At 59.8% G+C, this 55,186-nt stretch carries 58 protein-coding genes (1 of these 58 cut by a window edge); 34 read left to right on the top strand and 24 right to left on the bottom strand.

Annotation, left to right across the window (positions count from 1 at the left end):
• Positions 1-69: 69 nt before the first annotated feature.
• Complete coding sequence (locus AC3WP4_RS23310) at positions 70-1,290, bottom strand: winged helix-turn-helix domain-containing protein (RefSeq protein WP_074878331.1); 1,221 nt, start codon at positions 1,288-1,290, stop codon at positions 70-72.
• 64 nt (positions 1,291-1,354) lie between these two features.
• Positions 1,355-1,570, bottom strand: coding sequence for a DUF1127 domain-containing protein (locus tag AC3WP4_RS23315; protein ID WP_102616308.1), 216 nt, complete (start codon positions 1,568-1,570; stop codon positions 1,355-1,357).
• A gap of 95 nt (positions 1,571-1,665) precedes the next feature.
• On the opposite strand from AC3WP4_RS23315, the gene AC3WP4_RS23320 reads away from it, so the two are divergent.
• Entirely contained in the window at positions 1,666-2,520 is an 855-nt protein-coding gene (locus AC3WP4_RS23320; protein WP_102616309.1) for a LysR family transcriptional regulator, read from the top strand.
• Here AC3WP4_RS23320 and AC3WP4_RS23325 read toward each other — a convergent pair.
• Positions 2,510-3,259, bottom strand: coding sequence for a sulfite exporter TauE/SafE family protein (locus tag AC3WP4_RS23325; RefSeq protein WP_102616310.1), 750 nt, complete (start codon positions 3,257-3,259; stop codon positions 2,510-2,512). The genes AC3WP4_RS23320 and AC3WP4_RS23325 overlap by 11 nt on opposite strands.
• 112 nt (positions 3,260-3,371) lie before the next feature.
• Here AC3WP4_RS23325 and AC3WP4_RS23330 point away from each other — a divergent pair, with 112 nt between their 5' ends.
• The 4 genes from AC3WP4_RS23330 (at position 3,372) to AC3WP4_RS23345 (ending at position 6,675) form a co-directional block, all read left to right on the top strand.
• The gene (locus AC3WP4_RS23330) at positions 3,372-4,328 is read left to right on the top strand and encodes a LysR family transcriptional regulator (RefSeq protein WP_074878339.1); all 957 of its coding nucleotides are present in this window, start codon (positions 3,372-3,374) and stop codon (positions 4,326-4,328) included.
• A 69-nt stretch (positions 4,329-4,397) separates the two neighbouring features.
• Positions 4,398-4,859, top strand: coding sequence for a MarR family winged helix-turn-helix transcriptional regulator (locus AC3WP4_RS23335; protein ID WP_102616330.1), 462 nt, complete (start codon positions 4,398-4,400; stop codon positions 4,857-4,859).
• A gap of 348 nt (positions 4,860-5,207) precedes the next feature.
• The gene (locus AC3WP4_RS23340) at positions 5,208-5,627 is read left to right on the top strand and encodes an organic hydroperoxide resistance protein (RefSeq protein WP_074878341.1); all 420 of its coding nucleotides are present in this window, start codon (positions 5,208-5,210) and stop codon (positions 5,625-5,627) included.
• 34 nt (positions 5,628-5,661) lie between these two features.
• Positions 5,662-6,675, top strand: coding sequence for an alpha/beta hydrolase (locus tag AC3WP4_RS23345; RefSeq protein WP_102616311.1), 1,014 nt, complete (start codon positions 5,662-5,664; stop codon positions 6,673-6,675).
• A gap of 91 nt (positions 6,676-6,766) precedes the next feature.
• Here AC3WP4_RS23345 and AC3WP4_RS23350 read toward each other — a convergent pair whose 3' ends face one another.
• Together AC3WP4_RS23350 and earP are read right to left on the bottom strand one after the other, a co-directional pair.
• Positions 6,767-7,336 (bottom strand): elongation factor P, encoded by a 570-nt coding sequence (locus tag AC3WP4_RS23350; protein WP_007899917.1) that lies wholly within the window; start codon positions 7,334-7,336, stop codon positions 6,767-6,769.
• A 48-nt stretch (positions 7,337-7,384) separates the two neighbouring features.
• Positions 7,385-8,542, bottom strand: coding sequence for an elongation factor P maturation arginine rhamnosyltransferase EarP (gene earP / locus AC3WP4_RS23355; protein WP_102616312.1), 1,158 nt, complete (start codon positions 8,540-8,542; stop codon positions 7,385-7,387).
• A 124-nt stretch (positions 8,543-8,666) separates the two neighbouring features.
• Between earP and AC3WP4_RS23360 the strand changes: the two genes are divergently transcribed.
• Entirely contained in the window at positions 8,667-9,077 is a 411-nt protein-coding gene (locus tag AC3WP4_RS23360; protein ID WP_074878345.1) for a hypothetical protein, read from the top strand.
• 14 nt (positions 9,078-9,091) lie between these two features.
• Complete coding sequence (locus tag AC3WP4_RS23365) at positions 9,092-9,574, top strand: GreA/GreB family elongation factor (RefSeq protein WP_102616313.1); 483 nt, start codon at positions 9,092-9,094, stop codon at positions 9,572-9,574.
• Positions 9,575-9,583: 9 nt separating this feature from the next.
• Here the strand turns inward: AC3WP4_RS23365 and cysB are convergent, their stop codons facing one another.
• From cysB to AC3WP4_RS23390, 5 genes are all read right to left on the bottom strand, one after another.
• Positions 9,584-10,558: an HTH-type transcriptional regulator CysB gene (gene cysB / locus AC3WP4_RS23370; protein WP_008148549.1), complete on the bottom strand. Its 975-nt coding sequence runs from the start codon at positions 10,556-10,558 to the stop codon at positions 9,584-9,586.
• A gap of 147 nt (positions 10,559-10,705) precedes the next feature.
• Positions 10,706-11,209, bottom strand: a complete 504-nt coding sequence (locus AC3WP4_RS23375; protein ID WP_102616314.1) for a universal stress protein — start codon at positions 11,207-11,209, stop codon at positions 10,706-10,708.
• 94 nt (positions 11,210-11,303) lie between these two features.
• Positions 11,304-12,209 carry a 5'-nucleotidase gene (locus AC3WP4_RS23380; protein ID WP_074878349.1) on the bottom strand — a complete coding sequence of 302 codons (906 nt, stop codon included), beginning with the start codon at positions 12,207-12,209 and terminating at the stop codon, positions 11,304-11,306.
• A 25-nt stretch (positions 12,210-12,234) separates the two neighbouring features.
• Entirely contained in the window at positions 12,235-13,191 is a 957-nt protein-coding gene (locus tag AC3WP4_RS23385) for a putative 2-dehydropantoate 2-reductase (RefSeq protein WP_102616315.1), read from the bottom strand.
• A complete protein-coding gene (locus AC3WP4_RS23390) occupies positions 13,188-13,574 on the bottom strand; it encodes a YbbN family protein (protein ID WP_102616316.1) in 387 nt (128 codons plus the stop codon). The genes AC3WP4_RS23385 and AC3WP4_RS23390 overlap by 4 nt, the downstream gene beginning before the upstream one ends.
• Here AC3WP4_RS23390 and AC3WP4_RS23395 point away from each other — a divergent pair.
• Positions 13,573-14,016, top strand: a complete 444-nt coding sequence (locus AC3WP4_RS23395) for a PilZ domain-containing protein (protein ID WP_074878355.1) — start codon at positions 13,573-13,575, stop codon at positions 14,014-14,016. The genes AC3WP4_RS23390 and AC3WP4_RS23395 overlap by 2 nt on opposite strands.
• A 183-nt stretch (positions 14,017-14,199) precedes the next feature.
• On the top strand, positions 14,200-15,276 hold the full coding sequence (locus tag AC3WP4_RS23400) for a 3-deoxy-7-phosphoheptulonate synthase (RefSeq protein WP_007899930.1): 1,077 nt from the start codon (positions 14,200-14,202) through the stop codon (positions 15,274-15,276).
• A 70-nt stretch (positions 15,277-15,346) separates the two neighbouring features.
• On the opposite strand, the gene AC3WP4_RS23405 is transcribed toward AC3WP4_RS23400, so the two are convergent.
• A complete protein-coding gene (locus tag AC3WP4_RS23405) occupies positions 15,347-15,634 on the bottom strand; it encodes a GNAT family N-acetyltransferase (RefSeq protein ID WP_008057026.1) in 288 nt (95 codons plus the stop codon).
• Between the two features lie 638 nt (positions 15,635-16,272).
• Between AC3WP4_RS23405 and oprI the strand changes: the two genes are divergently transcribed.
• Positions 16,273-16,524: an outer membrane lipoprotei OprI gene (gene oprI, locus AC3WP4_RS23410; protein WP_002553018.1), complete on the top strand. Its 252-nt coding sequence runs from the start codon at positions 16,273-16,275 to the stop codon at positions 16,522-16,524.
• Positions 16,525-16,649: 125 nt separating this feature from the next.
• Here the strand turns inward: oprI and AC3WP4_RS23415 are convergent, their stop codons facing one another.
• The 3 genes from AC3WP4_RS23415 to AC3WP4_RS23425 all read right to left on the bottom strand — a co-directional run bounded on the left by AC3WP4_RS23415 (position 16,650) and on the right by AC3WP4_RS23425 (position 18,679).
• Positions 16,650-17,621 carry a L,D-transpeptidase family protein gene (locus AC3WP4_RS23415; protein ID WP_074878358.1) on the bottom strand — a complete coding sequence of 324 codons (972 nt, stop codon included), beginning with the start codon at positions 17,619-17,621 and terminating at the stop codon, positions 16,650-16,652.
• 102 nt (positions 17,622-17,723) lie between these two features.
• Complete coding sequence (locus AC3WP4_RS23420) at positions 17,724-18,017, bottom strand: hypothetical protein (RefSeq protein ID WP_003226812.1); 294 nt, start codon at positions 18,015-18,017, stop codon at positions 17,724-17,726.
• A 56-nt stretch (positions 18,018-18,073) separates the two neighbouring features.
• Positions 18,074-18,679 (bottom strand): arylesterase, encoded by a 606-nt coding sequence (locus AC3WP4_RS23425; protein ID WP_102616317.1) that lies wholly within the window; start codon positions 18,677-18,679, stop codon positions 18,074-18,076.
• Between the two features lie 10 nt (positions 18,680-18,689).
• On the opposite strand from AC3WP4_RS23425, the gene AC3WP4_RS23430 reads away from it, so the two are divergent.
• The 3 genes from AC3WP4_RS23430 to greB are packed head-to-tail and all read left to right on the top strand — an operon-like array spanning position 18,690 to position 22,409.
• Complete coding sequence (locus tag AC3WP4_RS23430) at positions 18,690-19,373, top strand: ABC transporter ATP-binding protein (RefSeq protein WP_074878361.1); 684 nt, start codon at positions 18,690-18,692, stop codon at positions 19,371-19,373.
• Positions 19,373-21,877: an ABC transporter permease gene (locus AC3WP4_RS23435; protein ID WP_102616318.1), complete on the top strand. Its 2,505-nt coding sequence runs from the start codon at positions 19,373-19,375 to the stop codon at positions 21,875-21,877. Before AC3WP4_RS23430 ends, AC3WP4_RS23435 begins: the two co-directional genes overlap by 1 nt.
• 34 nt (positions 21,878-21,911) lie before the next feature.
• Positions 21,912-22,409, top strand: a complete 498-nt coding sequence (gene greB / locus AC3WP4_RS23440) for a transcription elongation factor GreB (protein WP_074878365.1) — start codon at positions 21,912-21,914, stop codon at positions 22,407-22,409.
• A gap of 18 nt (positions 22,410-22,427) precedes the next feature.
• On the opposite strand, the gene AC3WP4_RS23445 is transcribed toward greB, so the two are convergent.
• From AC3WP4_RS23445 to AC3WP4_RS23455, 3 genes are all read right to left on the bottom strand, one after another.
• The gene (locus tag AC3WP4_RS23445) at positions 22,428-22,736 is read right to left on the bottom strand and encodes a hypothetical protein (protein WP_046056997.1); all 309 of its coding nucleotides are present in this window, start codon (positions 22,734-22,736) and stop codon (positions 22,428-22,430) included.
• Positions 22,737-22,983: 247 nt separating this feature from the next.
• Positions 22,984-23,418: a DoxX family protein gene (locus AC3WP4_RS23450; protein WP_074878368.1), complete on the bottom strand. Its 435-nt coding sequence runs from the start codon at positions 23,416-23,418 to the stop codon at positions 22,984-22,986.
• Positions 23,419-23,521: 103 nt separating this feature from the next.
• Positions 23,522-24,943, bottom strand: a complete 1,422-nt coding sequence (locus tag AC3WP4_RS23455) for an MltF family protein (RefSeq protein WP_102616319.1) — start codon at positions 24,941-24,943, stop codon at positions 23,522-23,524.
• Positions 24,944-25,178: 235 nt separating this feature from the next.
• On the opposite strand from AC3WP4_RS23455, the gene AC3WP4_RS23460 reads away from it, so the two are divergent.
• A complete protein-coding gene (locus AC3WP4_RS23460; protein WP_074878371.1) occupies positions 25,179-25,985 on the top strand; it encodes a TatD family hydrolase in 807 nt (268 codons plus the stop codon).
• 61 nt (positions 25,986-26,046) lie between these two features.
• Here AC3WP4_RS23460 and AC3WP4_RS23465 read toward each other — a convergent pair whose 3' ends face one another.
• On the bottom strand, positions 26,047-27,276 hold the full coding sequence (locus tag AC3WP4_RS23465; protein WP_074878373.1) for an acyl-CoA dehydrogenase: 1,230 nt from the start codon (positions 27,274-27,276) through the stop codon (positions 26,047-26,049).
• Between the two features lie 165 nt (positions 27,277-27,441).
• Here AC3WP4_RS23465 and AC3WP4_RS23470 point away from each other — a divergent pair, with 165 nt between their 5' ends.
• The 3 genes from AC3WP4_RS23470 (at position 27,442) to AC3WP4_RS23480 (ending at position 30,005) form a co-directional block, all read left to right on the top strand.
• Complete coding sequence (locus tag AC3WP4_RS23470; protein WP_008148497.1) at positions 27,442-28,371, top strand: LysR family transcriptional regulator; 930 nt, start codon at positions 27,442-27,444, stop codon at positions 28,369-28,371.
• Positions 28,372-28,567: 196 nt separating this feature from the next.
• Positions 28,568-28,969 (top strand): MerR family transcriptional regulator, encoded by a 402-nt coding sequence (locus AC3WP4_RS23475; RefSeq protein ID WP_074878375.1) that lies wholly within the window; start codon positions 28,568-28,570, stop codon positions 28,967-28,969.
• A gap of 136 nt (positions 28,970-29,105) precedes the next feature.
• The gene (locus AC3WP4_RS23480) at positions 29,106-30,005 is read left to right on the top strand and encodes a hydroxymethylglutaryl-CoA lyase (RefSeq protein ID WP_074878376.1); all 900 of its coding nucleotides are present in this window, start codon (positions 29,106-29,108) and stop codon (positions 30,003-30,005) included.
• 681 nt (positions 30,006-30,686) lie between these two features.
• Here the strand turns inward: AC3WP4_RS23480 and AC3WP4_RS23485 are convergent.
• Positions 30,687-32,384, bottom strand: a complete 1,698-nt coding sequence (locus tag AC3WP4_RS23485; protein WP_102616320.1) for an AMP-binding protein — start codon at positions 32,382-32,384, stop codon at positions 30,687-30,689.
• 373 nt (positions 32,385-32,757) lie between these two features.
• Between AC3WP4_RS23485 and AC3WP4_RS23490 the strand changes: the two genes are divergently transcribed.
• Genes AC3WP4_RS23490 through AC3WP4_RS23505 form a run of 4 tightly spaced genes read left to right on the top strand, consistent with a single transcriptional unit; the run spans position 32,758 to position 38,325 of the window.
• A complete protein-coding gene (locus AC3WP4_RS23490; RefSeq protein WP_074878382.1) occupies positions 32,758-33,921 on the top strand; it encodes an isovaleryl-CoA dehydrogenase in 1,164 nt (387 codons plus the stop codon).
• Between the two features lie 12 nt (positions 33,922-33,933).
• Complete coding sequence (locus AC3WP4_RS23495; protein WP_102616321.1) at positions 33,934-35,541, top strand: carboxyl transferase domain-containing protein; 1,608 nt, start codon at positions 33,934-33,936, stop codon at positions 35,539-35,541.
• Between the two features lie 13 nt (positions 35,542-35,554).
• Positions 35,555-36,370 (top strand): gamma-carboxygeranoyl-CoA hydratase, encoded by an 816-nt coding sequence (locus tag AC3WP4_RS23500; RefSeq protein WP_102616322.1) that lies wholly within the window; start codon positions 35,555-35,557, stop codon positions 36,368-36,370.
• A complete protein-coding gene (locus AC3WP4_RS23505) occupies positions 36,370-38,325 on the top strand; it encodes an acetyl/propionyl/methylcrotonyl-CoA carboxylase subunit alpha (protein WP_102616323.1) in 1,956 nt (651 codons plus the stop codon). The genes AC3WP4_RS23500 and AC3WP4_RS23505 overlap by 1 nt, the downstream gene beginning before the upstream one ends.
• A gap of 39 nt (positions 38,326-38,364) precedes the next feature.
• Here the strand turns inward: AC3WP4_RS23505 and AC3WP4_RS23510 are convergent, their stop codons facing one another.
• The gene (locus tag AC3WP4_RS23510) at positions 38,365-39,012 is read right to left on the bottom strand and encodes a LexA family protein (RefSeq protein WP_074878391.1); all 648 of its coding nucleotides are present in this window, start codon (positions 39,010-39,012) and stop codon (positions 38,365-38,367) included.
• Positions 39,013-39,141: 129 nt separating this feature from the next.
• Here AC3WP4_RS23510 and AC3WP4_RS23515 point away from each other — a divergent pair, with 129 nt between their 5' ends.
• Positions 39,142-39,483 carry a DUF6124 family protein gene (locus AC3WP4_RS23515; RefSeq protein WP_074878393.1) on the top strand — a complete coding sequence of 114 codons (342 nt, stop codon included), beginning with the start codon at positions 39,142-39,144 and terminating at the stop codon, positions 39,481-39,483.
• A gap of 483 nt (positions 39,484-39,966) precedes the next feature.
• A complete protein-coding gene (locus AC3WP4_RS23520; RefSeq protein WP_074878394.1) occupies positions 39,967-41,118 on the top strand; it encodes a M14 family metallopeptidase in 1,152 nt (383 codons plus the stop codon).
• A gap of 39 nt (positions 41,119-41,157) precedes the next feature.
• Here the strand turns inward: AC3WP4_RS23520 and AC3WP4_RS23525 are convergent, their stop codons facing one another.
• Complete coding sequence (locus AC3WP4_RS23525; protein WP_102616331.1) at positions 41,158-41,604, bottom strand: winged helix-turn-helix transcriptional regulator; 447 nt, start codon at positions 41,602-41,604, stop codon at positions 41,158-41,160.
• A gap of 96 nt (positions 41,605-41,700) precedes the next feature.
• Here AC3WP4_RS23525 and AC3WP4_RS23530 point away from each other — a divergent pair, with 96 nt between their 5' ends.
• Complete coding sequence (locus tag AC3WP4_RS23530; RefSeq protein WP_102616324.1) at positions 41,701-42,900, top strand: MFS transporter; 1,200 nt, start codon at positions 41,701-41,703, stop codon at positions 42,898-42,900.
• 54 nt (positions 42,901-42,954) lie between these two features.
• On the opposite strand, the gene AC3WP4_RS23535 is transcribed toward AC3WP4_RS23530, so the two are convergent.
• Positions 42,955-43,500, bottom strand: coding sequence for a cytochrome b (locus tag AC3WP4_RS23535; RefSeq protein WP_102616325.1), 546 nt, complete (start codon positions 43,498-43,500; stop codon positions 42,955-42,957).
• Positions 43,497-44,585, bottom strand: coding sequence for a catalase family peroxidase (locus AC3WP4_RS23540; RefSeq protein WP_102616326.1), 1,089 nt, complete (start codon positions 44,583-44,585; stop codon positions 43,497-43,499). Before AC3WP4_RS23540 ends, AC3WP4_RS23535 begins: the two co-directional genes overlap by 4 nt.
• Before the next feature lie 158 nt (positions 44,586-44,743).
• Between AC3WP4_RS23540 and AC3WP4_RS23545 the strand changes: the two genes are divergently transcribed.
• Both AC3WP4_RS23545 and AC3WP4_RS23550 read left to right on the top strand, forming a co-directional pair.
• Entirely contained in the window at positions 44,744-45,250 is a 507-nt protein-coding gene (locus tag AC3WP4_RS23545) for a sigma-70 family RNA polymerase sigma factor (protein WP_102616327.1), read from the top strand.
• Entirely contained in the window at positions 45,247-45,999 is a 753-nt protein-coding gene (locus tag AC3WP4_RS23550) for an anti-sigma factor family protein (protein ID WP_102616328.1), read from the top strand. The genes AC3WP4_RS23545 and AC3WP4_RS23550 overlap by 4 nt, the downstream gene beginning before the upstream one ends.
• A 137-nt stretch (positions 46,000-46,136) precedes the next feature.
• On the opposite strand, the gene AC3WP4_RS23555 is transcribed toward AC3WP4_RS23550, so the two are convergent.
• Positions 46,137-46,973 carry an IclR family transcriptional regulator gene (locus AC3WP4_RS23555; protein ID WP_102616329.1) on the bottom strand — a complete coding sequence of 279 codons (837 nt, stop codon included), beginning with the start codon at positions 46,971-46,973 and terminating at the stop codon, positions 46,137-46,139.
• A 244-nt stretch (positions 46,974-47,217) separates the two neighbouring features.
• On the opposite strand from AC3WP4_RS23555, the gene AC3WP4_RS23560 reads away from it, so the two are divergent.
• The 8 genes from AC3WP4_RS23560 to AC3WP4_RS23595 form a co-directional block, all read left to right on the top strand.
• A complete protein-coding gene (locus AC3WP4_RS23560; protein ID WP_074878408.1) occupies positions 47,218-48,237 on the top strand; it encodes an ABC transporter ATP-binding protein in 1,020 nt (339 codons plus the stop codon).
• Positions 48,234-49,103, top strand: a complete 870-nt coding sequence (locus AC3WP4_RS23565) for an ABC transporter permease (protein ID WP_074878410.1) — start codon at positions 48,234-48,236, stop codon at positions 49,101-49,103. Before AC3WP4_RS23560 ends, AC3WP4_RS23565 begins: the two co-directional genes overlap by 4 nt.
• A 6-nt stretch (positions 49,104-49,109) precedes the next feature.
• Entirely contained in the window at positions 49,110-49,904 is a 795-nt protein-coding gene (locus AC3WP4_RS23570; RefSeq protein ID WP_008148452.1) for an ABC transporter permease, read from the top strand.
• A gap of 7 nt (positions 49,905-49,911) precedes the next feature.
• Positions 49,912-50,202: a (2Fe-2S)-binding protein gene (locus tag AC3WP4_RS23575; RefSeq protein ID WP_008148449.1), complete on the top strand. Its 291-nt coding sequence runs from the start codon at positions 49,912-49,914 to the stop codon at positions 50,200-50,202.
• 154 nt (positions 50,203-50,356) lie between these two features.
• Positions 50,357-51,712 (top strand): FAD/NAD(P)-dependent oxidoreductase, encoded by a 1,356-nt coding sequence (locus tag AC3WP4_RS23580; protein ID WP_102616485.1) that lies wholly within the window; start codon positions 50,357-50,359, stop codon positions 51,710-51,712.
• Positions 51,709-52,824 carry an NAD(P)/FAD-dependent oxidoreductase gene (locus tag AC3WP4_RS23585; RefSeq protein ID WP_102616486.1) on the top strand — a complete coding sequence of 372 codons (1,116 nt, stop codon included), beginning with the start codon at positions 51,709-51,711 and terminating at the stop codon, positions 52,822-52,824. The genes AC3WP4_RS23580 and AC3WP4_RS23585 overlap by 4 nt, the downstream gene beginning before the upstream one ends.
• Before the next feature lie 18 nt (positions 52,825-52,842).
• Positions 52,843-53,889: an ABC transporter substrate-binding protein gene (locus AC3WP4_RS23590; RefSeq protein ID WP_102616487.1), complete on the top strand. Its 1,047-nt coding sequence runs from the start codon at positions 52,843-52,845 to the stop codon at positions 53,887-53,889.
• A 253-nt stretch (positions 53,890-54,142) separates the two neighbouring features.
• Positions 54,143-55,186, top strand: the 5' portion of a protein-coding gene (locus AC3WP4_RS23595) for a leucine-rich repeat-containing protein kinase family protein (protein WP_102616488.1). 270 nt of this gene lie beyond the right edge of the window; the window shows 1,044 of its 1,314 coding nt (coding positions 1-1,044); its start codon is at positions 54,143-54,145; its stop codon lies off the right edge, out of view.

Genomic DNA, 55,186 nt, shown 5'->3' on the forward strand with positions numbered 1-55,186 from the left:
CGCTCCGCGTCACTGGACGCGGAGCGTCCCTAGAGGCATTCCCACGCAGAGCGTGGGAACGATCGGTGCTCAAAGCTGTGCCAATGCCACCCGCAACCGCGCCGCACTCGCCCGCGGACAATTCAACTGAACCTGCTCAAGCCCCAGCCAATCCGCCATTCGCCGCAGATTGACCGCCAACGCTAGCATCCCTTCGTCATCCAGCCCCGGCTCTTCCTCATGCACCGCGTGCACCGCCAGCCTGCCCTGCGCCCGTTCGGCGCGCAGATCCACCCGCGCGGCAATCCGTTCATTGTGCAAAAACGGCAATACGTAGTAGCCGTAGACCCGCTTGTCCTGCGGCGTATAGATCTCCAACCGATAGCGAAAATCGAACAGGCGCTCGGTACGACTGCGCTCCCAGATCAGTGAATCGAAGGGTGAAAGCAAGGCGCTGGCTTCGACCTTGCGCGGCACTTTCGGATCAGGCAGACAATAGGCCGGTTGCCGCCAGCCCTGGACTTCACAGCCCAGCAATTCACCCGCCTCCACCAGTTCCGCCAAGCGCGGACGGGCATCACCGGGACTCAGGCGAAAGTAATCGCGCAGGTCTTTTTCTGTTCCGACGCCCAACGCTGTCGCGGCATGCAGCAACAGGCCGCGCTGAGCCTCGGCCTCGCTCAGCAGCGGCTGCGCAAGAATCGCCGAGGGAATTACCCGCTCCGGCAGATCATAAAGCCGCTCGAACCCACGCCGCCCGGCCACAGTCACTTCTCCGGCGGCGAACAACCATTCCAGCGCATGCTTTTCTGCGCTCCAGTCCCACCAGGGCCCTGCCCGTTCCTGACGGGTCGACAGGCTTCCGGCACCCAGCGCACCCAGCTCCTGAACCGAGGCCAGCACCCGGCGAATCGTGTCCTGCTGCTCACGTCCGAAACGCGCCAGTTGCTGATAGATATCTTCGCCACGGGTCGCGCGCAGCATGCGCCAGCGCATCAACGGATACATCGCCAAGGGCAGCAACGAGGCTTCGTGCCCCCAATACTCGAAGAGCGTGCGCCGCCGGCCCGAACTCCAGGCAGCCTGGTCGAGCAAGTCGGGGGAGTAATTGCCGAGGCGGGAAAACAAGGGAAGGTAGTGCGAACGCACCAATGCATTGACCGAATCGATCTGCAGAATGCCCAGCCGCTCGATCAGACGATTGAGCTGCACCGGTTTGATCGCCGCTGGCGGCTGGCGCCCGTTGAACCCTTGGGCGGCCAGCGCCAGACGCCGAGCCTGTTTGATGGAAAAGGACAGTGTTGCGCGCATGAGCATCTCCTTGTCTGCTCGCAACCTACCCCACCGGAAGATGGTTTGTGTAGTTGTGTATGACTCATTTGTGCATCGGGTCATCCCAGAACGGGCGGATGGCCTCGTGCTCGACATCCGCACGACTCAGCCCGATGTCCTTCAACGCTTCATCACTCATGCCCGCCAACATTTCACGTTCACGGTGCAGTTCGTACCAGCGATTGAATTTGTGCAGCAAATCAGAGATCAGGTGCACCGAGTGTTTTTCTACGCCGACATAACCTTTTTGACCTTTCATCTTGTTGCCCTCCGTTTGGATGGCTCAAGTGTCACGCCAGGGCTAAGATCAATCCAACGAATGTTTCTTATGTAATACATCTCGGAGATTGATGAATGTCTGCCTACCCGACTATCGATACCGACGTGCTGCGCACCTTTGTCGCCATCGCCGATCAGGGCGGTTTTACCCGCGCCGGTGAGTTGGTCAACCGCACCCAGTCCGCCGTGAGCATGCAGATGAAGCGACTGGAAGAGGACGTGGTGCAGCGTCAATTGTTCCAGCGTGACGGACGGCAGGTGCGGCTGACGGCGGAGGGACAGGTATTGCTCGGCTATGCCCGGCGCATCCTCAAGTTGCACAGCGAGGTGTTCAATACGCTGCGCGAGCCGCACATGGTCGGCATGGTGCGCATCGGCACGCCCGACGATTACGTGATGCGTTTTTTACCGGGGATTCTGCGGCGGTTTGCCCAGACGTATCCGCTGATCCAGATCGAGGTGCACTGCGAATCATCAAAACAATTGCTGCTGCGCCAGGACCTCGACTTGACCATCGTCACCCGCGAGCCGGGCAACGAAATCGGCCAGTTACTGCGCAAGGAGCATTTTGTCTGGGCCGAGGCACAGTGTTTCAGCGCCCATGAGCAAACACCGTTGCCACTGGCGATGTTCAACAGTGATTGCTTCTGCCGCATATGGGCCTGCAATGCGCTGGACGCCATGGGTTGCGATTATCGCGTGGCGTACAACAGCGACAGCCTGTCGGCGATCATGGCGGTAGTCAGTGCCGGACTGGCTGTCACTGCGCAACTGGAAAGCCTGATCACCCCCGACATGCGCATTCTCGGTGAAGCCGAAGGCCTGCCAATCCTGCCCGAAGCCAGCATCATGCTGGTGCGCAACCTGCACAATCCATCGCCGATCACTGAATGCCTGGCCGAACACATCGTCGAAGGTTTCAAACTTTAAAGGAGAGCATCACCGCACAGAACACCAAAAACCCACAGAACAACCCGCGCAGCAGTCGCTCTGGCAGTGCGTGGGCAATCCTCACACCCCAACTGATACTCATCAGCCCGCCAACCGCCAAAGGCAGGCCGATCATCCAGTCGACCTGATGATGCACCGCGTAAGTCACCAGCGTGACGCCAGTACTTGGCAGCGCCAGCGCTAGGGACAACCCCTGGGCAACCACCTGACTGGTGCCGAACAGACTGGTCAGCACTGGCGTTGCCACCACCGCCCCGCCCACGCCAAACAACCCGCCCATGGTGCCGGAGGCGGCGCCGAGCACGCCCAGCCATGGCCATGAGTAATTCATCTGCGCCGACACGGGCGCGTTGGCGTAGAACATTCGCATCAGGTTGTAGGCCGACAGAGCAATCAGGAACGCGACAAACCCGATGCGCATGGTTTGTGCATCGATGCCCACTGCCCAGATCGAACCGATCCAGGCAAAACAGAACCCCATCGAGGCCAATGGCAGCGCGTGGCGCAATTCAATGCGATTACGCTGGTGGTAACGCCACAGCGCCAGCATCACGTTGGGCACCACCATGACCAGCGCCGTGCCCTGGGCAATCTGCTGATCGAGGCCAAACAACACGCCCAGCAACGGGATCGCAATCAAACCACCGCCAATGCCGAACAACCCACCGAGGGTTCCCAGAGCGGCGCCAAACACCAGGTACATCAAAAACTCAATCACAGGCGATTTTCCCTTCACGTCAGGCTATTCATCCTACGCAGTCGGCGCTGGCGGGGAAACGCACAGCAACGCACAATGGCTGTGCCAACTTCGCACAAGCGCTGACACCACCATGAACCCTGATCAATTGACCGAACAGCTGGGTCTGTTCCTCGACGTGCTGGAAACCGGCAGTTTTTCCGCCGCTTCCCGCCGTCATCCACTGACCCCTTCAGCCGTGGCCCGGCGCATCGACAGCCTGGAAAACGCCGTCGGCAGCCAGTTGTTCATTCGCAGCACCCACGCCGTGCGCGCCACCCCGGCGGGTTTGGCATTTGCCGAGCGCGCCCGACGGATCGTGGCTGAACTGCGGCTGGCTCGGGCTGAGGCAGTATCCTTGAGCAGCGCACCGGAAGGCTTGATTCGGATCGATGCACCGGCGGCCTTCGGACGGCGGCATCTGGCGCCGGTGATTGCCGACTTTCTGATGCTCTACCCCGGCCTCGACGTGCAGTTGCACCTGATCGACAGTTTCGTCGACATGCAGGGTTTGAATCTGGGCAAGGTCGATCTGGTGCTGCGCGCCGGGCAAATGGCCGATACCCGGCTGGTGGCCACGCCGCTGGCGAGCATGGTGCGCATCGCCTGCGCCAGCCCGGAGTATTTGCAACGGCGTGGTGTGCCGACCGATCCGGCGCAACTGACTGAGCATGATGGCCTCGACTGGGATGGCCTGGCTCCGCCGTTCGCCTGGCGCTTCGAACGCGACGGGCAGATGCACTTGCACCGCCCGGCGCGCATCCGCATGGGTGCCAACAATGCCGAGGCGTTGGTCTGCGGCGCATTGGCCGGGCTGGGTATCGCACACTTGCCCACCTGGTTGACCAGCGAATACCTCTTACGCGGTGAACTGCTTCCGCTGTTCTGTGAACACGGCCTGCCACCACCGGAAACCACCGGCATTTATGCCTTGCGCCTTGAGCAACAACCCAATCCCCGTAGCCGCCTGTTGCTGGAATACCTGAAAACCCGTTTCAGCCCGATCCCGCCGTGGGATCTGGCCCTGCAAAGCACCCTCGACCGGCACTAGGCTAGAATTGTCTGGTGCATTAAAGATTCGCCCGCTAGATTTATGACGATCACTGATCAAGGCTTCGAAATGACCACCGAGCGCGATACCCCGGATAACTGCGACGACCTGCTGCTGGATAATCAGGCCTGCTTCGCCCTGCACTCCACCTCGCTGCTGATGACCAAGGTCTACAAGCCGCTGTTGCAAGCACTGGGCCTGACCTATCCGCAATACCTGGCGATGATGGTGTTGTGGGAACAGGACGGTTTGACCGTAGGCGAAATCAGCACGCGCCTGCTGACCGATCCCGGCTCACTGACGCCTTTGCTCAAACGCCTGGAAGCCGAAGGTTTACTCAGCCGCACCCGCAGTCGTGAAGACGAACGGGTGGTGATTGTCGAACTTACCGAACAGGGTCGTGCCTTGCGAGAGCAGGCGCAGGGCATTCCCCAGTGCATCCTCGGCGCCAGCGGGATGACCCTGGAGAGGCTGCAGAAACTGCAAGCGGAGCTGCAAGCGCTGCGCAGTAATCTGCAGAACAGTCTCTAACCTCCAAACCACCACAAATCCCCCTGTGGGAGTGAGCCTGATCGCGATAGCGGTAGGTCAGTCAAGGTTGAAGTGACTGATCCACCGCTATCGCGAGCAGGCTCACTCCTACAGGGGATGGGTGGTGTGCTTCAAATCCTATTCGTCATCCAGTCAAAAAAATTTCTTACTGAAAATCCTGCCGCGACCGCTCTAGCTCAATACATCCAAGCAGCGCCCATTTCTTAAACCAATATCTCTTCGAAAATTTATCTTGCGCGCTAAATATTTGCGCGATACATTCATTTCGCGCTTACTTAGCGCGCAAACATTTAGCGCAAAACATCAAACCCGAATGAGGCTCACACCATGCAAACTCTCTACACCGCTATCGCAACGTCCACCGGCGGCCGTGACGGTCGTGCGGTTTCCAGCGACAACATCCTCGACGTCAAACTCGCCACGCCCAAAGAACTCGGTGGTGCCGGCGGCGCAGCGACCAACCCTGAGCAACTGTTCGCAGCCGGTTACTCCGCCTGCTTCATCGGCGCGCTGAAATTCGTCGCCAGCCAGACCAAACGCAAAATCCCGGACGACGCTTCGATCACCGCCCATGTCGGCATCGGCCAGATCCCTGGCGGTTTCGGCCTGGACATCGACCTGCACGTCAGCTTGCCGGGTCTTGAACAAGCCGATGCACAAAGCCTGGTCGACGCTGCACACCAGGTCTGCCCGTACTCCAACGCCACCCGTGGCAACGTCGATGTGCGTTTGCACGTCACCGTCTAACCGCTAATTCCCAGGCCCGAACAAGGAAACGAACATGCGCACTTTCAGTAAAGTCTTGACCGGTACCCTTCTCGCCTTGTCCATCCACAGCGCGTTCGCGGACGACGGGGTTGAACACAACACCCAAGCGTTCCTCGATGTTCTGAACGCCGGCACCGGCAAACCGATGGAACAACTCACCCCTGAAGCAGCACGCGCGGTGCTGGTCGGCGCGCAGGCTGGGGTGAAACTGACGCTGCCAAAAGCCGATGTCAGCGAGAAGACCATTCAAGTTGACGGCCAGCCGCTCAGCCTGACCATCGTTCGACCGGCCGGGGTCAAAGGTGAGCTGCCAGTGTTCATGTTCTTCCACGGCGGCGGCTGGGTGCTGGGGGATTTCCCGACCCACGAGCGTCTGGTTCGGGACCTGGTTGCCGGTTCGGGGGCGGTGGCGGTGTTCGTCAATTACACGCCTTCGCCGGAAGCGCATTACCCGGTGGCGATCAATCAGGCTTACGCCGCAACCCGATGGGTGGCTGAGCACGGTAAAGAGATCAACGTCGACGGCAAACGTCTGGCCGTGGTCGGTAACAGCGTCGGCGGCAACATGGCAGCAGTGGTTGCGCTGATGGCCAAAGACAAGGGCACGCCGGCGATCAGGTTCCAGGCGCTGCTGTGGCCGGTGACTGACGCCAGCTTCGAAACGGCGTCCTACAACCAGTTTGCGGAGGGGCACTTCCTCACCAAAAACATGATGAAGTGGTTCTGGGACAACTACACCACCGACGCCAAACAGCGTAGCGAGATCTATGCCTCGCCGTTGCGGGCGACGACTGCTCAACTCAAGGGCCTGCCACCCGCGCTGGTGCAGACGGCGAGCGCCGATGTCCTGCGCGATGAGGGTGAAGCCTACGCTCGCAAACTCGACGAAGCCGGGGTGCCGGTTACGTCGGTTCGTTACAACGGCATGATCCACGACTACGGCTTGCTCAATGTGGTGAGCCAGGTGCCTGCGGTGCGTTCAGCGATGCTTCAAGCGTCCGAAGAGCTCAAGCAACACCTGAAGTAAGCGCATTTCAAATGGGTTCATTGTTGAACCTGAAATGCGCTCACAAAAAAGCCCGACTCAATGGTCGGGCTTTTCATTCCTGAAGCAGTGCTTATTTAGCACGGCCTTTGTAGGAACCGCCTTCGCGGGTATCGATCTCGATCATGTCGCCGATTTCGATGAAGTCAGCAACCGACAACTCGGTACCGTTCTTCAGTTTGGCAGGCTTCATCACCTTGCCGGAAGTGTCGCCGCGAGCGGAACCTTCGGTGTAGTCAACCTGACGCACGATAGTGGTCGGCAGTTCTACGGAAACCAGACGCTCTTCGAAGAAGATCGCTTCGCAAACATCGGTCATGCCTTCTTCAACGAAAGGCAGAACGGCTTCGATGTCTTCAGCGTTCAGTTCGTACATGGTGTAGTCGGTAGTGTCCATGAACGTGTAGGAGTCGCCGCTGATGAAGGACAGGGTCGCTTCTTTACGGTCGAGGATTACGTCGTCCAGTTTGTCGTCGGCGCTGTAAACGATCTCGGTCTTGTAACCGGTCAGCAGGTTTTTCAGCTTGGTCTTCATGATCGCGCTGTTACGACCCGACTTGGTGAATTCAGCTTTCTGAACCAGCCAAGGATCGTTTTCGAGACGGATAACCATCCCGGGTTTCAGTTCTTTACCAGTTTTCATTGCGAGTATCCGAATTTGGATGGGGTTTACAAAAATCTAGGCCGCGTATCATATCCAATTTAGGTAAAACTGTACCAGCGCTGCGGCAAGATCGGCCTGCAAAGCCTGTTCCAGACACCACGCTTCGGCGTGTTTTTGCAGTTCTGGCCAGTGCTTGCGGGTTAATTGCCAGTGCACGCTCATATTGTCACCCGCATTCCACGCTCGCCAAAGACCGCTGATCGCCTCGCGGGCAGGCTCGGACAAGCCTTTGGTGTACAGCGCGAGGAAGGCGTCGAGCTTGTCCAGATGGATGTCTTCGTCCTGCTGATAGATGTGCCAAAGCAGTGGCCGGCCAGCCCATTGGGCGCGGACAAAGGAATCCTCACCGCGCACGGCATTGAAATCGCAGCACCAGAGCAGGTGATCGTATTGATCCTGTCGGACGAACGGCAGCACTTGCACGGTCAATTCACCACGCACATGCACCGCGCCGGCCACCAGACCGTCCACCCCGAGCCAACGTTCGACATCCCCAAGAATCCGGCCTTCGGGCACCAGCAGATGAGTGGGCGTCGAGTCGCCAGCCATTGCCTCGAGCCAGCTGGCCAGCCCTTTATTTTCGTAGGCAAACAGCGAGATCAACTGCGCACCTTGCGCAGGATCGATCCCCAAGCCTTGGAGGAATTCTCGCTGAGCCTCGGGGTTTTGCTGAAACTGCTGACGCCGCTCAAGCAATCCGCTTTCACGCAACAAGCCACCGGTGCCCTTTTGAAACCCCGGGAAGAAGAAGAATTTTTGTACGCTCTTGTACTTCACCGACGGCAAGCCGTGGCAGCCGACGACCCAGTCCTCGGCACTCAGGTAGTCGAGATTCATCCACAGCGGCGGTTTTTCCCGCTCGGCCATGGCCTCCATGTAGGCACTCGGCAACTGGCAGGCGAACGCTGCAATCACCACGTCAGCGGCTTCAGTGGGCCGCCAGTCGGGCGTCCACTGACACACCTCGACGCCCTCCTGCCATTGCTGTGAGGCATTAATGTCGATGTCCGGGCACAAACGCTCGAAGGCCCGCAAATCATCGACCCACAAGCGCACCGCCACCGAATGTTCGGCCACCAGTTGTCGGGCCAGACGCCAGGTCACGCCGATGTCACCAAAGTTGTCGACCACGGCGCAAAAAATATCCCAGCGCCAGCAGTTTTTTACTTGAGGCATTTCAGGCATTCCAGGCTCCCGTTGGCAAAGGCGCCGATTGTCCTCATAAATTACCCCGTGCAGAAGAGCCGACGGCGATTAATCTTCATGCGACAATCGCCACTCGCCCGCGACCACCCGCCAGGAGGCAGCCATGCCCAACCGTCCCAATCCGCGCCGCCCGCTGCTGATCCAGCTCAGCGCCTTGCAACTGACGGGCAGCATTGCCCTGGGAATGTGGCTGGGGTTTATCGCGATCGCGCTGACATGCTGGCTCGCCTCTCGACTGTTGTTCAGCGAACAACTGGCGCCCGTGGCTGAAGCCGTGCAGCAACTGGCCAAACCACCGGTGGTGGCGCAACCGGTGCCGGACATTCCACCGCAGAGCCCGCTGTTCGAACAGTACGAAGAAAACCTGCGCAAGAACGAGCAGCAGCAACGTATGGATCAGGCTCGCAGCACCGGACGCAATCTGTCCAACCCGAAATGCCAGTTCTGGTTGCAGCAGGACCAGACTGCGCCGAGCGAAAAAAGCCGCGCCAACGTCCTGCAATTCTGCGATTGATCAAGAAGCTCTTTATGCACAAGCCGACCGTCCACCAACTGATTCTCGACAAGCTGCGGATCGACCTCGACATCGCCGAGCGTGCCGCACAGACCGCTTACGAAACCGCGACGCACGAAGAAAACATCGCTGAGAACAAGTACGACACACTGGGTCTGGAGGCGTCTTACCTGGCAGCCGGGCAAGCCAAACGCGTTGAGGAAATCCGGCACTCGCTGACACTTTGCCAGAACCTGACGCTGCGGCCTTACGACGATCAGCGTGGCATCGAAGTGGGCGCCCTGCTCGGCCTGGAAGATGAAAAGGGTCGTGAGCAATGGTTGTTTCTGGCGCCTGACGCGGCGGGTTTGAAAGTCGACGTGGTGGGGCAATGGATTACCGTCATCACCCCTCGCTCACCGCTGGGCAAGAGCCTGCTGGGCAAGTTCGAAGGGGATGAGGTGGAGATTCTGGTGGCGGGTGCTCGGCAACAGTTTTCTGTTACCGAGGTAGTCTGACGCGGGAGATTAATGGACCGGCAATTCGACGCCGTCGAACAGCTCTTCCAGTTCCTGTTTGTTGTGGCACTGGATCGCCTTGGCCATGACTTCGCGGGTCAGGTGCGGGGCGAACTTCTCGATGAAGTCGCACATGAAGCCACGCAGGAACGTGCCGCGGCGGAAACCGATTTTAGTAATGCTGGATTCGAACAAGTCGCTAGCATCAAGCATGACCAGGTCGCTATCGAGTTTGGCATCGACCGCCATCTTCGCCACGATACCTACGCCCAGACCCAGGCGAACATACGTCTTGATCACGTCGGCGTCGGCGGCGGTGAACACCACTTTCGGCGTCAGGCCGCGATGGCTGAACGCTTCGTCGAGCTTCGAACGGCCGGTGAAACCGAACACGTACGTCACGATCGGGTATTCGGCCAGGGCTTCCAGGGTCAGCTTCGACAGTTTGGTCAGCGGGTGGCCCTGAGGCACGACCACGCAACGGTTCCAGCGATAGCACGGCATCATCACCAGATCACCGAACAGCTCCAGCGCTTCGGTGGCGATGGCGAAATCGACGGTGCCGTCCGCGGCCATTTCAGCGATCTGCATCGGCGAACCCTGGTGCATGTGCAGGGCAACGTCCGGGTATTGCTTGATGAAGTTGCTGATCACCGGGGGCAACGCATAACGCGCCTGGGTGTGCGTAGTGGCAATCGACAGGGTGCCTTTCTTCTCGTTGGAGAATTCCTGGGCGATCTGCTTGATGCTTTCAACCTTGCGCAGGATTTCGCCGGCGGTGGTGATAATGCGCTCGCCAGCCGGGGTGACGCGGGTCAGATGCTTGCCGCTGCGAGCGAATACCTCGACCCCCAATTCGTCTTCCAGCAGACGGATCTGCTTGCTGATGCCCGGTTGCGACGTGTAAAGGCTTTGGGCTGTAGCGGAAACGTTGAGGTCGTGGTGCGCCACTTCCCAGATGTAGCGCAGTTGTTGAAGCTTCATATGAATCCCTCAAAGCAGGTAGACGCCACGGGCATCAGCGACGGTATATAACTATATTAATGGTTTGAAGAATAAATCTAGAACTTTTTTATCAAACTGCCACTATTCGTATTCTGGTGTCGTGCCCGTGAATGCGAGGCAGGAACATTACCGATCCCCTTGCCGACGACGTTCCACCAGCGGCACCAGATAGACCGGTACCCGAGACAGTTGCAACACCCGCGCCGCAGTCCGACCCAAAGGCGTTTCCGCGCCAGCACCATGGCTATGACTACCTACGATCAACAAATCCACGGAGAGTTTCTGCGCCTGGTCGAGAATCACCTGTGACGGATCGCCCTGAAGCACCCGTACTGCTTTGATCCGCTCCAGGTCCTGCTCCCCTTCGTCCCCTAGCTCTTCACGAAAGCTGTCGAGTACCCGGTGCTCGATATTAGTGATCACTGTATTCAGGCCCTGACTGTGAAACTCGTTCAACGACTGCTCATCGAGGTAACTCTGAAGCACCGACTCGGCGAACAGCCCCATCGGTTCAACGGCATGCACCACGTAGAGATCGGCATTGAATGTGCGCGCCAGCGCCAAGGCATGCTGCATGACCAAAGGCGCGTACAAGCCGAGGTCAGTGGCGTACAGCATCGAATGAATCATATGACCTCCTCGAGTGCCGACATGGCGGAGATTGATTCAGCTTAGCAGTGCCTTGGCGAGTGCGGCGTTTCGCGTAACGCATTGAACCGTGGGCTTAAACCTTTTGCTCGTTGCTTATGCCGTGCGGCACGTGTCCGGTGGCGACCACCTCGCGGGCCAACTCGCAATGACCGGCCTGATCATCGAAAAACACATCGGCGGCAAAGGCTTCGAGAAACGCTGACTTGGTCAGGCCGCCGAGAAACAGCGACTCGTCCAAACGAATGTCCCATTCGCGCAAGGTACGGATCACTCGCTCATGGGCCGGCGCCGACCGCGCGGTCACCAGTGCGGTGCGGATCGGACAGGCGTCTTCCGGGAACTCCCGTTGCAGCAAATTCAGGGCGGCGAGGAAGCCTTTGAACGGCCCGCCGCGCAGGGGCTCGCGGGCAGCCTCACGCTCGCTGGCCTGAAACGCTTCCAGGCCGCCGGACTGATAGACGCGCTCCGATTCGTCGGAAAACAGCACCGCGTCACCATCGAAAGCAATGCGCAGTTCATCACTGGCCGCACGGCTGGCGCCACCCGACAGAATGGTCGCCGCGGCGAACCCGGCATCCAGCGCACTGCGCACGTCTTCGGCATGCGTCGAGAGAAACAGGTCACAGCCGAAGGCCTTGAGGTACGGATAAGGACTGCGTCCGCCGACAAACGCCGCGCGGGAAATCGCCAGGCCATAGTGGTGGATCGAGTTGAAAACCCGCAGGCCGGTGTCGGCACTGTTACGCGACACCAGGATCACCTCGACCCGGGCGCGGCCAAGGCTGGCGTTCAAGTTAAGGAGTTTCTGTACCAAGGGAAATGCATCACCGGGCTCAAGGATTTCGTCTTCGTGTTCGATCTGATATTGCCGATAGGCTTCGACGCCGCTCGACAGATAGACCTTGTGGCTTTCGCTCAGGTCGAACAGCGCACGCGAAGAAATCGCCAGCACCAGTTTGTCGTCGATAGTCTTTGCCATGCCCTTCCCCCTCAGGTTGATCGACTCAGGTGTTACGTCGATCGATAAAACTCAAACTGCGATACAAGGCTTCGATTCGCGGCAACTCGCACCCTGCAGCCTTGGCTGCCGCCAGTGGCCGGGCGTAAATGGCCTCCAGCTCAAGCGGTCGTTTGTGCAGAAAGTCGTGGTACATGCTCGGCCAATAGTCCGGCATTTTCTCGGTCATCATGAACAGATGATCGGCATAACCGGCCGGTACGTCGTGACCGCAGGCGATTGCTCCCTGAACCACTTCAGCCATCAGCGCCTTGATCAGTTCCCGACTGTCGGCATCGGCCATCAACGGCGTGGTGCTGGCCTCGTGCAGCACCGACAGACCGTTGTAAGGGATATTCCAGACCAGTTTTTGCCAGCGCGCCTGATGCAGGTTCGCCATGGCCTGGGAGTCGATGCCGGCGGCGCGGAACAGTCCGGCGCCCTCCTCGACAATCGCCATGCGCGCCTGCTGGTCGGTTGCTGGGCCGCTGTGATAGCCGACATTGACCGCGCCGAGCGCCTGATGAGTGATGACGCCTGGTCCGTCGCGATGGACGCAGATATAGCAGAGCCCACCGAGCACGTGCAGCGAATCGGGAAGCAACGCTCGCAGACTGTCTTCAACGTCCAGGCCATTTTGCATCAGCAGCACTTTGGCATTCGGTGCTGCGGCTTGAATGATTGTCGGTGCCAGTTGGGCGTTGTTGGTGGTTTTCGCGCCCACCAGCAACCAGTCACAGGGCGGCATGTCTTCGGCACTCGAATACGCCTGAACCGGATTCAATGTCAGCGCGCCGTGCACTGCACTGTTGAGCCGCAATCCGCGCTCGGCCACCGCCGAAAACTCACTGCGCAACAGAAAATGCACATCGAAACCGGCACGCGCCAGCATCAATCCGTAAAAACCGCCGATCGCACCGGTGCCGATAATACCGATTGTCGGTTTGGTCACTGCCCCCATCATGGCAACTCCTCTGCAATTCGACTCAACGCCTGAGCCACGGCTACATTGAGCTCCGTGCGGGTCAGGCGCGATTTTAATGCCCCGAAAAATTCGCCGTCGCGCACCACAAACAGCGCAGGCAAATAGAAAACCTGGTAACGCTCGACCACCCCGCCATTGTTCCCGGCATCGATCCAGCACAGCCGATCGACATCCAGATCGAGTCGCGGCAATTGCTCACGGGCAAAACGGCAACTGGCGCAGCCGACGCTGGTGAAAATGACCAGCGACACACCGCTCATCGCCAGCAGCCGTTGGTCGGCGTCGAAATCAGTCAGTTCCGATTCGACCACTATACTGGGTGGAACAATGTCAGATGGCCGACACATGGAGTCCGTGTTCATGGGACGTTTTATTCCTCACCCTGACGATGTGCCCGTCGAATTAACGTTGCTCAAACCTGAGTGTATTTCACGGCAACAGCTGCACACTATCAGCCTCGGGGGCATGGCTTGCAATTATCACCGGGCGTGGCGCCACGGTACGGCGCTGGAAGTTCGCATGCCGACGTTGAACCCCGACATGCGTTTTCTGGGCTATGTAGCCTGGTGCCTGCGACGAAAACGCGGTTATCTGGTAGGCATCGCCTTCGTTGACGAACAGATGATGTTCAGTGCCCGGATGGGCGAGCAGGTGTGCCAGATCGAACGTTACTGCCGACTGCATGATGCGCATCACGATCTGCAGGAGATGCAGGCCCTGGCCCTCGAATGGGTCCAGGAACATGCCGAAGAGTTCTCTCACGACACGGTTCGCAAGGCATTTGCACAGGTCCTGCTGGATTAGCAGGAGCATTCTCAATTAGCTTTCCCCGCGAAAACTAATTGAGAATGCCCCTTAAACCGGTGTCTGCCCATTGTCGAGCCACGGTGTAACGCGCTAAGGTTCTGCTCCCCGACGCGCTTAATTTGCTGTGCTCCGCCGCGCGGGTTCGCTGGCGGCCGGCACCCGTGACCTGACGAGTAAACGATGGCTGATTTACCGATCAACGACCTAAACGTCGCTTCCAACGAGACGCTGATCACTCCCGATCAGCTCAAGCGTGATATCCCTCTGAGCGACGCTGCCCTGCGCACCGTCACCAAGGGCCGCGAAGTCATTCGCAATATTCTTGATGGCACCGACCACCGCCTGTTTGTTGTCATCGGGCCTTGCTCGATCCACGACATCAAGGCTGCCCACGAATACGCCGAGCGCCTGAAAGCGCTTGCGGCTGAAGTGTCCGATACCCTGTATCTGGTCATGCGCGTGTATTTCGAGAAGCCACGCACCACCGTCGGCTGGAAAGGTTTGATCAACGATCCGTACCTGGACGACTCCTTCAAGATTCAGGACGGTCTGCACATCGGTCGTCAATTGTTGCTGGACCTGGCCGAAATGGGCCTGCCGACCGCAACTGAAGCCCTCGACCCGATCTCCCCGCAGTACTTGCAGGACCTGATCAGCTGGTCGGCCATCGGTGCGCGCACCACAGAATCCCAAACCCACCGTGAAATGGCCTCCGGCCTGTCCTCGGCAGTCGGCTTCAAGAACGGCACCGACGGCGGCTTGACGGTCGCTATCAACGCCCTGCAATCGGTTTCCAGCCCTCACCGCTTCCTGGGTATCAACCAGGAAGGTGGCGTGTCGATCGTCACCACCAAGGGCAATGCCTACGGTCACGTGGTACTGCGCGGTGGCAACGGCAAGCCGAACTACGATTCGGTCAGCGTCGCACTCTGCGAGCAAGCGCTGAACAAAGCGAAGATAAAGCCGAACATCATGGTCGATTGCAGCCACGCCAACTCCAACAAGGACCCGGCCTTGCAACCGCTGGTGATGGAGAACGTCGCCAACCAGATTCTCGAAGGCAACCAGTCGATCATCGGCCTGATGGTCGAAAGTCACCTGAACTGGGGCTGCCAGGCGATCCCGAAAGACCTCGCCGACCTGCAATACGGCGTGTCGATCACCGATGCCTGCATCGACTGGACCGCCACCGAAAACACCTTGCGCAGCATGCATGCCAAGCTCAAGGATGTGCTGCCAAAACGCGATCGCAGCTGATCACTTTTCGCCGTACAAAAAAACGCCGGGCTTAACCCGGCGTTTTTTATGCGTTCGATTCTTTGAAAGGTTACTGGCTCAGCTTGGCTGCATGCCGCTGGTGGCGCTCCATGTAGCGTTCCACGTAGGAACACGATGGAATGACGGTGTAACCCATTTCCTCAGCGTACTCCAACGCCTTCTCGGTCAAGGCTGCCGCAATGCCGCGGCCACGCAGCGCGTTGGGCACGAAGGTGCGATAGATATCCAGGGTCTGTTTCCCCAGATCCATATAGGTCAGGTAGGCACGATGACCGTCCACATTGGTCTCGAACTGATGACCAGCCTGGTCATGGTGGATGGACAACGCCTCGCTCATCACTACTCCTCGCGGGTCTGGAATTCTGACCCCTACCTTACCGATGTTTTTCCGGCGAAGGAACATCTACGCCACCCCGTGCCTGAATGGACACCGAGAAGAACTGCACCCATCTCGCGCAACCGAGCACATATCAAATAGTAGGCACCATTGGCAGAAATGCTCAAGGTACGCTCGTCATCACGCTAAGTGCGGGGGGTACTGCTCCGGGTTACGCAGAGACGGCTCGACCAAGATCTCTGAAGATCGACAGCCTGAACATTGCCGGATGTTGAGACTTAAGACGAGCGCCCTTTGTTAAAGTCACCTCAACATGGAGAAAGATATGAGAGACGCCACGCAAAATCCGTACAAAAGTGTGGACGAATCCATCTAGACAGACTTTAGCCAAGATTCGGAAAAGAGCCGTGGCGCCGGAACTTTTCTTCGGCGGCTCGCTCAGCTCGGGCCTCCCAGCTGGGTATTTTTTAAACAATGCAGTTAAAAGTTGCTCGAAAAAGAATCAACGCCTACAATTTTTTTGGCTTCTTGCTTTACGTCAGTTTACTTACGACAAGTAATGGGTAGTATGTACGCCGGCTATTTCCTCACTCTGAGGAGACAGCTAACTTAATAGAAAGTCCTTGAAGGGGAACACGATGAACAACGTTCTGAAATTCTCTGCTCTGGCTCTGGCCGCAGTTCTGGCTACCGGTTGCAGCAGCGTATCGAAAGAAACCGAAGCACGTCTGACCGCTACTGAAGACGCAGCTGCTCGCTCCCAGGCTCGTGCAGACGAAGCTTACCGTAAAGCTGATGAAGCTCTGGCTGCTGCTCAAAAAGCACAACAGACTGCTGACGAAGCTAACGAGCGTGCACTGCGCATGCTGGACAAAGCTAGCCGCAAGTAATAGTCCTTCGGGATTGTTATCAAGCCGACCCATTTTTTGGGTCGGCTTTTTTATTGCCCGCTATTTCATACCGGCAATAAAAAACCCGCCGAGGCAGTCAGCACCGGCGGGTTCCTTTCATTGCATTACTGCAGCGGGTCGATCGGCGCAGTCGTCACCATCGGCGCCGAGGCATTCGGCACTCCGATTTCCACCGGCAAACCATCTTCGGCCGCAACCACGTCGCGGACCACATCCCAGTCCATGCGCAGGTTGTTGGTGATGTCCTCACGCTTGAGCATCGCGTTGATCACCGCGGTGTGCTTGTCGACCACAGAGGGATTGCCCTTGTCGTCCAGCGGCGTGTGTGCTTCCAGGTACACCTTGCCGCCACTGACACCGAACTTGTACGGGTCGCTGATAATGCGCACCGACGTGCCTACCGGCACCATGCTCGCCATTTCCAGCACGTTGTTGTTGAACATGCGGAAGCAACCGTGGCTGGTGCGCATGCCGATGCCGAACTTCTTGTTCGAACCGTGGATCAGGTAGCCCGGCGTGCCTAACGTGAACTTGAACGGCCCCAGAGGGTTGTCCGGGCCGGCCGGCACCACGTTCGGCAACGGGTCGCCATCGGCGGCGTGCTCGGCCTTGATCGACGCTGGAGGGGTCCAGGTCGGGTTCGGCGTCTTGGCGATGATGCTGGTATGGGCAATCGGCGAGCCCCAGCCTTCACGGCCGATACCCAGCGGGAAGGTGTACACCACGTTCCGGCCTTTGGGGAAGTAATAGAGGCGGTACTCGGCCAGGTTGATGACGATGCCTTCACGCGGGCCAGGTGGCAGGATGAAACGCGTCGGCAGCACCACTTCGGTGCCAGCGCCCGGCAGCCATGGATCGACGCCTGGGTTGGCCGCGACCATTTCCGAATAGCCCAGATCGTAGGTGGTACCAAGGTCGGCGAAGGTATCTTCGTACTTGGCCTTGATCACCTGGACCTGACCGATGATGTCTTCACCGGGCGGTGGCAGGGGCAGCTCCAATGCTGCTACGGGACCCGCCACACAGAGGGCGGCGAGAGACAGGTAGCGGGTGACGGCAGGAAAGCGCGGCAACATCCGGAAAATCCTTCGCATGATCGACAAGGGTATAAAAACGGGATTGTACACCGGCATCTGGAAATTCGGGGAGTTGACCGATAGCAAGCAATCTATCGGATTCTAAAGCTCGAAACGCAGTTCCGGCCAGATCGGCGAGGTGCCGCGTTTTTGCGATTCCAGAATGGCCCGGCACAGCGAGCACAGACGCTGGTCCTGGAACACACGGCGATCGACGCTCGACCAGCGCGGTTGTGCTGGCAACAGGCTGCCGCACAAGGTCCGGTCCGCCGAGCCGCCCAACTCCAGCTGACGGGTCACCAGATGTACCCGCACTTCCTGGCAGGCAAACAGATCCAGCTGTTCGTCAGGCTCGATCAGTTGGTAGGCAAAAAGTGACCAGGCAGGACGCGGCATCGGGGGCTCCAAATCGGGGGCGCCACCTTAGCCGAAACACCGCCGCTAGAAAAGCGTCAAAGCAGCGGTTTCAGTGTAGGCCAGACATTTTCCAGCAACTTGCCCTGAGCCCCGACAGTCGGGTGCAGGCCGTCGGCTTGCATCAAGTCTGGATGACCGCCTACGCCGTCGAGAAAAAACGGCACCAGGGGGATCTTTTTCTCCTCGGCCAACGTGCTGTAGACCTTCGCGAAGGCCTCGGTATAACGAACGCCGTAGTTGGGTGGCAATTGCATGCCGAGTAGCAGCACCTTGGCGCCACTGGCGCGGGAGCTGTCGATCATTGCTGCAAGGTTTTGTTGCAATTGTGTTGGCAGCAATCCGCGCAGGCCATCGTTACCGCCCAACTCGAGGATTACCAACTCAGGCTTATGCTCTGCAAGCAGCGCGGGCAGGCGCGCCCGGCCTCCGGCACTGGTGTCGCCGCCAATGGACGCATTGACTACCTTATCGTCGAAACCTTCGCGCTGGAGCCGGTCCTCAAGCAGGGATACCCATCCCAACCGGGTATCCAGCCCGAAACCCGCGCTGATACTATCGCCAACGATCAGGACAGTACCCGCCGCTGCGCTCTGGGCCATGCACATCAAGGCCAGGCCAGCACTCAAAAACCACACACGCATCGGATTCTCCATGGGCGCAAGCATTCTCACCGCGAAGAACCTCAGCAAAGTGGTTCCCAGCGCGGAAGGTGAACTGACTATCCTGCACGAACTGAGCCTGAAACTGAACAAGGGCGACAGTCTGGCCATCGTCGGTGCCTCCGGTTCGGGCAAATCCACCCTTTTGGGCCTGCTCGCCGGTCTCGATCTGCCGAGCAGCGGTGAAGTCACGCTCGCGGGTCAAGCCCTGAGCAATCTCGATGAAGACCAACGGGCGCGCATCCGCGCCGAGCACGTGGGTTTTGTCTTTCAATCATTCCAGTTGCTGGACAGCCTCAACGCTCTCGAAAACGTGATGCTGCCGCTGGAACTCGATGGGCGCAAGGACGCCCGTGCGCGCGCCACCGAACTGCTGCAACGCGTCGGACTGGGCCAACGCCTGACCCATTCGCCCCGCCAGCTCTCCGGCGGGGAACAACAGCGCGTGGCGATTGCCCGAGCCTTTGCCGCCGAGCCCGATGTGCTGTTTGCCGACGAACCCACCGGCAACCTCGACAGCCATACCGGCGAGCGCATCAGCGATCTGCTGTTCGAGCTCAATCAGGAACGTGGCACGACCCTGGTGCTGGTGACCCACGATGAACGCCTGGCACATCGCTGCCGACGCCTGATCCGCCTTGACGCCGGCCTGCTCGTCCCGCCCCTGGAGGTTTAATGGCACGCCTGCCGCTGTTGCGCCTGTTCAGTCTTGCCATCCGCCAACTGCTGCGCGATGCCCGCGCCGGTGAGTTGCGCGTGTTGTTCTTTGCCTTGCTGGTGGCTGTGGCGGCGAGTACCGCCATCGGCTACTTCGGCGCCCGTCTGAACGGCGCCATGATGCTGCGTGCCACCGAGTTTCTCGGTGCCGACTTGCTGCTTGAAGGCAGCTCTCCCGCACGACCCGAACAGATAAAAAGCGGCACGGAGCTGGGCCTCGAACACGCTCAAGTGGTGGAATTTTCCAGCGTCATCGCCACTGACAATGGTATTCAGCTGTCCAGCATCAAGGCGGCCGACGACGTCTATCCACTGCGCGGCGAACTGAAAAGCGCCCCAGAGCCCTTCGCCCCGGAAGAACCCGGTGGCGGACCGAAACCCGGTGAGGCCTGGGTCGAAGCGCGACTGTTGACTGCGCTGGACCTGAAGATCGGAGACAGCATCGACGTCGGCATGCGCACTCTCAAACTGGCGCGATTGCTGACCTATGAGCCGGACCGCGCCGGTAATTTCTACAGCCTGACGCCACGAGTACTGATCAACCTCAACGACCTCGCCGCGACCGGCGTGGTGCAACCCGGCAGCCGGGTCAGTTACCGCGAACTCTGGCGCGGTAAAGCCGAGGCGCTGGAAACCTATCGTCAATTGATCAAACCCGGCCTGGCCGCCAACCAGCGTTTGCAGGATGCCCGCGATGGTAACCGACAGATCGGCGGCGCCTTGGGCAAGGCCGAGCGCTACTTGAACATGGCCAGCCTGGTGGCGGTTCTGCTGTCCGGTGTGGCGGTGGCGTTGTCGGCGACACGCTTCGCTACCCGCCGATTCGATGCCAGTGCATTGCTGCGTTGCCTGGGTTTGTCCCGACGGGAAACCATGGTGCTGTTCAGTTTGCAACTGACGGTACTAGGGCTACTCGCCAGTTTCTGCGGCGCCCTCATCGGCTGGTTCGCGCAGTTGGGACTGTTCGCGCTGCTGCATGATTTATTACCGACCGACGTTCCACCGGGCGGTCTGTTTCCCGCTATTGCCGGGATTGGCACCGGATTGGTCGCGCTGGCAGGGTTTGCCTTGCCACCACTGGCGGCACTGGGTCGGGTTCCGCCATTGCGGGTGTTGCGTCGGGACATGTTGCCGATCCCTTCCAGCACCTGGATGGTGTACGGCGCGGCATTGGGCGCTCTTGGGCTGATCATGTGGCGTCTGAGCCTGGATCTGCTGCTGACGTTCGCCCTGCTTGGTGGTGGCGTGATCGCAGCGCTGATCCTTGGCGGCTTGTTGTTGCTGCTCCTGAAGAGTCTGCGCCGAATGCTGGCGCGCGCCTCTTTGCCGTGGCGCCTCGGGCTGGGCCAATTGCTGCGTCATCCACTGGCAGCCGCGGGGCAATCCCTGGCCTTCGGTTTGATTCTGCTGTCGATGGCTTTGATTGCATTGCTGCGTGGCGAGTTGCTGGACACCTGGCAGAACCAGCTACCGAAAAACGCGCCCAATTATTTCGCGCTGAACATCCTGCCGGCGGACAAACAGGCGTTTACCGATCGCCTGATCGAACTGTCGGCACAATCGGCGCCGCTCTATCCGGTGGTACCTGGACGGCTGATCAGCGTCAACGGCGAGCCGGTTCAGGAAATCGTCAGCAAGGACTCGGCCGGCGACCGAGCGATCCAGCGCGACCTGAGCCTGACCTGGGCCGCGGATTTGCCGACGGGCAACAAACTCACTGCGGGTAACTGGTGGGCCGAACAGACGCCGGACGACATTCCCGGCGTATCGGTGGAAGGCAAAGTCGCCGAAAGCCTGAAGCTCAAGCTCGGCGATCACATGGTGTTTACCGTGGGTGGCGTCAATCGCGAAGCAAAAGTCACCAGCCTGCGGGAGGTCAACTGGGACAACTTCCAGCCTAACTTCTTCATGATCTTCCAGCCCGGCACACTGAAGGATCTGCCGGCGACCTACCTGACCAGTTTCTATCTGGCGGCCGGTCATGATCAGCAGATCGTGGATCTGTCCCGGGCGTTTCCCGCGGTAACCATCTTGCAAGTCGAAGCCTTGCTCGAACAGCTGCGCAGCATCCTCGCCCAAGTAACTCTGGCGGTGGAATACGTGCTGTTGTTCGTGTTGGCCGCGGGGATGGCGGTGTTGTTTTCAGGCTTGCAGGCGACGCTCGATGAACGCATTCGCCAAGGCGCCTTGTTGCGAGCGCTAGGGGCCGAGCGCCAACTGTTGGTCAAGGCCCGGCGGATTGAATTCGGTTTGCTTGGAGCGGTCAGCGGGTTGTTGGCAGCGCTGGGTTCGGAACTGGTAAGTATGGTGCTCTACCGCTACGCCTTCGACCTGCCGTGGCACCCCCATCCGTGGTTATTGGTGCTGCCACTGATCGGTGCGGTGCTGATCGGGGGAGCCGGTGTGTTTGGTACGCGCCGTGCGCTGAACGCCAGCCCCCTGACAGTCTTGCGCGAGGGTTGATAGACTCAAGCTCTCTCTATCACAAGAAGTTGCCATGAGCCGTTATCGCCCTCCCCGCCCCGCTGGCACCGCGCTGATCACCCCCGAAGGTGAAGCGCGGATGCGGGCCGAGTTTCATGAGCTCTGGCATGTTCGGCGGCCGCAGGTGACACAGTCAGTCAGCGAGGCCGCGGCACAGGGCGATCGCTCGGAAAACGCCGAATACACCTACGGCAAAAAGATGCTGCGCGAGATCGACAGTCGAGTGCGCTTTCTCACCAAACGGCTGGAAGCGCTCAAAGTCGTCAGCGAAAAACCGAGCGATCCGAACAAGGTTTATTTTGGCGCCTGGGTCACAATCGAAGACGAGGACGGCAAAGAGTCGCGCTACCGTATCGTCGGGCCGGATGAACTGGATTTGAAACTGGGCCTGATCAGCATCGATTCGCCGCTGGCCCGCGCCCTGATCGGCAAGGCGCTGGACGCCGAGGTTCGGGTTCAGACACCGACCGGTGAACAGTGCGTCTATATCGTGGCTATCGATTATCTTTGAGCCGCAGCACTCTGAACCTCAACGGCGGGTAATCAGCCCCTGTCGGGCAACGCGAGTCAGTTGCTTGATCACTTCGGGTGCGTCCTCGAGGCTGGGCGATTGAATCACCGCCAGATCGAAACTGTCGCTGGCAAATCGAGCCAGCGATTCACCCTCTTCGACAAACTGGATCAGGAAGGCCGCAGGCCCACCGGTGCGACGCGGCCAGCCATCGAGATAACGCAAGAGTGTCGGCTGATGTTTGCCGCCAAGCAGGATTTTTGGATTGCGCTGGGTGAGGTGTGCCGTGATCGGCGCGGGGCGTATAACAGGGCTTAGTGCATTCATTGTGTCGTGTCTCTGCCTCAAAAGTCTGCATGGCAGGTGAGAGGCAACACCGAACCAGCGCTTTAGCGGTATTTCGAAGCCTGTTTCAAGCTTCTATCGGCAACTGAATGAGTCACCTGGCGCCCCGCAAGTAGCTGTTTAAATCGGCGCATGGGCAGCATCCTAGAGAAGCTGACCGGACAGTGTCAAGAATGACGAGCAACAAAAAGGCCCGCGCAATGCGGGCCTTTTCATTGAGCCAGAGCGGTCAGCCGGCGATAGCGCGGTCAGCCGAGAGCTTGCCGGCGCCTTCGATCAGCACCGCGATGCTGCCGCCGAGTAGCGCCAGGGCAAATTCATAACCGTTGTTGGCCATGAACAGACCGTTAGGAAGGTGCACCGAGAAGATTGCCACCAGCGAGAGAAAGGTCAGGCCGAAGGCCGCTGGGCGAACCAGCAAGCCAATGATCAATGCCAGGCCGGCGAAGAACTCGGTACCACCGGCCAGCGTCGCCATCAGATAGCCCGGCGCCAGGCCGATGCTTTCCATGTATTGCGCGGTGCCCGCCAGACCGTAACCACCGAACGCCCCAAAGAGTTTCTGTGAGCCGTGGGCAGCGAAGATGATGCCGACGAAAATCCGCAAGACAGTCAGGCCGTAGCCGGCGCGGGTAAACATTACCTTGTTGATCAGTGTGCTCATGCTGTGTCATCCGTTGTCAGTGTGTGTTGGTTGGCCGCTATATTAATCAGTAAATCACATGTTAAAAGCGCAATTAATCCGCCATAACAATCAGTTTATTCGATTATTTGCGTGAGGCAACTTTCTGCCCCTGGGGCTCCAACGACTCCCGCTCCCGATCGAACGCCAGGTAATACTTGTTCACGCTATTAACATAGCTGACGGCGCCCATTCCCACCTGTTCCATGGCGATGCGTTCAACCTGGAAGAACCACTGATTGGGATTCAAACCACGCCGACGAGCCTCGGCACGCATGCCCTGAACCCGTTCCGGCCCCATGTTGTAGGCCGCGAGCACGAACGCCATGCGCTCGCGCTCGTTGAGTTTGGGGCTGGCAAAGAACTTGCGACGAATCATCGCCAGGTACTTCGCACCGGCCTGCACATTGGCATCGAGATTCTGAATGTTGTCGACCCCCACCCGTTGGGCGGCGGACGGGGTGATCTGCATCAGGCCGGTAGGACCGCTGCCGCTGCGGGCATTGGGTTGCAGGGCCGATTCCTTGAACGCCAGGGCCGCCAGATTCAACCAATCCATGCCTTGGGCTTCGGCGTGTTTTTGCAGCACCGGTCGAAGTTTCTCGAGGCGCTGTCGATCAGCTTTGGCCAATGGATAGTGCACTTGATACAAACGTCGATAGATCCGCAGGAACGCGGCATCCTGATCCGATGGTTTTTTGTAACCGGTCAGGAAGCGATCAATGCTCGCGCGCAACATTGAGGCGTCACGGCGCACGAACCAGAACTCTTCGCCCGGCTCACTGATGAGTACCTGCCGATCGAAGCGCAACTTGGGCAGGATCTTGCCCCAGCGTTCGGCAATGGGTTGCTCGACGATCGTCAGGTGAAAGATTCCCCCCTGAACCATCTCCAGTACATCCTCGACCGCCAGACTGGGATCGACCCACTCGATGGTCACCGGTGGCAGTTTGAGCAACGCGAGCTTTTGATTGATCTGGCTGACCGCGTCCCCGGCGGCACTGCCGGTGGGCAACGCCAGGGTTTTGCCAGAGAGTTGTTCGAGACGGGTGTAACGTCGCTCGCCTTTGATCCCGACCAATATCAACGGGATGTTGCTGGCAATCGGTTCACTGGTGCTGACCGCGTGGCCCGGTTGCAGGTCCAGCAGCTCCCCCGGCGCGACCAGATCACCCTCGCCGCGCTGCAACGCACCGATCAGTTGATCCTTGCCCTTGGGAATGATCTTGAGGGTAATTTCCTGACCGTCACGGGCGTGACCGTTGAGGTATTGCTCGAAGGCTCGCAAGCGGTGGTATTCAACACCGATGGCCTGGCCCTGGACTTCGCCGGAGCTGTTGCGGCTCTGGTTGACCAGCACCCGCAACACCCGACTGCTGCGAATTTCCGCCAAGTCGCGGACTTTCGCCGCAGGCACGGCTTGCAGCGGCCCGGCCAGACGCGCAACTGCCGGCATCGGCAGCAGCAACGAACAACACAGCAGTAGCAAAACCGAGGGACGTGTCATCCACTCTCCAGAAAGAATACTGGGCCGATTTCAAGAATTTTCATGAAATCGAACGACAGAAACAGAGCACCGTGAGCGCTGGCAAAGTGCGAAAGACTGGCGCAGTGATGGCACCACGGCCACCCTGACCTGTCTCGCGGCATCAAGAGACAGCTTTAACTCATTGTAGTTCTTGGCTTTTCTTATAAATCTACAGCTCTGATATGCTTTCCGGCCTTTGGTCCGAGGTAGCACCATGCAACTCATCGATATCGGCGTCAACCTGACCAACCCCAGTTTTGCCGACAAACACCAGGCTGTACTCGACCGCGCCTACGCGGCCGGGGTCTGCCAATTGGTGCTCACCGGCACCAGTGTCGAGGGCAGCGAGCAAGCGCTGGAACTGTGCCGGCAACTGGACGAAACGGCTCAACGGCTGTTCGCCACCGCCGGCATTCATCCCCACAGCGCCAGCGACTGGAACGCCGACAGCGCCCAGCGCCTGCGCAGTTTGCTCAAGGAGCCAAACGTTGTGGCGGTCGGTGAATGCGGGCTGGATTTCAATCGTGATTTCTCGCCGCGCCCGCAGCAGGAAAAAGTCCTGGAAAAGCACTTGGAGTTGGCGGTCGAGCTGCAACTGCCGGTGTTCCTCCACGAACGCGACGCCAGCCAGCGCTTGCTGGAAATCCTTCGCGATTATCGTGATCAGTTGCCGGCCGCCGTGGTGCACTGCTTCACGGGCGAAAAGAAAGCGTTGTTCAGTTATCTCGATCTGGATTTGCACATCGGGATCACCGGCTGGATCTGCGACGAGCGCCGGGGCACGCACCTGCATCCGTTAGTGAAAGAGATCAAGCGGGGACGGTTGATGCTGGAGAGCGATGCACCGTATCTGTTGCCGCGCAGCCTGCGACCCAAGCCGAAAAATGGTCGCAACGAACCGGCGTATCTGACCGAAGTGTTGCGGGAAGTGGCGTTGCATCGCGGGGAGAGCGAAGAAGAGCTGGCGGCTCACAGCACGGCGTGTGCGCGAGCATTCTACGGGTTGCCTGCTGTTGACTGATGCAGCCTCAACGCTATCGCGAGCCTGATCAGGCCCGCGATACAAGCGTCGCGGTCTTGTCTTAGTGACTGCTACGCAACATTTCTTTAGGCACGTACTTGCCGATCTCGAACTTGCCGATCGCCGCGCGGTGCACTTCGTCCGGGCCGTCGGCCAGGCGCAAGGTGCGTTGCATCGCATACATATAGGCCAGCGGGAAATCGTTGGACACCCCTGCCCCACCATGGATCTGGATCGCCCGGTCGATCACCCGCAAGGCCACGTTCGGTGCGACAACCTTGATCTGAGCGATTTCGCTTTTCGCAACCTTATTGCCGACGGTGTCCATCATGTACGCCGCTTTTAATGTCAGCAGACGTGCCATGTCGATTTCCATCCGCGAGTCGGCGATTTTGTCGATGTTGCCGCCCAGACGTGCCAAAGGTTTACCGAACGCAGTACGGGTTACCGCCCGTTTGCACATAAGTTCCAATGCACGTTCGGCCATGCCGATTGAACGCATGCAGTGGTGAATCCGTCCCGGGCCAAGGCGACCCTGAGCAATTTCGAAGCCGCGGCCTTCGCCCAACAGGACATTTTCGTACGGCACACGGACGTTTTCGAACAGCACTTCGGCGTGGCCGTGAGGGGCGTCGTCGTAACCGAACACGGGCAGCGGACGAACGATCTTCACGCCTGGAGCATCCACCGGCACCAGAATCATCGAGTGCTGCGCATGACGCGGCGCGTCAGGATCGCTCAGGCCCATAAAGATCAGAATCTTGCAGCGTGGATCGCAGGCACCTGAAGTCCACCATTTCTTGCCGTTGATCACCCACTCGTCGCCATCACGCACGGCGCGGGCGGCCATGTTGGTGGCATCGGACGAGGCCACATCCGGTTCAGTCATAGCGAACGCCGAGCGGATCTCGCCACGCAGCAAAGGTTCGAGCCAGCGCTGCTTCTGCTCTTCGTTGGCATAACGCACCAGCACTTCCATGTTGCCGGTGTCTGGCGCGGAGCAGTTGAACGGCTCGGGGCCCAGCAGCGAACGGCCCATGATTTCGGCCAGCGGCGCGTACTCGAGGTTGGTCAGGCCGGCGCCGAGTTCGGACTCAGGCAGAAACAAATTCCACAAACCTTCAGCCTTGGCCTTGAGTTTGAGCTCCTCCATGATTGCCGTCGGCTGCCAGCGATCGCCTTCGGCGACCTGGCGCTCGAACACCGCTTCAGCGGGATAAACGTAGGTATCCATGAACGCGGTCACGCGCTCACGCAGTTCTTGCACCTTGGGCGAATAAGCGAAATCCATGGGCAGCTCTACCTTTTGACTGAGGGTTTTGATGAGTTGTTCAGGTCATGCAATCGATGCTAGAACAGCTACGAAAATTTACCTAGCCTATTCTCGGCGTGTATTAACATTCATCACCGATATATGATCGGCTGATCGAGAGCCCAACAATAAGAGTGCCGCGCAATGAATCTGAGCAAGGTCGACCTCAACCTTTTCATCGTCTTCGACGCGATCTACACCGAAGCCAACCTCACCCGCGCCGGGCAGATTGTCGGCATTACTCAACCGGCGGTCTCGAACGCCCTGGCCCGTCTGCGCGAGACCTTCAATGACCCGTTGTTCGTGCGCACCGCTCAAGGCATGGTCCCGACGCCCATGGCGCAGAACATTATCGGGCCGGTGCGCAACGCCCTCTCCCTGCTGCGGGTGTCGGTGCAGGAAAGCCGTATTTTCAACCCGTTGCAGGCGGTCAAGACCTACCGCATCAGCATGACTGACCTCACTGAAGCGGTAATCCTGCCGCCGCTGTTCCAGCGCCTACGTCGCCTGGCACCGACGGTGATCATCGAAAGCTTCCTGTCCAAGCGCCGCGAGACCACCAAGGAGCTGGCGGCCGGGCGACTTGATTTCGCGGTCGACGCGCCGCTCAATACAGACCCGCAAGTGCGCCACGTCAAGTTAATGGAAGACCGTTACGTGTGCGCCATGCGCAAGGGCCATCCGCTGGCAGGCAAAGAAAAGTTCACCCTCGACGATTACCTGTCGCTGACCCATATCCATATCTCCAGCCGCCGTAGCGGTCTGGGCCATGTCGACCTGGCCTTGGGCAAAATGGGCATCCAGCGCAAGATCGCCCTGCGATCCCAGCATTACTTGATGGCATCCCAGGTGTTGCAGCAGACCGACATGGTGATGACCGTGCCGGAACGCTTTGCCCGTCGCCATGATTTGTACTCGGTGAACCTGCCGGTCAACGATGTGCCGCCGGTAGAAACCCACCTCTATTGGCACGAAAGCACCGACCAGGACCCGGCCAACCGCTGGATGCGCGAGCAGATGATCGAGTTGTGCCAGCAGGTGACGGCACATGAGAAGAAGCTCGATAAGGTGTAGGACTTTGGACCGAGGTGCTCCCATCGCGAGCGGGCTCACTCCCACATTTACCCCGGTTCTTTCAGAAAGAATGCGGTCGAATGTAGGAGCGAACCTGCTCGCGATGGGGCCGGCACTGACAGCAAAAATCCACGCCCCTTGACGTAAACGTCAACCTGCCATTAGCTTAGCGCCATGACCTTTTTCGAGCGCTTCCATGAGCAGCCAGACCTATAGCATTTCCGACCTCGCCCGCGAGCTCGACATCACCACCCGGGCCATTCGCTTTTATGAAGAGCAAGGCCTGCTCAGCCCCGAGCGACGCGGTCAGGAGCGCATCTATTCGCCCCGTGACAAAGTCAGCCTGAAGCTGATCCTGCGGGGCAAGCGCATTGGTTTCTCCCTTGCCGAATGCCGCGAGCTGATCGAACTCTACGACCCCACCGGTGGCAATCAGAAACAGCTGCAAACCATGCTGACCAAAATCGCCGAACGCCGCGAACAGCTGGAGCAGCAGATGCTCGACATCGAACAGATGAAGCTGGAGCTGGACACCGCGCAGGAGCGTTGCACCCAGGCGCTGGAACAGACCATCAAAAACCAGGAACTCATCCAATAACCAAACGTAATGATCGTTCCCACGCTCCGCGTGGGAATGCAGCCCGTGACGCTCAGCGTCACACATCCAGAGCGTCCATTGCGGCATTCCCACGCAGAGCGTGGGAACGATCCCTAACTGAACAGGTGAATTGCTTATGTCCCTACCCACTCACGTTCGCCTGGTCGAAGTCGGCCCACGCGACGGTCTGCAAAACGAAGCCCAACCCATCAGCGTCAAGGACAAGGTGCAACTGGTCGACGCGCTGACCGCCGCCGGGCTCGGCTATATAGAAGTCGGCAGTTTCGTGTCGCCCAAATGGGTGCCGCAAATGGCCGGTTCCGCCGACGTCTTCGCGCAGATCCAGCGCAAGCCTGGGGTGACGTATGGTGCACTCGCCCCCAACCTGCGCGGGTTTGAAGATGCCATCGCAGCCGGGGTCAAGGAAGTCGCGGTCTTCGCTGCCGCGTCGGAATCGTTTTCCCAGCGCAACATCAATTGCTCGATCAGCGAAAGTCTGGAGCGTTTCGTGCCGATCATGGACGCCGCCAGGCAACACGGTGTCAGCGTGCGTGGTTACGTGTCCTGTGTGCTGGGCTGCCCTTACGAAGGTGACGTCGCGCCCGAGCAAGTCGCGCGGGTCGCTCGCGAGCTCTACGCGATGGGCTGCTATGAAGTGTCCCTTGGCGACACCATCGGCACCGGCACCGCTGGCGCGACCCGCAAGATGTTCGACGTGGTGTCGGCCGATGTACCCCGTGAAAAACTCGCCGGGCACTTCCACGACACCTATGGCCAGGCCATGGCCAACATTTATGCCAGCCTGCTGGAAGGCATCTCGGTGTTCGACAGCTCCATCGCCGGCCTCGGCGGCTGCCCCTACGCCAAGGGCGCCAGCGGTAACGTCGCGACCGAAGATGTGGTTTACCTGCTCAACGGCCTGGGTATCGAAACCGGTATCGACCTGGACGCGTTGATTCTGGCCGGTCAGCAGATTTGCACGGTGCTGGGGCGAGCGACCGGTTCGCGCGTGGCCAAGGCTCGTAGCGCACAGTGAGTGGGCGGATGTGTCCGGGTGTTACCGCTGCGTCTGAAACGTGGGGGGCAAGCGAGTAACACGGAAACAAATCGTCGGGTTTTGCCAGAACGAAAAATCCTACAAAATCACAACTCATTGTTTTTAAAGGTTTTTTAAAAGTTGGCACGGCTTCTGCTATCTCTATGGCATAACAAGAACAAAAAAAGCGGCAAACCTAATAAAAATAAGACGTAACGACTCTGACATAACAAAAACAACACGGCAGAGACGCAGCTAACAGATTTTTTTGGAGAGGATGTGCTTTTCAGGGTGCTTTTCGGAGTAACCCGCAACCGGGCAGAGAACAATAAAACTACCTTCAGGTAGCTCCCGAACTGGTTGGATCGCTTGGCGAAAAAGTAGATCAGCGCTCAAAAAAATACGTTTGCTCTTGATCCCGGATGGGGATCGACAAAAACAGCGGTAAAGGGTCACGGTTTCCAAAAACAACAACAGACCGCCCCTCAATAATAAAAAAAGAGCACGTAACGACAAAATTAAAGGGGAGCTTCGGCTCCCCTTTGTGCTTTCTGGTGTTTGCCATTTCCGCTGCCCCCCCTGTGGGAGCGAGCCTGCTCGCGATAGCGGTGGTTCAGTCGACATCTATATTGGATGTGCTGCCGTCATCGCGGGCAGGCTCGCTCCCACAAGGAATGGTGGTCAGGCGTGATTACCGCGCAATTCCTCGATACTGATTTCCCGCATCCGAAACTTCTGGATCTTCCCGGTCACCGTCATCGGAAACTCATCGACGAATTTAAAGTAACGCGGTGTCTTGAAGTGCGCGATGCGTTCCTTGCACCACGCTTGCAGCTCCTGCTCGGTAGCACTGTGGCCCGGATGGAATTTGATCCAGGCGACAATCTCTTCGCCATACCGCGAGCACGGAATCCCGATCACTTGCACATCTGCCACCGCCGGGTGGGTAAAGAAGAATTCTTCCAGCTCCCGCGGGTAAATATTCTCACCGCCGCGGATGATCATGTCCTTGTTGCGTCCGGCAATGCATACGTAGCCTTCGTCATTCATGCTCGCCAGATCACCGGTGTGCATCCAGCCGGCCTGATCGATGGCCTCGGCGGTGCCTTGCGGATTGTTCCAGTAACCGAGCATCACGCTGTAGCCGCGGGTGCACAGCTCACCGATAGTGCCGCGCGGCACCAGGTTGCCCGCTTCGTCGATGATCTTGCTTTCCAATTGCGGCTGGGTGCGGCCGACGGTGGTAACACGCAATTCCAGTTCGTCTGACGGACCAGTCTGCAATGACACCGGACTTGTTTCCGTCATGCCGTAGGCAATCTGCACTTCGCTCATGTGCATTTCACTGATGACCCGACGCATCACTTCGATCGGACAGGTCGCCCCGGCCATGATCCCAGTGCGCAGGCTCGACAGATCGAATTCAGCACGCTTGGGCTGATCGAGCATGGCGATGAACATGGTCGGTACGCCGTAAAGCGCGGTGGCCTTTTCTTCGGCGACAGTGGTCAGGGTCAGCAATGGATCGAACGCATCGCTGGGGTAAATCATGGTGCTGCCGTGGGTCATGCAACCGAGGTTGCCCATGACCATGCCGAAGCAGTGATACAGCGGCACGGGGATGACCAGACGATCACTCGCGGTCAGGCCGAGGCTTTCGCCGACCATGTAACCGTTATTGAGAATGTTGTAGTGACTGAGGGTCGCGCCCTTGGGGAAGCCGGTGGTGCCGGAGGTGTACTGGATGTTTACCGCCTGGTCGAAATGCAGGCTGTTTTGACGTTCGCTCAACTGCTGCGCCGACACGCTTCCCGCAAGATCGGTCAATTGCGACCACGGCAGGAAACCCGATGGCGGCTGAGCATCAAGGCTGATGACACCGCGCAGCTCCGGCAGGCGTTCGCTCTGCAATTTTCCGATGGATTGCTCAGCCAGTTCGGGAACGAGGCCCTGCAGCATCCCGTGATAGTCGGAGGTCTTGAAGGCACCGGCGCAAACCAGCCATTGGCAACCGGATTGCTTCAATACGTACTCGAGTTCGGAGCTGCGGTAGGCCGGGTTGATGTTGACCAGAATCACGCCGATTTTCGCGCTGGCAAACTGGCTGATACACCATTGCGCGCAGTTCGGTGCCCAGATACCCAGACGATCACCGGCCTGCAAGCCCAGCGCCAACAGCGCTTTGGCATGCAGATCCACGGCTTCGGCCAGTTGCTGCCAGGTGTAGCGCAACTGTTGATGGCGCACGACCAGCGCCTCGCCGGTCGGGTATTGCGCGACGGTGTTATCGAACGCCTGGCCGATGGTCATCGCCAGCAAGGCTTTGTCCTGGGAACCACGGGTGTAACTACGCTGCGGGCTTGCACTGGGTTGATCCATGACGACCCCTATTGTCTTTATTAGTGGGTGTTACAGCGACCCCCAGAGGGAGCGACCTGTGGCGAGGGGATTGAGCGAAACGTCGCACCGCCCCGTTCGGCTGCGAAGCAGTCGCAAACCCGGTGAATACGGCTTCTCTGACACACCGTAATCACCGATTTGGGGCCGCTTCGCGACCCAACGGGGATAAATCCCCTCGCCACAGGTGCTCCCACAGAGGTTGTTCGCCTTCTATGAACTGGCTCTACTCTCGCTTAAGTTGACGTTAACGTAAAGGGTGATTGACAGCCATTCGTCACAGGCTTACGTTAACGTAAAGGTGAGAACCAAATCACGGCCCTCCCGACCCTACAAAAAAGCCAAAAGGTGACCCATGAGCTACCCATCCCTGAACTTTGCCCTCGGTGAAACCATCGACATGCTGCGCGATCAGGTTCAGTCCTTCGTCGCCAAAGAAATCGCGCCGCGCGCCGCTCAGATAGATATCGACAACCTGTTCCCTGCCGACCTGTGGCGTAAATTCGGCGACATGGGTCTGCTGGGTATCACTGTGCCGGAAGAATACGGCGGTGCGGGCCTGGGTTACCTGGCGCACGTCGTCGCTATGGAAGAAATCAGCCGCGGTTCGGCCTCGGTCGCCCTGTCCTACGGCGCGCACTCCAACCTCTGCGTCAACCAGATCAACCGCAACGGCAATCACGAACAGAAAAGCAAATACCTGCCGAAGCTGATCAGCGGCGAACACATCGGCGCCCTGGCCATGAGCGAACCGAATGCCGGTTCCGACGTGGTATCGATGAAACTACGCGCCGATAAACGCGGCGACCACTACGTCCTCAATGGCAGCAAGACCTGGATCACCAACGGCCCGGACGCCAACACCTATGTGATCTACGCCAAGACCGACCTGGAAAAAGGCCCGCATGGCATCACCGCGTTCATCGTAGAACGTGATTCCAAAGGCTTCAGCCGCAGCAACAAATTCGACAAGCTCGGCATGCGCGGTTCCAACACCTGCGAGCTGTTCTTCGACGACGTCGAAGTGCCGGAAGAAAACATCCTCGGCGTGCTCAATGGCGGCGTGAAGGTGCTGATGAGCGGTCTCGATTACGAACGCGTTGTGCTGTCCGGCGGCCCGACCGGGATCATGCAGGCCTGCATGGACTTGATCGTGCCGTACATCCACGACCGCAAGCAGTTCGGCCAAAGCATCGGCGAATTCCAGCTGATCCAGGGCAAGGTCGCCGACATGTACACCCAACTCAACGCCAGCCGCGCCTACCTCTATGCAGTAGCGCAAGCGTGCGAACGCGGCGAAACCGCCCGCAAGGACGCCGCCGGAGTCATCCTCTACAGCGCCGAATGCGCAACCCGAATGGCCCTCGACGCGATCCAGATTCTCGGTGGCAATGGCTACATCAACGAATTCCCGGCCGGTCGTCTGCTGCGTGACGCCAAGCTGTACGAAATCGGTGCCGGCACCAGTGAGATCCGTCGCATGCTGATCGGTCGCGAACTGTTCAACGAAACCCGCTAAACGGAGCTGTCCATGGCTATCCTGCATACCCAGCTCAACCCCCGTTCGGCGGAGTTCGCGGCCAACAGCGCGGCGATGCTCAAACAGGTCGACGACCTGCACACCCTGCTCGCCAAAGTGCAGCAAGGTGGCGGCCCGAAGGCGCAAGAGCGCCACACCTCGCGGGGCAAACTACTGCCTCGTGAACGGATCAATCGCCTGCTCGATCCGGGTTCGCCGTTTCTCGAGATCAGCCAATTGGCGGCTTACGAGGTGTATGGCGAAGACGTTCCGGCCGCAGGCGTGATTGCCGGGATCGGGCGTGTGGAAGGCGTCGAATGCATGATCGTCGCCAACGACGCCACCGTAAAAGGTGGCTCGTATTACCCGCTGACCGTGAAAAAACACCTGCGCGCCCAGACCATCGCCCAGCAGAACCGCTTGCCGTGCATTTATCTGGTGGACTCTGGCGGCGCCAACCTGCCGCGTCAGGATGAAGTGTTCCCGGACCGTGAGCACTTCGGACGGATCTTCTTCAACCAGGCCAACATGAGCGCCATGGGCATCCCGCAAATCGCGGTGGTCATGGGCTCCTGCACCGCCGGTGGCGCGTACGTGCCGGCCATGGCCGACGAAGCGATCATGGTGCGCGAGCAAGCGACGATTTTCCTCGCTGGCCCGCCGCTGGTGAAAGCCGCGACCGGTGAAGTGGTCAGCGCCGAAGACCTCGGCGGGGCCGATGTGCACTGCAAGATTTCCGGGGTGGCCGACCATTATGCCGAGAGCGACGAACACGCCTTGGCCATTGCGCGGCGCAGCATCGCCAACCTCAACTGGTGCAAGCTTGGCGAAGTGCAGCAGCGCACACCGATCGCTCCGCTCTACAACAGCGACGAGTTGTACGGCGTGGTGTCGGCGGATGCCAAGCAGCCGTTCGACGTGCGTGAAGTGATTGCGCGGTTGGTGGACGGTTCGGTGTTCGACGAATTCAAAGCGTTGTTCGGGACGACCCTGGTGTGCGGCTTTGCCCACTTGCACGGTTACCCGATCGCGATCCTCGCCAACAACGGCATTCTGTTCGCCGAAGCCGCGCAGAAAGGCGCGCACTTCATCGAGCTGGCCTGTCAGCGCGGCATTCCATTGCTGTTCCTGCAAAACATCACCGGTTTCATGGTCGGCCAAAAGTACGAGGCCGGCGGCATCGCCAAGCATGGCGCGAAACTGGTGACCGCGGTGGCGTGCGCCAAGGTGCCGAAATTCACCGTGATCATCGGCGGCAGTTTCGGTGCCGGTAACTACGGCATGTGTGGGCGAGCTTACGATCCACGTTTCCTGTGGATGTGGCCGAACGCACGCATCGGTGTGATGGGCGCCGAGCAGGCGGCGGGTGTTTTGGTGCAGGTCAAACGCGAGCAGGCCGAACGCAGTGGCCACGGTTTCAGCGCCGAGCAGGAAGCCGAGATCAAGCAACCGATCCTCGACCAGTATGAAGAACAGGGTCATCCCTACTACTCCAGCGCCCGGTTGTGGGACGACGGCGTCATCGACCCGGCGCAAACCCGGGATGTCTTGGCCCTGGCCTTGTCGGCGTCGCTGAATGCGCCAATCGAACCGAGCCGCTTCGGCGTGTTCCGGATGTGATCGGGAGAAAATCATGAGCGACTTCAATACCCTCGAACTGCTGACCGACCCGCGTGGTTTTGCGACCCTGTGGCTAAGCCGTGAAGAAAAGAACAACGCCTTCAACGCCGAAATGATCCGCGAACTGATCCTCGCGCTGGACAAAGTGTCGAGCGACACCAGCCTGCGGTTTCTGCTGGTGCGTGGACGCGGCAAGCATTTCAGCGCTGGTGCAGATCTGGCCTGGATGCAGCAATCGGCCGAACTCGATTACCACACCAACCTCGACGACGCCCGGGAACTGGCGGAGTTGATGTACAACCTCGCCAAGCTGAAAATCCCGACGCTGGCGGTGGTGCAAGGCGCTGCATTCGGTGGTGCGCTGGGCCTGATCAGTTGCTGCGACATGGCCATCGGCGCCGATGACGCGCAGTTCTGCCTGTCGGAAGTACGCATCGGCCTGGCCCCGGCGGTGATCAGCCCGTTCGTGGTGCAAGCCATCGGCGAACGCGCGGCACGTCGCTACGCGCTGACTGCCGAGCGTTTCGGCGGACAACGCGCGCGGGAAATCGGCTTGTTGTCGGAGAGTTATCCGATCGCTGAGCTGGAACAGAAAGTCGAACAGTGGATCGACAACCTGCTGCTCAACAGTCCGGCCGCCATGCGCGCCAGCAAGGACTTGCTGCGCGAAGTCGGCCACGGCGCGCTGACCCCGGCACTACGCCGCTACACCGAAAACGCCATCGCCCGCATCCGCGTCAGCCCCGAAGGCCAGGAAGGCCTGCGAGCCTTTCTGCAAAAACGTCCACCGAGCTGGCAAGCCGAAACCACCACCAAGGAGCCGCGTTGATGAGCGCACCTGTTCTCACCACCCTGCTGGTGGCCAACCGCGGCGAAATCGCTTGCCGGGTGATGCGCACCGCCAAAGCCCTGGGCCTGACCACCGTCGCCGTGCACAGCGCCACCGACCGTGAAGCCCGACACAGCCGCGAAGCGGATATCCGCGTCGACCTCGGTGGCAGCAAAGCCGCCGACAGTTACCTGCAAATCGACAAACTGATCGCCGCCGCCAAGGCCAGTGGCGCTCAGGCGATTCATCCCGGTTATGGCTTTCTTTCCGAGAACGCCGGGTTCGCCCGCGCCATCGAAGAAGCGGGCCTGATTTTCCTCGGCCCGCCCGCCTCGGCCATCGATGCGATGGGCAGCAAATCCGCAGCCAAAGCCTTGATGGAAACCGCCGGCGTGCCATTGGTGCCCGGCTATCACGGTAAAGCGCAGGACTTCGACACGTTCCGCGACGCCTGCGCACGCATCGGTTATCCGGTGCTGCTCAAGGCCACCGCAGGCGGCGGCGGCAAAGGCATGAAAGTGGTCGAGGACGTCAGCCAGTTGGCCGAAGCCCTGGCCTCGGCCCAACGTGAAGCGAAATCCTCGTTCGGTGATTCGCGGATGCTGGTGGAAAAGTACCTGCTCAAACCACGTCACGTGGAAATCCAGGTTTTCGCCGACCAGCACGGCAATTGCCTGTACCTCAACGAACGTGATTGCTCGATCCAGCGTCGCCACCAAAAAGTCGTTGAAGAAGCACCCGCTCCAGGCTTGAGCCCGGAACTGCGTCGCGCCATGGGTGAGGCCGCCGTGCGATCGGCACAAGCCATCGGTTATGTCGGTGCCGGCACCGTGGAGTTTCTGTTGGATTCGCGGGGTGAGTTCTTCTTCATGGAGATGAACACCCGCCTGCAAGTCGAACACCCGGTCACCGAAGCCATCACCGGCCTCGATCTGGTGGCCTGGCAGATTCGTGTGGCCCGCGGCGAAGCGCTGCCGATGACTCAAGCCGAGGTTCCGCTGATCGGCCATGCCATCGAAGTGCGCTTGTATGCTGAAGACCCGGGCAATGATTTCCTGCCGGCGACCGGTCGACTGGAGCTGTATCGCGAATCCGCGCATGGTCCGGGACGGCGGGTAGACAGCGGCGTCGAGGAAGGCGATGAGATTTCACCGTTCTACGACCCGATGCTCGGCAAACTGATTGCCTGGGGCGAGGATCGTGAACAGGCGCGACTGCGGCTGCTGAGCATGCTCGATGAGTTTGCCATTGGCGGACTCAAGACCAACATCAACTTCCTGCGCCGGATCGTCGGTCATCCGGCGTTTGCTGCGGCCGAACTGGATACCGGGTTCATTCCGCGTTATCAGGAAGAGCTGCTGCCAGTCGCCTCGGACCTCAGTGACGAGTTCTGGCAAGCCGCCGCCCAGGCTTTTACCCAAAGCCAGCCGAGGACAACTCGTGCCGATGACCCGGTTTCGCCTTGGGCCAACAGCAATGGTTTCCGTGCTGGACTGCCGACAGAAATCACCCTGCATTTGAGTTGTGAAGGCCAGGATCGCGCGCTGACGTTGGGCGACGCTGATGCCCACACCGCTCAACTCAAGGGCGACCAACTGCTGACCGAGCACAACGGCCTGCGCCGCCAGCATCGGGCAATCCGCCGGGGCGAGGTGCTGTATCTGCAATGGGAAGGTGAACTGCGCCGCATCGAGTCCTACGACCCGATCAGCGCCGTCGAAGCCAGCCACAGCCATCACGGCGGGCTGACCGCGCCCATGAATGGCAGCATCGTGCGGGTATTGGTGGAAGCCGGGCAAACGGTCGAAGCCGGGGCGCAGTTGGTGGTGCTGGAGGCGATGAAGATGGAACACAGCATTCGTGCACCACACGCCGGGGTGATCAAGGCACTGTATTGCCAGGAAGGCGAGATGGTCAGCGAAGGCAGTGCGTTGGTCGAGTTTGAAGACGCATGAAATGAAGATCGGTCCTACGCCTTGCGAGGACCGATCTGATTAGAACCTGGCGGTCGCCTGAACCACCACGCCGATAATTCGGCACTCCTCGGTGTAAAGGGCTTTCGGATACGTCGGATTGAGCGGGACCAGGTAACGCTGCCCGCCCTCTTCTATCAGTTTGCGGAAAACCGCCTCGGTGCTGTCCGGCCAGTGGGCAATCACCAACTTTCCGGGTTCCGGCACGATGGCCGGGTCCACCAGGATCATCATGCCCTCGGCAACGCTGATGCCAGTGGGTGCGGTCATCGCATCGCCGACCACCACCAGCCAGAATGCCGGACCCTGGGCGTGGTAATCGGTCAGTTCGAAACGTGGCTTGCCATACACCGGCAGTTCACCGTCGCGGACCTCGACAGGCGCCCGCCAGTCACTGACCGGGTAGCGGAAATAGGGGTTGTACTTTTGTGTCAGCGAAATCTCGTTGTCCTGTGGGACTAAAGGCTCCCGGATCACAATCGCCACTTCCAGAAAATCCATCCCGAGCGCCCGCAAGACACGGTTCATGTCTTCGATGCTCGGCTGACGGCGTTTATTCAGCCAGTGACCCACGCCGCCCTGGGACATCCCGAGGCGATCTGCGAGTACTTCTTGAGTGACTTTGAGTTCACTCATCTTGGCCTTGACCAATTCAATCCATTTATCCATGTGCGGCACGATACGTGGGCACCTCCGGCCATCAAAACACAAATTGTAGTATTTAATCTCTCGTCATAAATACAGTTCGTACTAGGATTGGTTCACGGATCTGAATCTATCACGGAGTTTGCCATCGCCATGTCCATCCCCTGCAACGACCTGCCCGACATGCAAATCGACACTTCCCTCACCTCGCCAAAAGGCTCTGCTGCCGCGCAACGAGCGCTGGATTATTACTTGAAACCAGCTGTTTCAGAGGAAGTGGTCGAAGAACGTTTCTTTGACGTAAACCGCAACATCAGCAGCGAAGAAGCGCTGGTCCATGCCACGGATTTGCTGCGTTGTGCCGCCGCCATCGCGTACGAGTCAGCCAGCAATCTGCAAGGCGCACATCGGGACCTGGCGTTTTCGGCGGTGCACATGATCGACATGGCCAGGGCGATGGTGGATCGATCCCTGGAGGGCGATCAGAATGGATAAGACGCGGGTGCTGAGAAGGAGGACGGGAAAAGAACTTTCCTATCGCGCAGATAAAAACATTTGACTTGCAAACGAGAATGATTATTATTGCATGCAGCTGGTCGCGAGATCGGTCGATTGTCCAAGTGACCTTAGGTCGGTCTCCTGGACTATCTCCTCATCAGGCTAATCACGGTTTTTGACCCGGCTTTTTGCCGGGTCTTTTTTTTGCCAGTTATTCTGGCTTTACCTTCAGGCTAATGAAGTCTTTAAGTGCAGCAAATTCGAATGGCGCGGATGATATCAAAAGAATGTCCCATGGCAACAGAAGCCCGGCATCATTGGCCCAAACTAATCAAAAATAGCGCTTGAGAATCAATCGCACAGTCTCTAAGCTTCGTCGGCGTCATGGAGGACGCCCCCCGCTCAACCCAGAATTCCCCCCGGTTTTTCCCTTCCCAACGTGTAAAGTAACAGCCATAAAATCATATTCAGGAATCGACTATGACCGTGGCCAAATCCTCATTCGACATCAGTGCCAACTTCGACAGTGGCAATATTGAAGTGCTGGACATCAGCAATCCGTTGCAAGCCCTGCTGGCGATCAAACCAGACACCCGCAGTCAGCACTTTCAGTGGTTCCACTTCAAGGCCAGCGGTCTGCACGTCGGTCAGGAACACTGGTTTCGCCTGAACAATGCCAGCAAGTCCTCCTACAACAAAGCCTGGGATGGTTATCAGGCGGTGGCGTCCTACGACCACGTCAACTGGTTCCGGGTGCCGACCATTTTCGAAGGTGACTGCCTGCGCTTCAGCCTTGAAGCCACCGCCACCCACGCCTGGTTCGCCTACTTCGAACCCTACAGCCGTGGCCGTCATGACTGGCTGATCGAGCAAGCGCTGACCAAGGCTGGCACCGAACTGCTGGCCACCGGCAAAAGCGTCGAAGGTCGCGACATCCAGCTGCTGCGGAAAGGCACGGGCGCCGAAGGTCAACGCAAGGTCTGGATCATCGCCCAGCAACACCCCGGTGAACACATGGCCGAATGGTTCATGGAAGGCGTGATCGAACGCCTGGAAAATCACGACGATCCGATATTGAACAAACTGCTGACCAGCGCCGACCTGTATCTAGTGCCGAACATGAACCCGGACGGGGCTTTCCACGGTCACCTGCGCACCAACACCATGGGCCAGGACCTGAACCGCGCCTGGCAGAGCGCCAGCCAGGAAATCAGTCCGGAAGTGCTGTTCGTTCAGCAGCAAATGGAAAAGTACGGCGTGGACCTGTTCCTCGACATCCATGGCGATGAAGAAATCCCTTACGTATTCACCGCCGGCTGCGAAGGCAACCCGGGCTACACGCCCCGGATCGAAAAACTCGAAGAGCACTTCCGCAGTCATCTCAAGCGCCAGACCAAGGACTTCCAGACCAAGCACGGCTACACCCGGGACGAACCGGGCAAAGCCAACATGACTTTGGCGTGCAACAGCGTTGGCGAGAAGTTCGACTGCCTGTCGCTGACCCTGGAAATGCCGTTCAAGGACAACAACGATGCGCCGAATGCGCTGACCGGCTGGTCTGGCAAACGCTCGAAGCAATTGGGCAAGGATGTGCTGACGACCGTGGCTGACATGGTCGATACCTTGCGCTGATCACCCTCGATGGCTGCATGTCCGGCATGCAGCCATGCCTCACTCGGCAGCGATCCGCAGGCAATCCTCAGGTCCCAGCAAGCGCCCATCCTCGGCACGTAATTCCAGCGTCTGCACCGGTCGGCCGTTCTGTCGGTCAACCACCCGCGAATGCGCCTCCCCTGCCTCATAGAAAAACGCCTCGCCCCATTGGCGCAATCCGATGATCAACGGGAACAGGCCTTTGCCCTTCTCGGTCAGCACATATTCCTGATACGCACTGCCGTCCGACGCCGGCACCAGGTCGAAAATGCCGTGGGCCACCAAAGTGCGCAGCCGCGCAGACAAAATATTCTTGGCCATGCCCAAACTGCGCTGAAACTCCCCGAACCGGCGTATGCCGTCAAATGCATCGCGCACGATCAGCAACGACCACCAATCACCAATGGCATCCAGGGAACGGGCAACCGGGCATTCGGCGTTTTCCATGCTTGTACGTTTAGCCATCAGCGCGCTCACATCCATCAAATGTAGTTGCAATATAAAACCAGCTTCCTTACCGTACAACTGGTTTCATATTGAAACCACACAAGGAAGCCCCTGATGAAACCTGAACATCCACTGAGCGGCACCGTGGTGCTGCTGTTTGCCATCGCCTGCGGCCTGGCCGTCGGCAATGTTTACTACGCACAACCGCTGCTCGATGCCATGGCCGAGGCTTTCGCCATGGACCCGGCAACCATCGGCATCGTCGTCACGCTGACTCAAGTCGGTTACGGCGCAGGTTTGGTGTTGCTGGTGCCGCTGGGTGACCTGCTCAATCGCCGTCGCCTGATCGTCACGCAAACTGTGCTGTCGGCGCTGGCCGTGCTCACGATCGCACTGGCACCTGACAACATTTGGCTGCTGATCGGCATGACATTGACCGGGTTATTGGCCGTCGTGACACAAGTGTTGGTGGCTTACGCCGCGACATTGGCCATCCCGAAACAGCGAGGGCGTGTGGTCGGTGTGGTCACCAGCGGCATCGTCGTCGGTATTCTGCTCGCCCGGACAGTGGCCGGCGGCATGGCCGACCTCGCCGGTTGGCGTTCGATCTATCTGTTGTCGGCGGGTTTGACGCTGGTGATGGCGTTGCTGCTGTTTCGTGTGTTGCCCAAACATGAAGCTGCGCAACCCGCCAGTTCCTACGGCGCTTTGCTGGGCTCGGTATTCACGCTGTTCAAGGAAGAACCGGTGCTGCGCCAGCGTGCGGTGGTCGCGCTACTGACCTTCGCCAGTGCCATGGTGTTGTGGACGCCCATGGTGCTACCGCTGAGCGCCCCGCCGCTGTCGTTGTCCCACACACAAATCGGATTATTCGGGCTGGCAGGTGCCGCCGGTGCATTGGCCGCCGCTCGTGCCGGGCATCTGGCTGATCGTGGCCTGGGACAAATGACCAGCGGTTTGTCACTCTTGTTGATGCTGGTTTCCTGGCTGCCGATTGCCTTCACCCAGTCCTCGTTGTGGGCATTGCTGCTTGGCGTGATTACCCTGGATCTGGGTTTGCAGGCCGTGCACGTCACCAGCCAGAGCATGATCTACAGCGTGCGCCCCGAAGCCCAAAGCCGACTCACCGCCGGCTACATGCTGTTCTATTCGATTGGCAGCGCCTTGGGGTCGATCGGTTCGACGGCGATGTACGCGTGGGCCGGTTGGCTCGGCGTATGCCTGCTGGGCGCAGGCATCAATGCGGTGGCGTTGATTTATTGGTGGCTGACACTGGCCACAAAGGTCCAACCATTGGAAGCCGCGTCGCACTGACTGTGTAGCAGCTGTCGAGCCTGCGAGGCTGCTGCTACAAGTGAACGTAAGGGATCAGCCGCGATCCTTGCCCCGCAACATGCTGTCCAGCACGTCATCGCGGCGCACCCAGCCGTGAAATAATGCCGCCGCCAAATGCACCAGCACCGTCAGGAACAGCAAGTACGCCAGATACCCGTGAGCCTTGCGCAGGAACGCAAACACCTGCGCATTCGCCGGTACGATCGACGGCAACTGCAGCGAGCTGCTGAGCATCACCGGATCCCCCGCCGCTGAAATCATCGCCCAACCCAGCAGCGGCAGGATCAGCATCAACGCGTACAGCAAAACATGCGAAGCCTTGGCCGCCAGCGCATGCCAACCCGGCAGATCCGCCGGCAGCGGTGGCTGTCGAGTGGATAAGCGCACGGCCAGGCGAACGATCACCAACAGCAGAATCGCAACGCCCAAGGGTTTGTGCAGATGAATCAGCCACTCATGACGCTCGGACACTGAAGCGGCCATGCCCGCGCCGATAAACAGCATGGCAATGATCATCAGCGCCATCAGCCAGTGCAGCAATCGCGCTAATGGCGCGAAGTGGTTCGGTTGAGCGCTCATTGACGAGACTCCTGTTTATGGGCAGAGGGCAACTGGCTGACTTCGCTGGTACGACGCAAGTAGGAATTGGCGTACCCCGCTGAACGAGCGGCGAGCAATGGGTCGTCGGAACCTTCGATGCCGGCGGGCAGTACCAGCGGGTCGTAGTTGATATCGCGACATTCGCCACTGAGTTGCGGCTGGGTGCTTTCAAGTACGAGGGTGCCGGCGTTCAACACTTTGCGACCCTCGGGCCAGGCCTTGCTGGCGTCGTTGACCGGATCGCCAGGGTTGGCCAGCGTGATGTTCAACTGCCAACGCAGCGGTCCTGCGGAAATGCGCTGAACCAGGTCTTTCTCCAGGAATTCCCCCCCTTCAGGCGCCGTAGCACCCGCGGTATCCTGAGCGACGGGCACCATGCTCCAGCGCACTGCTTGCCGTTGCCCGGCCGCGTTCACCAGGTAAAACGCATTGACGCTGTTGTAGGTTTCCGTCACGTAACTGGCCGACGGCTTGGCGGTTTTGGTCCAGGAGAGGAACGGTCCTGCTTCCGGATGCGAACCGAAGAATGCTGGCACGGCAGCCGGGTTCGGCTTGCCGGTGGCCGGGTCCGGCGACTGGGCCTGCTGCAATTGATAGAACGCTTCGGGCGTGCCCACTGGGAACACCGGCATGCTGTTCATCCCGGTGCGCCACTGCTGGCCGTTGGCCTGGGTGAATCGCAACGCCAGGCTGCGGATCGGCACGCTGTTGTCCGGCGCATAAGGATTACCGGCCGGCAAGGCGAAACGCCCCACCACGGGGGTCCGCGCAACATTGAACACCTGAGCGCTGGAATAGCTGCGCGCCTCGCCACTGCTCTCGAAATGCCCGATCACGCACACGCCTTTGGAGTGGTTGCGTCGGAAGCCGGGGTGCACGCCGTTGTTGGTCTCCAGCACATTGACCAGTTTTTTCGGGGTCAGGCGCTGTGGGTCAAAGGTGCCGTTGACGTAGGCAAAAGCCCCGGCCAGGGCGGCAACCACCACAGCGATACCGGCCAGACGTAATGTCAGGCTCGCGGCACTCAAGGGTGGCCGGGTTGGCGGTGACGAGCGATCTACCATGAAAGACTCCAGGGCCATCGGCCACAAGTGAGAAGGATCAAGCAGACGAACACCGTGGCGGTTTATTCCATCGCCTGGTATTTATTTTTTCAGGCGTGGAATAACCTCGAATGCCGGGCGTCTTCCTAGTCCAAAGCGTAGTGACTAGCCAGAACTTCATGAACGATATCGACGAACAACTGCGAGAAATCATTCCCGGACTGCGCCGGTTTGCCGTGTCATTGACGCGCAATCCCAGCAGCGCCGACGACCTGGTGCAGTCTTGCCTTGAGCGCGCGCTGTCGCGTTGGAGCGACAAACACCCCGACGGCGACTTGCGCGCCTGGCTGTTTTCGATTCTGTATCGACAGTTTCTCGATGCTCACCGACGCTCCCGGCGTTATGCGCGGATGCTCGAATTCTTTACCGGGCGTGACGATTCACAGCCATCGGTGGAACGCACCGTGATCGCCCAATCAACCCTGCAAGCCTTCGATCAACTCACCACCGAACAACGCGCCCTGCTGCTCTGGGTCTCGGTCGAAGGCTTGAGTTATAAGGAGGTCGCCGAGATTCTCGACGTCCCCACCGGCACCGTGATGTCCCGCCTGTCCCGTGCCCGCCAGGCCTTGCACCAGTTGAGCGACGGCGAAATCACCCGCCCTTCCCTGCGGAGACTCAAATGATCAGCCTGCCCCCAAGCGAGCGTGACCTGCACGCCTATGTCGACCAGCAACTCAGCGATGCCGACCGACGTCTGGTGGAGACTTTTCTGGCCAGCAACACTGAAGTGGCTGCCCAAGTGCGTGGCTGGCAACACGACGCCCAGCAATTGCGCGCGGCATTGAGCGGCGCCCTGCAGCAACCAGCCAACCCGAACCTCGACCCGGCGCTGATTCGCCAGCGCCTCAAACGACAATCTCGCCGTCACCTGGCCAGCGCCGCCGTGTTGCTGATCGCGGTCAGCGTCGGCGGATTTAGCGGCTGGCAAGCCCGGGAGATGACGCTCATCAGTGCCCAACTACCAATGACCGATGCCCTGCAGGCCTATCGCCTGATTGCCCAGCAAGGCATCCTGCCGGCCGATTACAAAGTCAGTGATGACGGTGACATGCAGGGTTGGCTCGACCGCTATTTCACTCAGGCCAATCGCTTGCCTGACCTTTCGGGCGCCGGTTTCAAACCGGTCAGCGGACGCTTGCTGAGCACCGAGCAAGGGCCGGCGGCGATGGTGGTCTACGAGGATCAGGGCGGCCATAAAGTCAGCTTCTACGTCCGCCCACCGGGTCCGAAAAACTACCTGTTGCCGAGGGGCAGTCGCAGCGATGGCGGGTTGCAGGCCGAGTACTGGTCAGGGGGCGGGTACAACTACGCGATGGTCAGCCCCACTGATACGCCAGCGGCGCAGATGCTCAAGCAAACCGTGCAGTTCTGACTTCCGATACTGATCGTTCCCACGCTCTGCGTGGGAATGCCTCACCGGACGCTCCGCGTCCGTTTTGGGACGCAGAGCGTCCCGGACTGCATTCCCACGCGGAGCGTGGGAACGATCGATTCCCTGTGGGAGCGGGGTCAGCCCTGCCCAAAAACTTGCGAAGGCCTACGCAATAAAGGGTCGAACGGATTGATCCGCGGTCCGATCAGCGCCGCTTCGCGCTTAAGCATTTCGACCACCGTCGGCAATCGATCCGGCCCTAGCCGATCACTCACAGTGGCCACGCTCAGTGCTGCGACCGCCCGCCCTTCACGATCCAGAATCGGCACCGCCACCCCGGCCATGCCCTGCAACACGCCGGTGTTGCGCCCGGCATAACCGAGCTTGCGCACGTTCTCGACTTCCGAGCGCAGGAACACCTCGTCGTACAGGTGGAAATCCTTGAGCCTCGGCAAGTTGTAGTGAATCACCGTGTCGCGCTCTTCTTCCGGCAGGAACGCCAGAATCGCCAGGCTGCCCTGCCCCACGCCCAGCGCCACCCGCCCGCCGATGTCACCGGTAAAGGTGCGGATCGGAAACGGCCCTTCGCTGCGATCCAGGCAAATCGCATCAAAACCACTGCGCGCCAGCAAGAACAACGAATCCCCCAACGACGCCGACAGCCGCAGCAACGTCGGACGCACCAGTTCGCGCAGGTTTCCGGTGTTCCCGGCGCGGGCCGCCAGGGCGAAAAACTCCAGGCTCAAGCGATAGCGTTTGCTGCGCGCATCCTGCTCGACCATCCCTTCATCCATCAAACTACGCAGCAATCGGTGCGTGGTCGGTTGTGACAAGCCAATGCGCTGGGCCAGTTGTGTCACCCGTTCCCCGCCCTCGACGTTGTCACCCAGACTGCGCAGCACGGCAAACAGTCTGGAGACCGCGCCGACACCGACATCACTTTTGCTTTCATTCCGCTCAATGGAATCTGTCATGGGTTTTCTCGAGTATTAATTTACTCACCGAATGAAACTGAAAATAGTCATCGCCTCAGTGAAATAGGCCATTGAGCCCATCCTATTCTTCGTCCTACTCTGCGTCCAGACAGGGGCGATTCGAACAACAGCGGCAGCCGACAGAAGTCGAGCGCCAACGCACCCCGCAAGACCTTTTCGTATCTGCCCATACAAAAAAGCGCGCCTTCGGGCGATGCATAACAATCTCAGGTGGAGCGCAGTTATGGCTTTTGTGCAACTTGAAGGACTCGGCAAACGCTACGGTGAGATCGACGCCGTCGTGGCCACCAACCTCTCGGTCGAGAAAGGCGAGTTCGTCTCGCTGCTCGGCCCCTCCGGCTGCGGTAAAACCACCACTCTGCAAATGATCGCCGGCTTCGTCGAAGTCAGCAGCGGACGCATTGTGCTGGACGGTCGCGACATCACCCACGCCAAACCCGCCAGCCGTGGTTTGGGCGTGGTGTTCCAGAGTTACGCGCTGTTCCCGCACATGACCGTGAAAGACAACGTCGCCTTCGGCCTGCGCATGCGCAAAGTGGCCAATGGCGAGTTGCAGCAGCGAGTGGACCGGGTGCTGAAACTGGTGCGCCTCAACCAGCATGCCGAGCGTTATCCGCGAGAGCTTTCCGGCGGCCAGCGTCAGCGTGTTGCGTTGGCTCGAGCTTTGGTGATCGAGCCGCCGGTGCTGCTGCTCGATGAGCCGCTGTCCAACCTCGACGCCAACCTGCGCGAAGAGATGCAGTACGAGATCCGCCGCATCCAGCGCGAAGTCGGGATCACCACGCTGATGGTCACCCATGACCAGTCCGAAGCGCTGTCCATCAGCGACCGGGTGGTGGTGATGCAGGCCGGGCGCATCACCCAGATCGACGCGCCGTACACCCTCTACGAACACCCGCGCACCGAGTTCATTTCCGGGTTCGTCGGCAAGGCCAATCTGCTGCCCGGCGAGCGTGATGACGCGGGTGTGGTCCAGGTTCGCAGTGGCGGCGAACTGATCCTGAGCCTGCGTCCGGAAAAAATCGACCTGCGGGACAAAGGTCAAGGCCGCCTGCAAGGCAATATCGTCAGCCGCTTCTTTCTCGGCAGCCAATGGTTGTACGGCGTATCGACAACCTTGGGCGAACTCAGCGTGGTGCGCCGCAACGACGGTTCGGCACCGCTGACCGAAGGCACGGCGGTCGGGCTCGATTGGGACGCAACGTTGCTGCGGGTGCTAACCGTCGACGAGGTGCCGGCATGAGTACGCTTGTCGCCATTCGCCACGGACGCCAGGGTTACTGGCTGTCGGCACCGGCCCTGGCCTTGTACCTCGGCCTGCTGGTGATCCCGCTGCTGCTGACCTTGGTCCTGTCGTTCAACGTCTTCGACTACAGCTCGGGGATCAACGGCGACGCCTACACCCTTGATCACTACAGCAGCTTGCTGGGCGATCCGTACTTCTACGAAATCTTTCTGCGCACGATGTGGATCAGCGCCCTGACCACCCTGCTCTGCGTGGTGATCGGCGTGCCCGAGGCCTACATCCTCAGCCGCATGGGCGCGCCGTGGCGCTCGATTTTCCTGATTCTGATCCTCACCCCGCTGCTGATTTCGGTGGTGGTGCGCGCCTTCGGCTGGAGCCTGTTGCTGGGTGCCGACGGACTGGTCAACCAGACCCTGCAAGCCTTTGGCGGCTCGCCGATGAAGCTGCTCTACACGCCGTTCGCGGTGGTGATTGCGTTGGTCCACGTGATGCTGCCGTTCATGATCATTCCGGTCTGGACCTCGCTGCAGAAACTCGACCCGGCCGCCGAACAAGCCGCGATGTCCCTCGGCGCCAGCCACTTCACCGTGATGCGCCAAGTGGTGCTGCCGCAGATCATGCCGGGCGTGCTCTCCGGCACCTTGATCGTGTTCGGCCTCGCCGCCAGCTCTTTCGCGATTCCCGGCCTGCTCGGCGGACGCCGGATAAAAATGGTCGCCACGCTGATCTACGACCAGTACCTGTCGGAGCTCAACTGGCCGATGGGCGCGGCCATCGCCGTAGCCCTGCTGTTGCTCAACCTGCTGATCATGCTGTCGTGGAACCGGATGATCGAAGGCCGCTACAAGAAGTCATTGGGATAACTCGTCATGTCCAAGAACGGTCCTTTCGCCCTGCTGTTCCATACCCTGGTGGTGCTGTTCATGCTGGCGCCGCTGGTGGTGGTCTGCCTCGTGGCCTTCACCCCGGAAAACACCTTGAGCCTGCCCACCACGGAGTTTTCCCTGCGCTGGTTCCGCGCGGTGTTCGAGCGTGCTGACTTTGTCGATGCGTTCTACAACAGCCTGATCCTGGCGTTTTGCGCGGCCAGTCTGGCGACGCTGATTGCGGTGCCGGCGGCGCTGGCGATCACCCGCTTTGAGTTTCCCGGCCGTGACTTTCTCAACGGTCTGTTCCTGTCGCCGATCATCATTCCGCACTTGGTGCTGGGTGTGGCGTTGCTGCGGTTGTTTGCGCTGATGGGGGTCAACGGCAGCTTCGCCTGGCTGATCTTCGCCCACGTGCTAGTGATCACACCGTACGTGCTGCGACTGGTGTTGGCGTCGGCCATCGGCCTGGATCGCAGTGCCGAACACGCCGCGCAATCGCTCGGTGCCGGGCGCTTCACGCTGTTCCGGGAAATCACCTTGCCGATGATTCTGCCGGGGGTCGCCGGTGGCTGGCTGCTGGCGTTCATCAACAGTTTCGATGAGGTCACGCTGTCGATTTTCGTCACCTCGCCGGCCACGCAAACCTTGCCGGTGCGGATGTACGTGTACGCCACCGAATCCATCGATCCGATGATGGCGGCGGTGTCGGCACTGGTGATTGGGTTGACCGCGTTGACGATGATTTTGCTCGACCGGGTCTACGGCCTCGATCGGGTTCTGGTGGGCAAACAATGAGGGCGCCATGGCTCTGCTGAAACGACTGGCCGAAGGCGACCGCCCGGCCCTGGACTTTACCCTCGATGGCACGCCGGCCACCGGCCTGCTCGGCGACACTTTGCTGACGGCGGTGCTGACCTGCAGCGAACACCTGCGCGGCAGCGACTTCAGCGCCGAACCCCGTGCCGGGTTTTGCATGATGGGCGCGTGTCAGGACTGCTGGGTTCGACTGGGCGATGGTCGACGCGTGCGTGCCTGCTCGACGCTGCTCGAAGCCGGTCAGCAGATCAGCCGCGAACCGGGGCGGTCCCTATGAACACCTTTTCAATCTGCCGAAACCGGATCCCCTGTGGGAGCGAGCCTGCTCGCGATAGCAATCTGTCAGCCAGCATTAATGTTGAATGTACCGCCGTCATCGCGAGCAGGCTCGCTCCCACAAGGGATCTGCGTCGCTCACACATGAGGTGGGTATGAATTCGGTGGTCATCATTGGTGCCGGTCCGGCCGGGATTCGTGCAGCACAAACCCTGGTCGCCCACGGCGTGCGTCCGGTTCTGCTGGACGAAGCAGCACACGGGGGCGGGCAGATTTATCGGCGCCAACCGGCAAACTTCAAGCGCTCGCCGGTCAAGCTGTATGGCTTCGAAGCCGGCAAGGCCAACGCGCTGCATCGGACGATTGACGCGCTGCGCGAGCAACTCGATTACCGTCCCGAGACGTTGGTGTGGAACGCCGAGGATGGCGCGCTCGACACCTTGCATGAAGGCCGCGCCGCGCGTTTGGCGTTCTCCCGTGTGATTGTCGCCACGGGCGCCACCGACCGGATTCTGCCGGTGCCAGGCTGGACCCTTCCGGGGGTTTACAGCCTCGGCGCAGCGCAGATCGCCCTCAAGTTTCAAGGCTGCGCCATCGGTGAACGCGTGGTGTTCGCCGGCAGTGGGCCGTTGCTGTACCTGGTGGCATATCAATACGCCAAGGCCGGCGCCAAGGTGGTCGCGGTGCTCGACAGCTCGCCTTTCAGCGCTCAGGCCCGCGCCCTGTCCGGTCTGCTCTCGCAGCCGGCCACCCTGGCCAAAGGCATTTATTACCGCAGTTGGCTGACCGCACACGGCATCCCGGTACATCAGGGCGTCAGCCTCACAGGCATCAACGGCGAACAACGTGTGCAATCGCTGACCTGGCGCAACGCCAAAGGCAATCAACAACTCGATTGCGACGCCGTCGCCTTCGCCCACGGCCTGCGCAGTGAAACCCAACTCGCCGACCTGCTCGGCTGTGAATTCGCCTGGAACCCGCTCAACCGCGCCTGGCTGCCGCAACGTGACAGCGCCGGTCGCAGCAGTGTCGCCGAGGTTTACCTGGCCGGTGACGGCGCCGGCATCATGGGCGCCGACGCGGCGGAAATGGCCGGTGAACGCGCGGCCCTGGCGTTGCTCGAAGACATCGGTTACCTGATCCCGCCGCAACGTGGGGCGCAATTGGAGCAAGCGCTGGGACGGATCGATACCTTCCGCCAAGGCCTGGAACGGGCCTTCATCTTTCCCGAACATTGGGCCGCCGAGGCCCCGAATGACGTGATGATCTGCCGCTGCGAAGAAGTGCGCGCCGGCGACATCCGCCAGGTTGTGCGCGAGGGTCATTGGGAGATCAACCGGGTCAAGGCGCATTGCCGGATCGGCATGGGCCGCTGCCAGGGACGGATGTGCGGCGCCGCCGCAGCGGAAATCATTGCCTGCGAAAGCCAGCGCGCCATCTCCGACATTGGTCGCCTGAGGGCTCAGGCCCCCATCAAACCCCTGCCGTTTGGTCTGGAGGTCGAGTCATGATCGAAGTCGATGCCGTCATCATTGGCGGCGGAATTGTCGGCGCCTCCGCCGCGCTATTTCTGAGCAAGGCCGGGCGTCGCGTGGCGCTGCTGGAGCGGGACTTCTGTGGCTCGCATTCCAGCGGCGTGAACTACGGCGGCGTGCGGCGCCAGGGGCGACCACTCTCGCAACTGCCACTGTCGCAGCGGGCCCACGACATCTGGGGACAACTGCCACAGCTGATTGGCATCGACGGTGAGTATCAGCGCAGCGGCCACCTGAAACTGGCCCGCAGCCTCAACGATTTGCACGCCTTGCAAGACTACGCCGCCAGCAGTCGGGGCTTTGGCCTCGACTTGCAGGTACTCGATCGCAGTGAATTACGCGCACGTTTTCCGTGGGTCGGCGAGGTGGCGGTCGGTGCCTCGTTTTGCCCCGATGACGGTCACGCCAACCCACGACTGGTGTCCCCGGCGTTTGCCCGGGCGGCGCGGCGACATGGCGCGCAGGTCCATGAACAATGCGCGGTGACGGCGGTGGAACACGACGGCCAACGCTTTCGCATCAGCACGCAAACCGGTCTGGAGCTGCAGGCACCCTGGCTGCTGAATTGCGCCGGAGCCTGGGCCGGCACCCTGGCAGAACAGTTCGGTGAGAAAGTGCCGATGCACGCCGGGCACCCGGCGATGCTGGTCACCGAACCGTTGCCGCTGGTGATGAATGCCAGCACCGGGGTCGAGGGCGGCGGTATCTATGCCCGTCAGGTCGCTCGCGGCAATTGCGTGTTGGGTGGCGGTCAGGGTTTTGCCCTCGACGGCGCCCGCGCCCGGCCGGGCCAGAACGCCGTGATCGAGATCCTGCGTCAGGCCGTCGAGCTTTATCCGTTTCTTGAAGGCGCCCAGGCGATTCGCACCTGGAGCGGCACCGAAGGTTACCTGCCCGATCGCCAACCGGTGATCGGCCACAGCGGCACTCAACCCGGTCTGTTACACGCATTCGGCTTTGCTGGTGCAGGCTTTCAGATCGGTCCCGCGGTGGGCCAGGCGCTCACCGAAATCATCTGCAGCGGCGCTTCAAAAACGTCGCTGGATGCGTTTTCCATCACCCGGTTTCACTCCATCTCCGTTGCTTGATAGAGGAAGGTCGCGCTAATGAATAACGTCAAACGCACTGCACTGCTCGGTATCTCCTGCTTGGGCGCCCTGCTCGCCGCCACCCAGGCCCAGGCCGAACCGACGCTTTACCTGGGCATGAACGGCGGGACCATGGAGCGGCTCTATGCCGACAAGGTGCTACCGGTTTTCGAGAAGGCCAACAACGTCAAAGTGGTGATCGTGCCCGGCACCTCCGCCGACATTCTGGCCAAGGTCCAGGCCAGCAAAGGCAACCCGCAGATGCACGTGATGTTCCTCGACGACGGCATCATGTACCGCGCCATCGCCATGGGGCTGTGCGACAAACTTGAAGACAGCGCACCGCTGGCGCAGATTCCGGCCAAGGGTCGCATCAAGGATCAAGCGGTGGCGGTCAGCCTCGGCGTGACCGGGCTGGCGTACAACACGCGGCTGTTCAAGGAGAAAGGCTGGACCGCACCGACCTCGTGGATGGACATGGCCGACCCGCGCTTCAAGGACAAACTGGTGTTCCAGTCAATGGCCTCCTCGACCTTTGGCCTGCACGGTTTTTTGATGTTCAACCGGATTCAGGGCGGCAGCGAAACCGACGTCGAACCAGGCTTCAAGGCGTGGCCGAACACCGTCGGGCGCAACGTGCTGGAGTACATTCCGAGCTCGGCGAAGATTTCCGAAATGCTTCAGACCGACGAAGCCGCGTTGTTCCCGTTGACGCCGACCCAGGTCACCGCGCTGAAACTCAAGGGCATGCCGGTGGAGTATGCGCAGCCGAAGGAAGGCGCCGTGGTGCTCAACGTGGCCGAATGTGCCATCGCCAACAACACTCAGCCGGAATTGGCACAAAAACTCGCCGCTTTCTTGCTGACGCCTGAAGCCCAGGCCGCCGCGCTTGAAGACGGTGACCAGATCCCGTCCAACCCGAATACCCCGACCACCGACAAGACTCGTGGCCAGGTCGAAGCGATGAAACAGTACCTGACCACTGCCATTGCGATCGATTGGGATCAGGTCAACGAACAGCGCCCAGCGTGGAATGCGCGGTGGAATCGCAGTATCGAGCGCTAACCCGAGGCAACACAGCAAACCTTGTGGGAGTGGGCTTGCCCGCGAATGCGTAAGGTCAGGCAACCGAATGGTGAATGACACACCGCTATCGCGAGCAAGCCCGCTCCCACATTGGATCGGTGTACAACACAACTTCAGTGTGTGAGCGAGCCTGCTCGCCATAGCGGTTTAACAGCCACCCCACATTTGCCGGTATCATGTCGCCCGCTTCCGGGCCTGCGCGCCCTCCTCTCGATCAATAGTGAATCTGTTCATGGATACCCTTGCCCAACTACGCGCCGGCCAACTGTCGGGCATTACCCGTCTGGACCTCAGCGGCGGCCTGACGGAGTTTCCGAGGGAAATCTTCGACCTGGCGGACTCGCTGGAAGTCCTCGACCTCAGCGGCAATGCCTTGAGCAGCCTGCCGGACGACTTGCACCGCCTGACCCGTTTGCGCGTGTTGTTCTGCTCGGACAATCTGTTCACCGAACTGCCCGACTGCCTGGGCCAATGCGCCGCACTGACGATGGTCGGCTTCAAGGGCAATCGTATCGAGCGCGTGCCAGGCGCGGCCCTGCCACCGTTGCTGCGCTGGCTGATCCTGACCGATAACTGCATCACTGAGCTGCCGGCCGAACTGGGTGAACGCCCGCACCTGCAAAAACTCATGCTTGCCGGCAACCGCTTGCAAGGTTTGCCACAGAGCTTGCGGCATTGCCATCGACTCGAACTGATCCGCATCGCCGCCAATCAGTTGAGCGAGTTGCCCGAGTGGTTGCTGACCCTGCCCAGCCTGAGCTGGTTGGCGTACGCCGGTAACCCGCTGGAGACCGAAGCCGATGCGGCGGCCCTCGAAGCCACACCCCGCATTCCGTGGTCTGAACTGAGTCTGGAGCAGCAACTGGGCGAAGGCGCGTCAGGGGTTATTTATCGGGCTGTTTGGAATCGACCGAACCACCCGGCCACAGCGGTCGCCGTCAAGCTCTACAAAGGCGAAATGACCAGCGATGGCTCGCCGTTACACGAGATGAACGCCTGCATCACCGCCGGTAGTCACCCCAACCTGATCCGGGTTAAAGGCCGCATCGTCGGGCATCCGGAAGCCCAGGCCGGGCTGGTGATGCAATTGATCGATCCGAGCTATCGCAATCTGGCCGGCCTGCCGAGCCTGGCGTCATGCACCCGCGACGTTTACGCCAACGACACCCGGCTCAGTGCTGGCGTAGCATTGCGCATCGCCTCTGGCATCGCCTCGGCAGCCGAACATTTGCACCAGCATGGCATCACCCACGGCGACCTCTACGGCCACAACATT

The organism is Pseudomonas sp. FW305-20 (assembly GCF_058788075.1).

Bases quoted from the DNA above. Each gene is read 5' to 3' on its own strand.
- AC3WP4_RS23310 (WP_074878331.1), bottom strand. From the start codon at position 1,290: ATGCGCGCAACACTGTCCTTTTCCATCAAACAGGCTCGGCGTCTGGCG.
- AC3WP4_RS23315 (WP_102616308.1), bottom strand. From the start codon at position 1,570: ATGAAAGGTCAAAAAGGTTATGTCGGCGTAGAAAAACACTCGGTGCAC.
- AC3WP4_RS23320 (WP_102616309.1), top strand. From the start codon at position 1,666: ATGTCTGCCTACCCGACTATCGATACCGACGTGCTGCGCACCTTTGTC.
- AC3WP4_RS23330 (WP_074878339.1), top strand. From the start codon at position 3,372: ATGAACCCTGATCAATTGACCGAACAGCTGGGTCTGTTCCTCGACGTG.
- AC3WP4_RS23335 (WP_102616330.1), top strand. From the start codon at position 4,398: ATGACCACCGAGCGCGATACCCCGGATAACTGCGACGACCTGCTGCTG.
- AC3WP4_RS23340 (WP_074878341.1), top strand. From the start codon at position 5,208: ATGCAAACTCTCTACACCGCTATCGCAACGTCCACCGGCGGCCGTGAC.
- AC3WP4_RS23345 (WP_102616311.1), top strand. From the start codon at position 5,662: ATGCGCACTTTCAGTAAAGTCTTGACCGGTACCCTTCTCGCCTTGTCC.
- AC3WP4_RS23350 (WP_007899917.1), bottom strand. From the start codon at position 7,336: ATGAAAACTGGTAAAGAACTGAAACCCGGGATGGTTATCCGTCTCGAA.
- earP (WP_102616312.1), bottom strand. From the start codon at position 8,542: ATGCCTGAAATGCCTCAAGTAAAAAACTGCTGGCGCTGGGATATTTTT.
- AC3WP4_RS23360 (WP_074878345.1), top strand. From the start codon at position 8,667: ATGCCCAACCGTCCCAATCCGCGCCGCCCGCTGCTGATCCAGCTCAGC.
- AC3WP4_RS23365 (WP_102616313.1), top strand. From the start codon at position 9,092: ATGCACAAGCCGACCGTCCACCAACTGATTCTCGACAAGCTGCGGATC.
- cysB (WP_008148549.1), bottom strand. From the start codon at position 10,558: ATGAAGCTTCAACAACTGCGCTACATCTGGGAAGTGGCGCACCACGAC.
- AC3WP4_RS23375 (WP_102616314.1), bottom strand. From the start codon at position 11,209: ATGATTCATTCGATGCTGTACGCCACTGACCTCGGCTTGTACGCGCCT.
- AC3WP4_RS23380 (WP_074878349.1), bottom strand. From the start codon at position 12,209: ATGGCAAAGACTATCGACGACAAACTGGTGCTGGCGATTTCTTCGCGT.
- AC3WP4_RS23385 (WP_102616315.1), bottom strand. From the start codon at position 13,191: ATGATGGGGGCAGTGACCAAACCGACAATCGGTATTATCGGCACCGGT.
- AC3WP4_RS23395 (WP_074878355.1), top strand. From the start codon at position 13,573: ATGGGACGTTTTATTCCTCACCCTGACGATGTGCCCGTCGAATTAACG.
- AC3WP4_RS23390 (WP_102616316.1), bottom strand. From the start codon at position 13,574: ATGAACACGGACTCCATGTGTCGGCCATCTGACATTGTTCCACCCAGT.
- AC3WP4_RS23400 (WP_007899930.1), top strand. From the start codon at position 14,200: ATGGCTGATTTACCGATCAACGACCTAAACGTCGCTTCCAACGAGACG.
- AC3WP4_RS23405 (WP_008057026.1), bottom strand. From the start codon at position 15,634: ATGAGCGAGGCGTTGTCCATCCACCATGACCAGGCTGGTCATCAGTTC.
- oprI (WP_002553018.1), top strand. From the start codon at position 16,273: ATGAACAACGTTCTGAAATTCTCTGCTCTGGCTCTGGCCGCAGTTCTG.
- AC3WP4_RS23415 (WP_074878358.1), bottom strand. From the start codon at position 17,621: ATGTTGCCGCGCTTTCCTGCCGTCACCCGCTACCTGTCTCTCGCCGCC.
- AC3WP4_RS23420 (WP_003226812.1), bottom strand. From the start codon at position 18,017: ATGCCGCGTCCTGCCTGGTCACTTTTTGCCTACCAACTGATCGAGCCT.
- AC3WP4_RS23425 (WP_102616317.1), bottom strand. From the start codon at position 18,679: ATGCGTGTGTGGTTTTTGAGTGCTGGCCTGGCCTTGATGTGCATGGCC.
- AC3WP4_RS23430 (WP_074878361.1), top strand. From the start codon at position 18,690: ATGGGCGCAAGCATTCTCACCGCGAAGAACCTCAGCAAAGTGGTTCCC.
- AC3WP4_RS23435 (WP_102616318.1), top strand. From the start codon at position 19,373: ATGGCACGCCTGCCGCTGTTGCGCCTGTTCAGTCTTGCCATCCGCCAA.
- greB (WP_074878365.1), top strand. From the start codon at position 21,912: ATGAGCCGTTATCGCCCTCCCCGCCCCGCTGGCACCGCGCTGATCACC.
- AC3WP4_RS23445 (WP_046056997.1), bottom strand. From the start codon at position 22,736: ATGAATGCACTAAGCCCTGTTATACGCCCCGCGCCGATCACGGCACAC.
- AC3WP4_RS23450 (WP_074878368.1), bottom strand. From the start codon at position 23,418: ATGAGCACACTGATCAACAAGGTAATGTTTACCCGCGCCGGCTACGGC.
- AC3WP4_RS23455 (WP_102616319.1), bottom strand. From the start codon at position 24,943: ATGACACGTCCCTCGGTTTTGCTACTGCTGTGTTGTTCGTTGCTGCTG.
- AC3WP4_RS23460 (WP_074878371.1), top strand. From the start codon at position 25,179: ATGCAACTCATCGATATCGGCGTCAACCTGACCAACCCCAGTTTTGCC.
- AC3WP4_RS23465 (WP_074878373.1), bottom strand. From the start codon at position 27,276: ATGGATTTCGCTTATTCGCCCAAGGTGCAAGAACTGCGTGAGCGCGTG.
- AC3WP4_RS23470 (WP_008148497.1), top strand. From the start codon at position 27,442: ATGAATCTGAGCAAGGTCGACCTCAACCTTTTCATCGTCTTCGACGCG.
- AC3WP4_RS23475 (WP_074878375.1), top strand. From the start codon at position 28,568: ATGAGCAGCCAGACCTATAGCATTTCCGACCTCGCCCGCGAGCTCGAC.
- AC3WP4_RS23480 (WP_074878376.1), top strand. From the start codon at position 29,106: ATGTCCCTACCCACTCACGTTCGCCTGGTCGAAGTCGGCCCACGCGAC.
- AC3WP4_RS23485 (WP_102616320.1), bottom strand. From the start codon at position 32,384: ATGGATCAACCCAGTGCAAGCCCGCAGCGTAGTTACACCCGTGGTTCC.
- AC3WP4_RS23490 (WP_074878382.1), top strand. From the start codon at position 32,758: ATGAGCTACCCATCCCTGAACTTTGCCCTCGGTGAAACCATCGACATG.
- AC3WP4_RS23495 (WP_102616321.1), top strand. From the start codon at position 33,934: ATGGCTATCCTGCATACCCAGCTCAACCCCCGTTCGGCGGAGTTCGCG.
- AC3WP4_RS23500 (WP_102616322.1), top strand. From the start codon at position 35,555: ATGAGCGACTTCAATACCCTCGAACTGCTGACCGACCCGCGTGGTTTT.
- AC3WP4_RS23505 (WP_102616323.1), top strand. From the start codon at position 36,370: ATGAGCGCACCTGTTCTCACCACCCTGCTGGTGGCCAACCGCGGCGAA.
- AC3WP4_RS23510 (WP_074878391.1), bottom strand. From the start codon at position 39,012: ATGGATAAATGGATTGAATTGGTCAAGGCCAAGATGAGTGAACTCAAA.
- AC3WP4_RS23515 (WP_074878393.1), top strand. From the start codon at position 39,142: ATGTCCATCCCCTGCAACGACCTGCCCGACATGCAAATCGACACTTCC.
- AC3WP4_RS23520 (WP_074878394.1), top strand. From the start codon at position 39,967: ATGACCGTGGCCAAATCCTCATTCGACATCAGTGCCAACTTCGACAGT.
- AC3WP4_RS23525 (WP_102616331.1), bottom strand. From the start codon at position 41,604: ATGGCTAAACGTACAAGCATGGAAAACGCCGAATGCCCGGTTGCCCGT.
- AC3WP4_RS23530 (WP_102616324.1), top strand. From the start codon at position 41,701: ATGAAACCTGAACATCCACTGAGCGGCACCGTGGTGCTGCTGTTTGCC.
- AC3WP4_RS23535 (WP_102616325.1), bottom strand. From the start codon at position 43,500: ATGAGCGCTCAACCGAACCACTTCGCGCCATTAGCGCGATTGCTGCAC.
- AC3WP4_RS23540 (WP_102616326.1), bottom strand. From the start codon at position 44,585: ATGGTAGATCGCTCGTCACCGCCAACCCGGCCACCCTTGAGTGCCGCG.
- AC3WP4_RS23545 (WP_102616327.1), top strand. From the start codon at position 44,744: ATGAACGATATCGACGAACAACTGCGAGAAATCATTCCCGGACTGCGC.
- AC3WP4_RS23550 (WP_102616328.1), top strand. From the start codon at position 45,247: ATGATCAGCCTGCCCCCAAGCGAGCGTGACCTGCACGCCTATGTCGAC.
- AC3WP4_RS23555 (WP_102616329.1), bottom strand. From the start codon at position 46,973: ATGACAGATTCCATTGAGCGGAATGAAAGCAAAAGTGATGTCGGTGTC.
- AC3WP4_RS23560 (WP_074878408.1), top strand. From the start codon at position 47,218: ATGGCTTTTGTGCAACTTGAAGGACTCGGCAAACGCTACGGTGAGATC.
- AC3WP4_RS23565 (WP_074878410.1), top strand. From the start codon at position 48,234: ATGAGTACGCTTGTCGCCATTCGCCACGGACGCCAGGGTTACTGGCTG.
- AC3WP4_RS23570 (WP_008148452.1), top strand. From the start codon at position 49,110: ATGTCCAAGAACGGTCCTTTCGCCCTGCTGTTCCATACCCTGGTGGTG.
- AC3WP4_RS23575 (WP_008148449.1), top strand. From the start codon at position 49,912: ATGGCTCTGCTGAAACGACTGGCCGAAGGCGACCGCCCGGCCCTGGAC.
- AC3WP4_RS23580 (WP_102616485.1), top strand. From the start codon at position 50,357: ATGAATTCGGTGGTCATCATTGGTGCCGGTCCGGCCGGGATTCGTGCA.
- AC3WP4_RS23585 (WP_102616486.1), top strand. From the start codon at position 51,709: ATGATCGAAGTCGATGCCGTCATCATTGGCGGCGGAATTGTCGGCGCC.
- AC3WP4_RS23590 (WP_102616487.1), top strand. From the start codon at position 52,843: ATGAATAACGTCAAACGCACTGCACTGCTCGGTATCTCCTGCTTGGGC.